57 protein-coding genes, 1 tRNA gene and 1 pseudogene (2 of these 59 only partly in view) are annotated in these 54,535 nt (G+C 72.4%); 31 read left to right on the forward strand and 28 right to left on the reverse strand.

Going from position 1 to position 54,535, the window contains the following annotated elements; genetic code table 11:
* Positions 1-124, reverse strand: the beginning of a protein-coding gene (locus tag RM779_RS10665) for a glycoside hydrolase family 16 protein (protein WP_311617436.1). The gene continues 1,301 nt to the left of window position 1, outside the view; 124 of the gene's 1,425 nt are visible here — the first part of the coding sequence; it begins with the start codon at positions 122-124; its stop codon lies beyond the left edge, outside the window.
* A gap of 1,016 nt (positions 125-1,140) precedes the next feature.
* Between RM779_RS10665 and RM779_RS10670 the strand changes: the two are divergent.
* Positions 1,141-1,683: pseudogene (locus RM779_RS10670) on the forward strand (alpha/beta fold hydrolase); the annotation flags it as partial.
* A gap of 211 nt (positions 1,684-1,894) precedes the next feature.
* Here RM779_RS10670 and RM779_RS10675 read toward each other — a convergent pair.
* From RM779_RS10675 to RM779_RS10695, 5 genes are all read right to left on the reverse strand, one after another.
* Positions 1,895-2,392 carry a TIGR02611 family protein gene (locus RM779_RS10675; RefSeq protein WP_311617437.1) on the reverse strand — a complete coding sequence of 166 codons (498 nt, stop codon included), beginning with the start codon at positions 2,390-2,392 and terminating at the stop codon, positions 1,895-1,897.
* A gap of 96 nt (positions 2,393-2,488) precedes the next feature.
* On the reverse strand, positions 2,489-4,840 hold the full coding sequence (locus RM779_RS10680; protein WP_311617438.1) for an FAD-dependent oxidoreductase: 2,352 nt from the start codon (positions 4,838-4,840) through the stop codon (positions 2,489-2,491).
* 23 nt (positions 4,841-4,863) lie between these two features.
* Positions 4,864-5,718: a carbohydrate ABC transporter permease gene (locus RM779_RS10685; RefSeq protein ID WP_077063269.1), complete on the reverse strand. Its 855-nt coding sequence runs from the start codon at positions 5,716-5,718 to the stop codon at positions 4,864-4,866.
* Between the two features lie 9 nt (positions 5,719-5,727).
* Entirely contained in the window at positions 5,728-6,666 is a 939-nt protein-coding gene (locus RM779_RS10690) for a carbohydrate ABC transporter permease (RefSeq protein WP_311617439.1), read from the reverse strand.
* The gene (locus tag RM779_RS10695) at positions 6,663-7,985 is read right to left on the reverse strand and encodes an ABC transporter substrate-binding protein (protein ID WP_311617440.1); all 1,323 of its coding nucleotides are present in this window, start codon (positions 7,983-7,985) and stop codon (positions 6,663-6,665) included. Before RM779_RS10695 ends, RM779_RS10690 begins: the two co-directional genes overlap by 4 nt.
* A 161-nt stretch (positions 7,986-8,146) precedes the next feature.
* Between RM779_RS10695 and RM779_RS10700 the strand changes: the two genes are divergently transcribed.
* Positions 8,147-9,193, forward strand: coding sequence for a LacI family DNA-binding transcriptional regulator (locus RM779_RS10700; RefSeq protein WP_311617441.1), 1,047 nt, complete (start codon positions 8,147-8,149; stop codon positions 9,191-9,193).
* Positions 9,194-9,253: 60 nt separating this feature from the next.
* Here the strand turns inward: RM779_RS10700 and RM779_RS10705 are convergent, their stop codons facing one another.
* Positions 9,254-9,826, reverse strand: coding sequence for a dihydrofolate reductase family protein (locus RM779_RS10705; RefSeq protein WP_311617442.1), 573 nt, complete (start codon positions 9,824-9,826; stop codon positions 9,254-9,256).
* Between the two features lie 219 nt (positions 9,827-10,045).
* Here RM779_RS10705 and RM779_RS10710 point away from each other — a divergent pair, with 219 nt between their 5' ends.
* The 3 genes from RM779_RS10710 (at position 10,046) to RM779_RS10720 (ending at position 12,349) form a co-directional block, all read left to right on the forward strand.
* Positions 10,046-10,654: an RNA polymerase sigma factor gene (locus tag RM779_RS10710; RefSeq protein WP_311617443.1), complete on the forward strand. Its 609-nt coding sequence runs from the start codon at positions 10,046-10,048 to the stop codon at positions 10,652-10,654.
* A complete protein-coding gene (locus RM779_RS10715) occupies positions 10,651-11,274 on the forward strand; it encodes a hypothetical protein (RefSeq protein WP_311617444.1) in 624 nt (207 codons plus the stop codon). The genes RM779_RS10710 and RM779_RS10715 overlap by 4 nt, the downstream gene beginning before the upstream one ends.
* A 139-nt stretch (positions 11,275-11,413) precedes the next feature.
* Positions 11,414-12,349 (forward strand): DMT family transporter, encoded by a 936-nt coding sequence (locus RM779_RS10720; protein ID WP_311617445.1) that lies wholly within the window; start codon positions 11,414-11,416, stop codon positions 12,347-12,349.
* Here RM779_RS10720 and RM779_RS10725 read toward each other — a convergent pair.
* The gene (locus RM779_RS10725; RefSeq protein WP_311617446.1) at positions 12,285-12,536 is read right to left on the reverse strand and encodes a DUF5133 domain-containing protein; all 252 of its coding nucleotides are present in this window, start codon (positions 12,534-12,536) and stop codon (positions 12,285-12,287) included. The genes RM779_RS10720 and RM779_RS10725 overlap by 65 nt on opposite strands.
* A 222-nt stretch (positions 12,537-12,758) precedes the next feature.
* Here RM779_RS10725 and RM779_RS10730 point away from each other — a divergent pair, with 222 nt between their 5' ends.
* From RM779_RS10730 to RM779_RS10805, 16 genes are all read left to right on the forward strand, one after another.
* Positions 12,759-13,715, forward strand: a complete 957-nt coding sequence (locus RM779_RS10730; RefSeq protein WP_311617447.1) for a Ppx/GppA phosphatase family protein — start codon at positions 12,759-12,761, stop codon at positions 13,713-13,715.
* Positions 13,716-13,816: 101 nt separating this feature from the next.
* Complete coding sequence (locus tag RM779_RS10735) at positions 13,817-14,668, forward strand: SGNH/GDSL hydrolase family protein (protein WP_311617448.1); 852 nt, start codon at positions 13,817-13,819, stop codon at positions 14,666-14,668.
* 68 nt (positions 14,669-14,736) lie between these two features.
* A complete protein-coding gene (locus RM779_RS10740) occupies positions 14,737-16,014 on the forward strand; it encodes an acyltransferase family protein (protein ID WP_449657295.1) in 1,278 nt (425 codons plus the stop codon).
* Positions 16,015-16,079: 65 nt separating this feature from the next.
* On the forward strand, positions 16,080-16,664 hold the full coding sequence (locus tag RM779_RS10745; RefSeq protein ID WP_311617450.1) for a GerMN domain-containing protein: 585 nt from the start codon (positions 16,080-16,082) through the stop codon (positions 16,662-16,664).
* A gap of 109 nt (positions 16,665-16,773) precedes the next feature.
* A complete protein-coding gene (locus RM779_RS10750; RefSeq protein WP_311617451.1) occupies positions 16,774-17,466 on the forward strand; it encodes a response regulator transcription factor in 693 nt (230 codons plus the stop codon).
* Complete coding sequence (locus RM779_RS10755; RefSeq protein WP_311617452.1) at positions 17,463-18,935, forward strand: sensor histidine kinase; 1,473 nt, start codon at positions 17,463-17,465, stop codon at positions 18,933-18,935. Before RM779_RS10750 ends, RM779_RS10755 begins: the two co-directional genes overlap by 4 nt.
* 99 nt (positions 18,936-19,034) lie before the next feature.
* Positions 19,035-20,054, forward strand: a complete 1,020-nt coding sequence (locus tag RM779_RS10760; protein ID WP_311617453.1) for an alpha/beta hydrolase — start codon at positions 19,035-19,037, stop codon at positions 20,052-20,054.
* A 93-nt stretch (positions 20,055-20,147) separates the two neighbouring features.
* Positions 20,148-21,338 carry a M6 family metalloprotease domain-containing protein gene (locus tag RM779_RS10765; protein ID WP_311617454.1) on the forward strand — a complete coding sequence of 397 codons (1,191 nt, stop codon included), beginning with the start codon at positions 20,148-20,150 and terminating at the stop codon, positions 21,336-21,338.
* A gap of 149 nt (positions 21,339-21,487) precedes the next feature.
* On the forward strand, positions 21,488-22,711 hold the full coding sequence (locus tag RM779_RS10770; RefSeq protein WP_311617455.1) for a cytochrome P450: 1,224 nt from the start codon (positions 21,488-21,490) through the stop codon (positions 22,709-22,711).
* A 35-nt stretch (positions 22,712-22,746) separates the two neighbouring features.
* Positions 22,747-23,880 carry an acyl-CoA dehydrogenase family protein gene (locus tag RM779_RS10775; RefSeq protein ID WP_311617456.1) on the forward strand — a complete coding sequence of 378 codons (1,134 nt, stop codon included), beginning with the start codon at positions 22,747-22,749 and terminating at the stop codon, positions 23,878-23,880.
* Positions 23,881-23,884: 4 nt separating this feature from the next.
* Positions 23,885-25,105, forward strand: coding sequence for a GNAT family N-acetyltransferase (locus RM779_RS10780; protein WP_311617457.1), 1,221 nt, complete (start codon positions 23,885-23,887; stop codon positions 25,103-25,105).
* Positions 25,093-25,554, forward strand: coding sequence for a type II toxin-antitoxin system RatA family toxin (locus RM779_RS10785; protein WP_311617458.1), 462 nt, complete (start codon positions 25,093-25,095; stop codon positions 25,552-25,554). The genes RM779_RS10780 and RM779_RS10785 overlap by 13 nt, the downstream gene beginning before the upstream one ends.
* Positions 25,551-26,843 carry an aspartate aminotransferase family protein gene (locus RM779_RS10790; protein WP_311617459.1) on the forward strand — a complete coding sequence of 431 codons (1,293 nt, stop codon included), beginning with the start codon at positions 25,551-25,553 and terminating at the stop codon, positions 26,841-26,843. Before RM779_RS10785 ends, RM779_RS10790 begins: the two co-directional genes overlap by 4 nt.
* Positions 26,840-27,109 carry an acyl carrier protein gene (locus tag RM779_RS10795; protein WP_311617460.1) on the forward strand — a complete coding sequence of 90 codons (270 nt, stop codon included), beginning with the start codon at positions 26,840-26,842 and terminating at the stop codon, positions 27,107-27,109. The genes RM779_RS10790 and RM779_RS10795 overlap by 4 nt, the downstream gene beginning before the upstream one ends.
* Positions 27,106-28,341, forward strand: coding sequence for a beta-ketoacyl-[acyl-carrier-protein] synthase family protein (locus RM779_RS10800; protein WP_311617461.1), 1,236 nt, complete (start codon positions 27,106-27,108; stop codon positions 28,339-28,341). Before RM779_RS10795 ends, RM779_RS10800 begins: the two co-directional genes overlap by 4 nt.
* A gap of 67 nt (positions 28,342-28,408) precedes the next feature.
* Positions 28,409-29,422: an SDR family oxidoreductase gene (locus RM779_RS10805; RefSeq protein WP_311617462.1), complete on the forward strand. Its 1,014-nt coding sequence runs from the start codon at positions 28,409-28,411 to the stop codon at positions 29,420-29,422.
* Between the two features lie 31 nt (positions 29,423-29,453).
* Here RM779_RS10805 and RM779_RS10810 read toward each other — a convergent pair whose 3' ends face one another.
* From RM779_RS10810 to RM779_RS10820, 3 genes are all read right to left on the reverse strand, one after another.
* On the reverse strand, positions 29,454-30,641 hold the full coding sequence (locus tag RM779_RS10810; protein ID WP_311617463.1) for a cytochrome P450: 1,188 nt from the start codon (positions 30,639-30,641) through the stop codon (positions 29,454-29,456).
* Between the two features lie 125 nt (positions 30,642-30,766).
* Complete coding sequence (locus RM779_RS10815) at positions 30,767-31,903, reverse strand: serine hydrolase domain-containing protein (protein ID WP_311617464.1); 1,137 nt, start codon at positions 31,901-31,903, stop codon at positions 30,767-30,769.
* Between the two features lie 75 nt (positions 31,904-31,978).
* Positions 31,979-32,848, reverse strand: a complete 870-nt coding sequence (locus RM779_RS10820) for a helix-turn-helix transcriptional regulator (RefSeq protein ID WP_311617465.1) — start codon at positions 32,846-32,848, stop codon at positions 31,979-31,981.
* A gap of 49 nt (positions 32,849-32,897) precedes the next feature.
* Between RM779_RS10820 and RM779_RS10825 the strand changes: the two genes are divergently transcribed.
* On the forward strand, positions 32,898-33,329 hold the full coding sequence (locus RM779_RS10825) for a DUF2000 domain-containing protein (protein ID WP_311617466.1): 432 nt from the start codon (positions 32,898-32,900) through the stop codon (positions 33,327-33,329).
* A 30-nt stretch (positions 33,330-33,359) separates the two neighbouring features.
* On the opposite strand, the gene RM779_RS10830 is transcribed toward RM779_RS10825, so the two are convergent.
* The 4 genes from RM779_RS10830 to RM779_RS10845 are packed head-to-tail and all read right to left on the reverse strand — an operon-like array spanning position 33,360 to position 38,182.
* Positions 33,360-34,874 (reverse strand): mannitol dehydrogenase family protein, encoded by a 1,515-nt coding sequence (locus RM779_RS10830; protein WP_311617467.1) that lies wholly within the window; start codon positions 34,872-34,874, stop codon positions 33,360-33,362.
* A complete protein-coding gene (locus tag RM779_RS10835) occupies positions 34,849-35,613 on the reverse strand; it encodes an SDR family NAD(P)-dependent oxidoreductase (protein ID WP_311617468.1) in 765 nt (254 codons plus the stop codon). Before RM779_RS10835 ends, RM779_RS10830 begins: the two co-directional genes overlap by 26 nt.
* Positions 35,614-35,642: 29 nt before the next feature.
* Entirely contained in the window at positions 35,643-37,061 is a 1,419-nt protein-coding gene (locus RM779_RS10840) for an MFS transporter (RefSeq protein ID WP_311617469.1), read from the reverse strand.
* 11 nt (positions 37,062-37,072) lie between these two features.
* On the reverse strand, positions 37,073-38,182 hold the full coding sequence (locus RM779_RS10845; protein WP_311617470.1) for an Ldh family oxidoreductase: 1,110 nt from the start codon (positions 38,180-38,182) through the stop codon (positions 37,073-37,075).
* A 139-nt stretch (positions 38,183-38,321) separates the two neighbouring features.
* On the opposite strand from RM779_RS10845, the gene RM779_RS10850 reads away from it, so the two are divergent.
* On the forward strand, positions 38,322-39,110 hold the full coding sequence (locus RM779_RS10850; protein WP_311617471.1) for an IclR family transcriptional regulator: 789 nt from the start codon (positions 38,322-38,324) through the stop codon (positions 39,108-39,110).
* 11 nt (positions 39,111-39,121) lie between these two features.
* Here RM779_RS10850 and RM779_RS10855 read toward each other — a convergent pair whose 3' ends face one another.
* Together RM779_RS10855 and RM779_RS10860 are read right to left on the reverse strand one after the other, a co-directional pair.
* Positions 39,122-39,424, reverse strand: a complete 303-nt coding sequence (locus tag RM779_RS10855; protein WP_311617682.1) for a GatB/YqeY domain-containing protein — start codon at positions 39,422-39,424, stop codon at positions 39,122-39,124.
* Positions 39,425-39,497: 73 nt separating this feature from the next.
* Complete coding sequence (locus RM779_RS10860; RefSeq protein ID WP_311617472.1) at positions 39,498-40,076, reverse strand: GNAT family N-acetyltransferase; 579 nt, start codon at positions 40,074-40,076, stop codon at positions 39,498-39,500.
* Between the two features lie 220 nt (positions 40,077-40,296).
* On the opposite strand from RM779_RS10860, the gene RM779_RS10865 reads away from it, so the two are divergent.
* The 3 genes from RM779_RS10865 to RM779_RS10875 are packed head-to-tail and all read left to right on the forward strand — an operon-like array spanning position 40,297 to position 41,862.
* On the forward strand, positions 40,297-40,680 hold the full coding sequence (locus tag RM779_RS10865) for a hypothetical protein (RefSeq protein ID WP_311617473.1): 384 nt from the start codon (positions 40,297-40,299) through the stop codon (positions 40,678-40,680).
* 55 nt (positions 40,681-40,735) lie between these two features.
* Positions 40,736-41,206, forward strand: coding sequence for a sigma factor (locus tag RM779_RS10870; protein ID WP_311617474.1), 471 nt, complete (start codon positions 40,736-40,738; stop codon positions 41,204-41,206).
* Positions 41,203-41,862, forward strand: a complete 660-nt coding sequence (locus tag RM779_RS10875) for a response regulator transcription factor (protein ID WP_311617475.1) — start codon at positions 41,203-41,205, stop codon at positions 41,860-41,862. The genes RM779_RS10870 and RM779_RS10875 overlap by 4 nt, the downstream gene beginning before the upstream one ends.
* Before the next feature lie 73 nt (positions 41,863-41,935).
* Here RM779_RS10875 and RM779_RS10880 read toward each other — a convergent pair.
* The 4 genes from RM779_RS10880 to chvE form a co-directional block, all read right to left on the reverse strand.
* A tRNA-Met gene (locus tag RM779_RS10880) sits at positions 41,936-42,009 on the reverse strand.
* An 82-nt stretch (positions 42,010-42,091) separates the two neighbouring features.
* The gene (mmsB, locus tag RM779_RS10885) at positions 42,092-43,306 is read right to left on the reverse strand and encodes a multiple monosaccharide ABC transporter permease (RefSeq protein WP_311617476.1); all 1,215 of its coding nucleotides are present in this window, start codon (positions 43,304-43,306) and stop codon (positions 42,092-42,094) included.
* A gap of 1 nt (position 43,307) precedes the next feature.
* Positions 43,308-44,942 (reverse strand): ATP-binding cassette domain-containing protein, encoded by a 1,635-nt coding sequence (locus RM779_RS10890; protein ID WP_311617477.1) that lies wholly within the window; start codon positions 44,940-44,942, stop codon positions 43,308-43,310.
* A gap of 48 nt (positions 44,943-44,990) precedes the next feature.
* Positions 44,991-46,094: a multiple monosaccharide ABC transporter substrate-binding protein gene (chvE, locus tag RM779_RS10895; protein WP_394813279.1), complete on the reverse strand. Its 1,104-nt coding sequence runs from the start codon at positions 46,092-46,094 to the stop codon at positions 44,991-44,993.
* A gap of 367 nt (positions 46,095-46,461) precedes the next feature.
* On the opposite strand from chvE, the gene RM779_RS10900 reads away from it, so the two are divergent.
* A complete protein-coding gene (locus tag RM779_RS10900; RefSeq protein ID WP_311617479.1) occupies positions 46,462-46,758 on the forward strand; it encodes a hypothetical protein in 297 nt (98 codons plus the stop codon).
* 25 nt (positions 46,759-46,783) lie between these two features.
* Here RM779_RS10900 and RM779_RS10905 read toward each other — a convergent pair whose 3' ends face one another.
* Positions 46,784-47,221, reverse strand: a complete 438-nt coding sequence (locus RM779_RS10905; protein WP_311617480.1) for a MerR family transcriptional regulator — start codon at positions 47,219-47,221, stop codon at positions 46,784-46,786.
* Positions 47,222-47,249: 28 nt separating this feature from the next.
* On the opposite strand from RM779_RS10905, the gene RM779_RS10910 reads away from it, so the two are divergent.
* Positions 47,250-48,020 (forward strand): methyltransferase domain-containing protein, encoded by a 771-nt coding sequence (locus RM779_RS10910; RefSeq protein ID WP_311617481.1) that lies wholly within the window; start codon positions 47,250-47,252, stop codon positions 48,018-48,020.
* A gap of 138 nt (positions 48,021-48,158) precedes the next feature.
* On the opposite strand, the gene RM779_RS10915 is transcribed toward RM779_RS10910, so the two are convergent.
* The 3 genes from RM779_RS10915 to RM779_RS10925 all read right to left on the reverse strand — a co-directional run bounded on the left by RM779_RS10915 (position 48,159) and on the right by RM779_RS10925 (position 49,994).
* Positions 48,159-48,566: a RidA family protein gene (locus tag RM779_RS10915; protein ID WP_311617482.1), complete on the reverse strand. Its 408-nt coding sequence runs from the start codon at positions 48,564-48,566 to the stop codon at positions 48,159-48,161.
* A 44-nt stretch (positions 48,567-48,610) separates the two neighbouring features.
* The gene (locus RM779_RS10920; RefSeq protein ID WP_311617483.1) at positions 48,611-48,988 is read right to left on the reverse strand and encodes a VOC family protein; all 378 of its coding nucleotides are present in this window, start codon (positions 48,986-48,988) and stop codon (positions 48,611-48,613) included.
* A gap of 148 nt (positions 48,989-49,136) precedes the next feature.
* Complete coding sequence (locus tag RM779_RS10925) at positions 49,137-49,994, reverse strand: alpha/beta fold hydrolase (RefSeq protein WP_311617485.1); 858 nt, start codon at positions 49,992-49,994, stop codon at positions 49,137-49,139.
* A gap of 161 nt (positions 49,995-50,155) precedes the next feature.
* On the opposite strand from RM779_RS10925, the gene RM779_RS10930 reads away from it, so the two are divergent.
* Positions 50,156-50,398, forward strand: coding sequence for a hypothetical protein (locus RM779_RS10930; protein WP_311617486.1), 243 nt, complete (start codon positions 50,156-50,158; stop codon positions 50,396-50,398).
* Between the two features lie 85 nt (positions 50,399-50,483).
* Here RM779_RS10930 and RM779_RS10935 read toward each other — a convergent pair whose 3' ends face one another.
* Positions 50,484-51,521 carry a LacI family DNA-binding transcriptional regulator gene (locus RM779_RS10935; RefSeq protein ID WP_311617487.1) on the reverse strand — a complete coding sequence of 346 codons (1,038 nt, stop codon included), beginning with the start codon at positions 51,519-51,521 and terminating at the stop codon, positions 50,484-50,486.
* 371 nt (positions 51,522-51,892) lie between these two features.
* Here RM779_RS10935 and RM779_RS10940 point away from each other — a divergent pair, with 371 nt between their 5' ends.
* Positions 51,893-52,897: a pectate lyase family protein gene (locus tag RM779_RS10940; RefSeq protein ID WP_311617488.1), complete on the forward strand. Its 1,005-nt coding sequence runs from the start codon at positions 51,893-51,895 to the stop codon at positions 52,895-52,897.
* A 74-nt stretch (positions 52,898-52,971) separates the two neighbouring features.
* Here the strand turns inward: RM779_RS10940 and RM779_RS10945 are convergent, their stop codons facing one another.
* Positions 52,972-53,289 (reverse strand): DMT family transporter, encoded by a 318-nt coding sequence (locus RM779_RS10945; RefSeq protein WP_311617489.1) that lies wholly within the window; start codon positions 53,287-53,289, stop codon positions 52,972-52,974.
* A gap of 62 nt (positions 53,290-53,351) precedes the next feature.
* Positions 53,352-54,086: an SDR family oxidoreductase gene (locus RM779_RS10950; RefSeq protein WP_311617490.1), complete on the reverse strand. Its 735-nt coding sequence runs from the start codon at positions 54,084-54,086 to the stop codon at positions 53,352-53,354.
* Between the two features lie 104 nt (positions 54,087-54,190).
* Here RM779_RS10950 and RM779_RS10955 point away from each other — a divergent pair, with 104 nt between their 5' ends.
* Positions 54,191-54,535, forward strand: partial view of a TetR/AcrR family transcriptional regulator gene (locus tag RM779_RS10955; RefSeq protein WP_311617491.1) — the 5' portion only. The gene runs 264 nt beyond the window's last position; only the first 345 of its 609 coding nucleotides appear in the window; it begins with the start codon at positions 54,191-54,193; its stop codon lies off the right edge, out of view.

The raw sequence follows: 54,535 nt of genomic DNA on the forward strand, positions 1-54,535 counted from the left end.
GGAGGGTCCAACCGGGGAGGGACGGCACCGCGCCGCGCGCGGGCGGCGCCGCGAGCAGCGCGGCGACGAGGCCGAGCAGCACGGCGAGTGCGGTGGCCAGCGGGGTGGCTCTTCGGAATTCCATGGATCTGAACATGGGTGAGCGCCTTCCTGCCAACGGGAGGTGCGGGATCGGCCGGCGCGCGCCGCGCCGACGAATGAGAGCGCTCTCACCGGGTGTTGTAGCCCTGCCCGCCGGAGCCGTCAATCCCAGACGCGCGCCGCGCGGCGCCTGCCGGAGCGCGTCCGCATGACAGATGTAAGGAAAGGCGGTGACAGACCTCACTGGCTGCCGACGTCGCGCCGCAGCAAGTCTGGTGTCCGTGCACTCAGTTGTCGAAGACCGCCGACCGCGGGCGGCGAAGTCCCGGACGAGGCAGATGAATTTGCGCGAGCGGACAACCGCGCGAAGCGCCGGGCGGATAGGTTGACCCTGGCCGGCATTCATCCGTCAGGAGCGTCACTCATTCCCCCACCGCCCCACTGTCTCAACGCCGGGCGCAGTGGCACCAGCCCCCTGATGGCAGGGGGCCCAGGCCCATGTAGGGCCGCGGTGGGCGTCTCTAACCTTTGTCGCGTCGTCAACGTGACGACGACTCGCGCGAAGCGGTTGACCGGCCATTCGTCATTTCTCTTTCATGCGGTGCCGGTTCCCGCCGTGCCGCGTGAATCACCCTTTTTAGCGCCAAACCATCTCGTTGGAGGAAACTGTGACCGGCAACAAGATCGGGACATCTGCCGCGATCGCGCTGTGCTGTGCCGTGGCCGGTGTCGGGCTTGTCGGCTGTGACGATACGGATACGGATACGGATACGGATTCGGGATCGAATGCGGAATCGTCCACCCCCGCCACGCCTTCGCCGGAGGCCGATGAGGGCCTGCTCACCGGGACGGAAAAGATCACTGTCGGGGGCTACTCGGTGAACGTCTCCTGCTCCGGCAGCCCGGCCGAGGGCCGGCCGGTCGTCGTTCTGCTGCACGGCGGCGGCAACGATCTGGCCACGATGGCCGACTTCCAGGAGACGCTGAGCGCCCGAGGGCCGGGTCTGCTCCTACGACCGGCTCGGCGCGGGTGGCAGCGACCAGCCGCAGGGTCCCCAGGACTACGACGCCGTCGGGGAGACACTGACCGGGGTGCTCGACGAGGTCGTCGGCGACCAGCCGGTCGTCCTGGCCGGGCATTCCATGGGAGGACTGATCGCCGCCAGGTACGCCCCCGACCACCAGGACCGGGTCCGGGGCCTGGTCCTGCTGGACGCCACCTCGCCCACCGCGATCGCCGACATGGAGGCCAGGATTCCGGAGTCCGCCACCGGCGCGGCAGCCCAGTTGCGCGCCGAGACCCTGGCGGTATACGCGGGGGAGAACCCGGAGCAGCTCGTCTTCGCCGACGGGGAGGTCGCTTCCGTCGGCGACATCCCGGTGCGGGTGATCCAGCACGGGCAGCAGTACCTCGCGGCGTTGGACCCCGAGTACGGACCGGGCCTTGAGGAGGACTGGACCAAGGGCCAGCAGGACTGGGCGACGATGTCCACCAACAGCGAGCTGAGCGTCGCCGAGGACAGCGGGCACGACATCCACCTGGAGGCGCCCGAGATCGCCGTCGAGGCCGTCGAGACCGTCGTCTCGCAGGCCGCCGGCTGACGACCTGGTTCAACCCGGTTCAACCCGGTTCAACCCGGTACGACCCGGTTCAACCCGGTACGACCTGGTACGAGGCCGCACCCGCCCGGCAGTCGTCGCGACTGCCGGGCCAGGCCCCCCGCCCGGAGCCGCGGGCTACCGCGACTGACCGAGATCGCGGCCTCGCGCCGCGAGGGGGAGGGCGGCTTTCCCGCGGCCGAGCCGTCCGTACTCAGTCCTCGATGCTCCAGGGCATGGCGATGCCGAATTTCCACAGGTACACCGACAGCAGCACGGCGCAGATCACGCCGCCGACCGAGGTCAGGGCAATATTGCGGCGGCGCACCTTGGGGTCGAGGGCGCGCCGCGCGGCCTCCGCGACCTTGCGCTTGGTCCACCGCAGTACCAGCTGGGCCCAGACGAACTCGGTGCCCCAGATCGCCATGCCGGCGAATATCACCAGCCAGCCGGGCCCTGGCAGCGGCAGCAGGATCACCCCGGTCACGACGACCAGCAGGCCGACCAGGAAGACGCCGACCTGCCAGCCCAGGTGGAGGGGGCGGGAGCTTTTCACGAACTCCGGCGCCCGGGAGCCCAGCGGTTTCGCAACTGCCACGAGTTCGCCGACTTCGCCCGGGCCGTCCGCCGCGGGCACGGCGACGTCGTCCGATGCGGCTGCGACGTCGCGCTCCTGCGGCTGGGCGATCCGGTCGGGACTCTGCATGTCCATGTGGCTCATTGCGAAAGGTCAACCCCTTAGCGGCGGCTAGCGCTGTCACCCTTGAGAATGTCGCTCGGTGACATCGGAGGCAAGTGGCAGCCCGCCTCAGGAGTAGCAGCGCAGTTCGTAGAGCGCCGCCGAGGGATCTCCGTTGGTGGCCTGGACGACCACGCGCAGCCGGCGGGCGGAAACCGGGGTCCTGAGGGCGTGGCGGCGCCGGGGCTGGTGGTTGCCCTTCACCGTCACCACGGGGTGCCAGTCGGCGGGCTCGCCCGGCCGTTCCCGGCACACCTCGACCGTGTAGTCGCGCGCGCACTGCGGGTCCCGGTAGAGCGGCCCGTACGTCTCGTAGTCGCGGATGAGGTGGCCCGCGAACGTGAGCTGGACCGTGCGCAGCTCGAACGGCTCGTCCCACTCGGCCTCCAGCCACTGCGGCAGCGGCCTGGCCGGGTCGGATCGCCACAGGTTGACGGCCCGGTGGGGGCGGGACTCGCCGCTGAGGACGTTCGCGGGGCCGAAGCAGGCCTGCGGTGGGGAGACGCGGAACGAGGCGGTGACGCCGTTGCGGTAGCGCCGCAGGTGGCCGCTGGACATCTCGAACGCGCTGACGTGCCCCGGCTCCACCCGGCTCGCGGTGTGCCAGCGCACCCCCGGCGTGGCCGCCAGGTCGAGCCGCAGGTAGCGGTGGCCCGTGCCGGGCAGCGCCTCCGCCGCGTCGGCGCCGCCGAGGTCCGGCCGCCACTCGGCCCAGTGGTGGCGGCCGGGCGGCACCCGCAGCACGGTCGTGGCCAGCGGCGGTGCCGGGGCGACGCGGTAGTCCCAGATGTGGTCGACGGGCAGCAGCGCGGCGGCGACCTCGCGTTCCTCGCCGGTGTCGTTGCTCAGGCACACCTCGATCGCATCGAGGGTGTAGCGGCCGTCGGCGACCTCGGCCGCGATCCACTGTCCACGGCGCGCCGTCAGCTCGTCGGCGGCGTCGTCAGGACCGGTCTTCCTGGTGCGGTCCCAGCCCTCGCCGCGCCACGGGTCGTGCGGTCCCGCGCCGTGCAGCACGGCCTGCGAGCTGGCGCGGACCGCGCGGGCCAGGCGCGCGTGGTCGCCGGGGTCGGCGTTGCGGACGTTCGGCAGGAAGCAGCCGTCCCGCAGCAGCGTCTGCTGCACTTCGCCGATGGCCTCGTCCGGCACGCGCACGGGCGCGATGCCCCGGCGCACGGCGACGGCGGCGGCGGTTCCCGCGGCCTGGCCCATGACGGCCGTGGTGTTCTGCACCCGCACGGAGCCGAGCGCGACATGGGTGGCGCTGACGTTCCGCCCGGCCATCAGGAGGTTGCCGACGTCCTTCGCGACAAGGCTCCGCAGCGGGATGCCGAACGGGCCGACGTACGCCCGCACCGCCGCGGAGGCCGCCGGATCGTGCCCCTCCGCGGCGGTGGGCTCGCTGGTCGCGGCGAGCAGGCCGCCGGGTGTGTGCAGGTCGATGTTCCAGCCGCCGTAGGCGACTTCGTCGGGGAACGGCTCCTCGCGCCGCAGGTCGTGCTCGGTCATCAGGTGCAGGCCCATGATGCGGCGGCTCTCCCGTTTGCCCGGCAGCTGGCCGATCCAGTCCAGGGCGTAGGTGGCGGCACGTTCCTTCAGCTGCGGGTCCTTGTTCTTGATCCAGTCCCAGACGCCGAGGGCGTGCCGGGTCAGCTCGTGGCGGATGCGCTCGTTGTCGTGGATCGTGTGCCAGGGGACGCCGATCTCGATCCACCAGAAGCCGCCGCGCAGCGTGCTGGGCCGCCGGCCGCCCTGGTAGAAGAACGAGGCGTCCTGGTACTCGACGGCCCAGGAGGGCAGGCGGAACTCCACCGGGTGCCCGACGTCCCTGGTCTTGAAGTGGATGGACGAGCCCATGACGTCGTCGCAGGCGTGCGCCGGGGCGTGCGGCTCGCGGAATTCGTCGCGTCCCTCCGTTCCCATGCGCCACTCGCAGCCGGCGAGGTCGGCGACCACGCCGTCGCCGGTGCAGTCGACGAAGACCTCGCCGGTGAGGGTCAGTTCCGTCTCGGCGTGCGTGGTGCGCGCGGTGACGGCGGTGATCCGGCCCTCGCGGGTGTCCACTCCGGTCACCGTGGTGTTGAGGTGCAGTGTCAGGTTCGGGGTGCGCATCACCAGGTCGTACTGGACCAGGTCCCACACGCCGTTGGTCCAGCCGTTCTCGAAGATCTCCTCGTGGTTGGCGGCGCGTTCCTTCGCCAGCAGTTCCGAGACGATGCCGGTCTCGCGCGCGTAGGCGTGGTAGATGGCGGCACCGCGCGGCACCACCCGGATCTCCGAGGAGCTGTTGCCGCCGAGGACGGGGCGGTCCTGCACCAGGCAGGTGCGGGCGCCGTGCCTGGCCGCGGCGACGGCGGCGCTCAGGCCCGCCAGTCCGCCGCCGCAGACGACGACGTCGTAGGACTCGGTGAGGTTGTGCATGAGCGGAGTCTCCTTGGCGGGGTTCAGCCTTTGACGGACCCGGTCGAGATGCCCTCCACCAGGTGCTTCTGGAAGATGACGAAGAGCACGAAGACCGGGACGACGGTCAGGACGGACATGGCGAACAGCTGGCCGTAAGAGGAGTCGCCCATGGAGTTGAGGAACATCCGCAGCCCCAGCGGGACCGTGTACTGGCTGCTGTCGTTGAGGTAGATGAGCTGGCTGAAGAAGTCCTCGTAGGTCCAGATGAAGGTGAACGCGGCGGTGGTCACGAGCGCGGGGCGCAGCAGCGGGAAGACGACGCGCAGGTAGATCTGGAGCGGGTTGCAGCCGTCGACCGCGGCGGCCTGGTCCAGCTCGGGCGGCAGCGAGCGGATGAACTGGACCATCAGGAAGATGAAGAACGCGTCCGTGGCGAGGAACTTGGGCACGACCAGCGGCAGGATCGAGTTGATCCAGCCCAGCTCGTGGAAGAGGAAGTACTGCGGGATCAGCACCGCGTGGTACGGCAGCATGATCGTGGCCAGCATCAGCGCGAACCACAGCTTGCGGAACCGGAAGTCGAGCCGGGCGAAGGCGTAGGCGGCCATCGAGCAGGCGAGGACGTTCCCGATCACGGCGAGCACCGAGATGGTCAGGGAGTTGAGGAAATAGGTGCCGAAGTCGCCGCCGGCCTGCCAGCCTTCGCGGTAGTGCTCGGTCGTGGGGCTGCCCGGCACGGGCGAGGTCTCGCTGAAGATGCGGTTCTCCGGCTTCAGCGAGCTGCCCGTCATCCACAGCAGTGGATAGATGGTGATGAACGCGCCGGCGGCCAGGGCCGCGTGGAGGGCGAAGCGGCGCCAGGCCCGCGACGGCGGCCCGGCGGGACGGGTGAGCACGGACAACGGTCAGCTCCTTACGTCCGCGTAGTGGACCCAGTACCTGGACGTCAGGAAGGCGATCGCGGAGAAGACCGCGATGACGGCGAAGAGCACCCAGGCCAGCGCCGAGGCGTAGCCCATGTGGAACTGGGTGAAGCCCTCCTCGTACAGGTAGAGGGTGTAGAACAGCGTGGAGTCCGAGGGACCTCCCGTGCCGTTGCTGACGACGTACGCGGGCGTGAACGCCTGGAATGCGCCGATGACTTGCAGCAGCAGGTTGAAGAAGATCAGCGGGCTGAGCAGCGGCAGCGTCACCGAGCGGAAGCGGGTGAACGGCCCGGCGCCGTCCAGTTCGGCCGCCTCGTACAGTTCGGACGGGATCTGCCGCAGCCCGGCCAGGAAGATGATCATGGGTGAGCCGAACTGCCAGGCGGCCAGCACGATCATCGTCAGCAGCGAGGTGTCGGGGTCCGCGATCCAGGAGTGCCCGGTGTCCGCGCCGAACCAGGACAGCACGTGGTTGAGCAGCCCGTCGGAGCCGAAGAGCTGCCGCCACAGCACGGCGATGGCGACGCTGCCGCCGAGGAGCGACGGCAGGTAGTAGATGGCACGGTAGACCCGCAGCCCGGCGACACCGCGGTTGAGCAGCATGGCCACGGCGAGGGCGAACGCGAGACGCGCGGGCACCGAGGCGAAGACGTACTTGAAGGTGACGCTCAGCGAGTTCCAGAACCGTTCATCGTCGAAGAAGGCGTGGCTGTAGTTGTCCAGGCCGATCCAGTGCGGCGGGTCGAAGAGGTTGAAGTCGGTGAAGGACAGCGCGAAGGAGGCGGCCATCGGGCCGAGGACCAGGAGGAAGAAGCCGAGCAGCCAGGGCGCGAGGAAGAGGTAGCCCCAGCCGTTGTGGCGGTTGCGGTGGCGGCGGCCGGGCCTGGTGCGGGTGCGGGTGCGGGTGAGCGCGTTCATGCGGCCACCACCCCGGCGGCGAAGTCGTAGTACGCGCCCGCCGCCGCCTCGGGCGAACGGAGGCCGAAGCCCACGTCCTGGTTGTAGCGGTTGAACTCGTCGCGCGCCTCCGTGAAGCCCAGCGGCCACACGCGGGGCAGCGGCGTGGAGTGCCGCGCCACCCGGTCCATGTAGTCAAGACCCGTCCGGGTCACCGGATCGGCCGTTCCCCGGGCGCGGGCGCGCGCCTCGGCGCGCGGCGGGGTGCCGAGCAGCGTGCCGATCCGTTCCTCGGCCCGCCGGTCGTTGACGAGGAAGTCGACCAGCGCGACCGCGACGTCCGGGTGGCGGGTGCCGGCGGCGACGGACCACAGGCTCGCCGCGTTGACCCACAGCCCCGGCCGGGCACGCCCCGGCGCGCCGGGCGCGGGGCCCGGCGGGAGCAGCGCGCCGTACTCGCTTTCCAGCAGGGAGGCGTAGGAGGCGATGTCCTGCGTCCAGCCGAAGGTCATGGCGGCCCTGCGGCGCACCATCGGGCTCTGGGCCGCCATGTCGATGCTCTCCGCGGACATGTCGGGCGGTGGCGCGGCACCGCTGTCGCGCAGCCGCTGCCAGAGCGCGAGCCATTCCGTCAGCCAGTCCGCGGGGAAGGCCGGCCGGTCGTCCTCGTCGAAGAGTTCACGCCCGCGCTGCCGCACGAAGAGCTGGAACGCCATCAGGTCGCCGCCCGCGTCCTGGATGCCGTGGACCTCGCCGCCGGAGCCCCGGTGCACGTCCTCGGCCAGTCGTTCCAGGTCGTCCCAGGTCCACGAGCGGTCCTCCGGGAGGTCCCGGCCGGTGGTCTCGCGCAGCAGGTCGCGGTTGACGATGACGGTGAGTGCGTTGGTGGCGGCGATGACCGCGTAGGTCCGCCCCCGGTAGCGGCCGGTGGAGCGGGCGCTCTCGTCCACGCCGTCCAGGCGCAGTTCCCCGGTCAGGTAGTGGTCGAGCGGGCGGAGCGCGCCCCGGCCCACGTACTCGGGCAGGTAGGTGGCGGCCTGCATCATCAGGTCGGGGGCGTCGCCGCCGGCGGTGCGGGTGGCGAGCTTGTCCCAGTAGCCGTCCCAGGGCAGGAACTCGGACCTGACGCGCGGGCGGCCCTCCCCGGCGGCGCGGAAGGCGTCGACGGCTTCGTTGAGGGCCTCGTTGAGGCCCGGGTCGCCCCACCAGCTGGCGGCCATCCCCGAACCGCCGCCGCCACCGCAGCCCGCCGCCACCAGGCCGGTGGCGGCGAGCCGGAGCAGGGTCCGGCGCGGGGGACGGCGGGGGTGCGGCGGGGTGCGGGCGGTGTGCTGCGGCATGACGGTGCCTCGGTGCGGGAGTCGAGGGCGGACGGCGTCCGGGCGCGCGGCAGCGCTCCGGACGGGCGTCCTGAGGTGGACACCGCCCGAGTGTGTAACGTTAAACCTGGCTTGTAAACCCCCTCGGCCGTGGCTGGTTTCCGCCAGGCGATACTGGCGCCATGCCACGCGAAACCCCAGGGTCCGCCCGGCCCGGCTGGCGCCCGTCGCTGAAGGACGTCGCCACACTCGCCGGGGTCTCGGTGATGACGGTGTCCAATGTGGTGCGCGGCGCCCCCAATGTCTCGGCCGCGACCCGCGAGCGCGTGCTCGATGTCATCGAACGGGTCGGCTACGTGCCCAACTCGTCGGCCCGCAACCTGCGCGCCGGGCGTTCCGGCGTCGTCTCCTTCGCCATCCCCGCCATAGACAACTCGTACTTCGCCGAACTGGCCCGGCTGATGATGGACGAGGCCGCCGCCCTGGGCCGGACGGTGCTGATCGAGCAGACGAAGGGCGACCGCGAGCTGGAGCGGCGCGCGCTGACGGGCTACGGCCCGACGCCCACCGACGGGCTGGTCTTCTACCCGCAGGCGCTGGACGGCGCACAGGTGTCCCAGTACGCGGCCGGCCGCCCGCTGGTCCTGCTCGGCGACCGGGGCGGCAAGGGGCCCGGCGACGTGGTGACGGTGGACAACGAGGGCGGGGCGCGCGAGGCCGTCGCCCACCTCCTCGCCACGGGCCGCCGCCGCGTCGCCGCCGTGGGCGACCCGCGCGGTCCCGGCACGGAGAACAGCCACCGCAGGCTCGCGGGATACCGGACGGCACTCGGGCAGGCCGGGCTGCCGTTCGACGCCGGTCTCGTGCCCGCGGTGGCGTCCTACACGCGCGCCCAGGGCGAAGCGGCGACCGGGGCGCTGCTCGACGGCGGCCAACCACCCGACGCGGTCTTCGCGTTCAACGACATGCTGGCGGTCGGCGCGGTGCACGCCGTGCTGAGCCGAGGGCTGCGCGTGCCCGAGGACGTGGCCGTCGCCGGATTCGACGGCACCGACGAGGCGCGGTACTGCAACCCGCCGCTGACCACCGTCGCGCCGGACAAGCGCGGCATCGCGCGGGAGGCGATGCGCATGCTCGGCGACCGGATCACGCGGGGCGACGAAGCCCCTTACCGCACCGTGCGGATGGGGCACCAGCTGCTGGTCCGCCGCAGCACGGCCGGCCGGTAGCGCGGGCGGCGGTCACGGGGGTGACATGGGCGGACCGCCGCCACGAGAGCCGAGGCGCGGTCAGCGGACGACGTCGAAAACGTTCTTCTGCAGGCCGTTCGCGTACACCTCGTGCTCGATGAGCTTCAGCTTCTGAGTGTCCTTGTCCGTGCCGCTGAACAGCCGCTTGCCCGCGCCGAGTAGCAGCGGGAAGACGAGCAGGTGGTAGCGGTCGATCAGACCGGCGTCCGAAAGGCTCCGGTTGAGTGCGGCGCTGCCGTGGACGATGATCGGGCCGCCCTCGGTCTCCTTCAGCGCGGCGACCTCGTCGAGCGAGCGCAGGATCGTCGTCTCGCCCCAGTCCGAAACGAGATCGCCCTCGGTGAGGGTGGTGGAGACGACGTACTTCGGCATCACCTTGTAGTCGGCGAAGTCCTCCATGCCCGGCCAGACCGGGCTGAACGCCTCGTAACTGACCCGGCCCAGCAGCAACGCGGCGGCTTCCCGCTGCTCCCGGTCCTTGATCTCGTACGCCTCCGGCAGGAACTCCACGTCCCTGAAGGTCCACCCCGAGTTTCGGTAGCCGGGCTCGCCGCCCGGGGCCTCCACGACTCCGTCGAGCGAGACGAAGGCGGTGCTGATCAGGGTACGCATCTGAGGTCTCCTAGGACTGTTTTCCGGTTTCCGGCAGGTGCCGTTCGTGCACGCGGCGTTCGGTGCGCCGGCTCGCTATGTCTGACCGCGTGCCGCGCGAAAACTCATCGGTCTCCGCCCGTCTTCCGTAGGCGGTCGGCACGGACGGCGGCCGGTAACGCTTCGCGTCCCTCCCGCCAAGTACGGGTGCAAGGCAGAACGAGGAGGGGAGAGCCTCACGTGGACATACCGAGCAGGAACCGCGGCGGCCCGGCCGCGGTGGCCAGGAGCCCGGAACTCTTCGAGGAATTTTACCGGCGCCACGTGGACGCGATCACGCGGTTCATGGCACGCCGGGTCGACGACCCGCACACGGTCGCCGACCTGACCGCCGAGGTGTTCATGGCGGTCATCGACTCGGGGCACACCTATCGGGCCGTTCTGGGCAGCGAACGTGCCTGGCTGTACGGCATCGCCCGCAACACCGTGTCGGCCGAACGCCGCCGCGCCGTCCGGGAGGCCCAGGCGCACGGCCGCGTCGCCGGCCGCCGGCTGCTGGCCGACGACGACATCGCACGGCTGGAGGACAAGCTCACCACCGAAGGCGCCGGCCGGCGCGCCATGGCGGCCATGGACGTCCTCCCCGAAGGGGAGCGTGCCGTACTGGAGTTGGTCGCCGTCGACCAGCTGACCGTGTCCGAGGCCGCCGCCGCGCTCGGCCTCCGCCAGGTCACCGCGCGAGTCCGTCTGCACCGCGCGCGCCGCCGCCTGCGCGATGTCGCCCATCCGCCCGCCGGGAACACCACCACCGCCACCACCGTCACCGCGTACACCGGGAGCAAGGCATGACCAGGAACACGTTCGAGGACCGGCTGCTGACCGAGCTGAAAGAGGAGATCGCGGCCCGGGCCGCCGACGAACCGGCGCCCGCGTCCGCCCGGCCGCGCCTGTTCACGCCCTTGCGCCTGACCGCCGTCGCCACCGCGACCGCGGCCGTGGCCGGCGCCCTGATCGTCGGCCTCCCCGGCGGCACCGGGACCTCGCCCGCCTACGCGGTCGAGCGCAATCAGGACGGGTCGGTCACGATCACCTGGAACGAGTACCTGGAAGCCGAGAGCAGGTCCGCGCTCTGGGAGGAGCTGTCCCCCGCGCTGATCGAGGCCGGTGCGCACGTCATCCAGGAGCCAGAAAGCCCGCTGAGCTGCGGCGCGCGGGAGTACATTCCGCTGGATCAGCCGGGCGGCGCTGCCGTGCAGCTCATGCGCGTGCTGCCGGACGGCACGTGGGAGAACGCCGGAGTGTTCATGACCATCCCCGACGAGCCGGCGGGACGGGACGGACATCCGGAACCGGAGGAAGAAGGCGCGGCCACGGTGCGCGCCGGCGACACCGTCATCTTCGACACCGGCTCCGAGGGGATGTCCGTGACCGCCGTCTATGAGGGCGTCACCTGTGCCCCCGTCGGCTGACAGCGGCTGACAGCGGCACCACCGGCCCCTGGCGCCCGAACGTGATGTCCGAATGCCGCCGGTCGCCCGGCGCGGGAGGTGTGAGGCTGAGGCGATCGGCCCGCGGCACGTGGGCGCGGTCGGGAGATGCGGAGAACGAATGCCTCAGGCGCGCACGGCGGGCTCGCCCATGGTGCCCGGCCAGTTCCTCCTGCTGGCGTTCGCCTGGGGCGCGAGCTTCCTGTTCATCAAGATCGGGCTGGAAGGACTCTCGCCCGCCCAGGTGGTGCTCGGCCGCATGGTGACGGGAGCCGCGGCCCTGCTGGTCATCGTCGCGGTGACCCGGCAACGGCTGCCCCGGGACCCGGTGGTGTGGGGGCATCTGGCCGTGGTGGCCGTGCTGCTGTGCGTGGCGCCGTTCCTGCTGTTCGCGTGGGCCGAGCTGCGGCTGTCCTCGGGGCTTGCCAGCATCTACAACGCCACGACGCCCTTGATGACGATGCTGGTCGCGCTGGTCGCACTGCCCGGCGAGCGTCCGGACCGCGTCAAACTGGCCGGGCTGCTGGTGGGTTTCGCGGGCGTGTCGGTCGTGCTCGCGCCGTGGCGGGGGTCGGCCGGGGGCTCCGGGACGGCGCAGGCCGCCTGTCTGCTGGCGACGTTCTGCTACGGGCTGGCCTTCGTGTATCTGCGCCGCTTCGTCTCCCCCCGCGGTCTGCCGGCTCTCGCGGTGGCGGCCGTTCAGGTCGGCCTCGGCGCAGTGATCATGTTGCTGGCCGCCCCGTTCGTCGCCACGTCCCCCGTCCACCTGTCGTGGCCGGTGGTGCTCGCCGTCTCCGCGCTGGGGGTGGCGGGCACGGGGCTGGCCTACGTGTGGAACACCAACGTCGTCGCCTCGTGGGGCGCGACCAGCGCGTCGACCGTCACTTACCTGACCCCGGTCGTGGGCGTCGCCCTGGGCATCGCCGTGCTCGGCGAGGCCGTCACGTGGAGCGAGCCGGCCGGCGCGCTGATCGTTTTCGTCGGCATCGCCATCAGCCAGGGCCGCGTCCCGGCCCTCGGCGCGCGGGCTGGTCCAGGAACGCGCCGACGCCGTTGAGTTGCCGGCGGGCGGCGGCCAGGGCCGCGTCCACGTCGCGGGTGCCGGTGGCGACACACAACGTGTAGGCCACGTCCTCCCTGCGCTGCCGCACCTCCGGATCGTCGGCGCCTTCGGTATGAAGCAGGCCGAGGGTTTCGTACTGGTCGATAAGGGTCCGCAGCACGTCCGGATGTGCCATCAACACGACAGACTCCTTCACCTCAAAGCGCCGGTCGAGGTCTCCCACCCGGTCTCCCATCCGTGTACCCGGCCTTTCCATCCGCACACCGGCACATAAGCCGATACCGAGTAGTTGCAAAGCAGTTGGCTGCATTCGCAACGGCGCGGGGTAGAAGCAAGGCAGGACGACGCGGCGTCGGGAGCCGACGGCACCTCGCCGGGGTCGTGAGCGGAGGAAGGAGAGGAGATGCGGCAGGCGGCGGTTCTCGATGTCGGATGCCACAGCGCCCTGCTGGCCGTGGGGCGGCGTCGAGTCGGGGCGGTACTGGAACAGGTGTACAGCCGCAAGGTGCGGCTGCGGCTGCACGAGGCCCTGGACGGGGACGGGTGCCTGGACGAGTCCGGGGTGGAGAGCGTGTGGCGGGCGGTCGCCGAGGTGGTCGCCCACGGCCTGCCGGTGCCGCCACGAGAGATGTTCGCGTTCGCGACCTCGGTGATCCGGGACGCGCCCAACCGCGAAGAGATCATCGCGCGGGTGAACCGCGCGACCGGCACCCGGCTGCGGGTGCTCCCCGGGGTCGAGGAAGCCCGACTGGCGTACGTGGCCGCCCGCCAGTGGGCGGGCTTCCCCCAACGCCCGCTGCTGGTACTCGACATCGGCGGCGGCACCGTGGAGGTCGCCTCCGGCACGGCCGACCGGCCCCACGCGGCGCACTCGCTGCCGCTCGGTGCCCGCCGGATCACCCGCGACCACCTGCCCGGCGGCCGGGCCCCCGGCGAACGGCGACTGGCCAGGACCCGGGACCACGTGCGGCAGTCCCTCACCGAGGCCGCCCTGCCGACGGCCGCCCCGGGCGACCGCGTCCTGGCCTGTTCCAAGGTCTTCGCTCAACTCGCCTGCCTCACCGCCCACCTGGGCGAGCCGCAGGGGAACGGCCGGTGGCTCACCCTCTCCCGGCTGCGGACCGCCATCCCCCTCCTGGCGGGTATGACCCCCGCCCACCGCGCCCGGCTGCCCGGCATCTCCCGCCACCGCGCGGAACAGTCCCTGGCCGGGGCCCTGGTCGCCGAGGCGCTGCTGGAGACCTGCGGCGCGCCTCGGGTGGAGATCTGCGGCTGGTCCACCAGGGAAGGGCTGCTGCTGGAGCATCTCAAGGAGCCCGGCGGCCGGGGGACGGCGCGGGGAGAAGCGGCCATCGCCTGAACGGCGGCTCGGCCCCTCCGGAGGTGATGAGCGCTTCCGCGTTGTGTGATGAGGAGATGACAGCGCCGCCTGGCGGCGCATGCCGCTGATTCTCTGGGCCCATGCAGATCGCAACCAGCCCTCGTGGCCCCGCCCGCCGTCGTCGTCGTCCCGTTCTTCTCGCCGCTCTCGCGGCGACCGCCGTGGGTGCCGGTGCCCTCCTGACCGGGTGCGGCACCGACGCCACCGGCGACACCGGTGCGTCCGGTGCGTCCGGTGCCGGGACGGACTCGCCGTCGCCCTCGCGCGAGCAGGAAAGCGCCCCGAAAGTCCTGTGGATGGGCGACTCCATCGCGGGCGTGGAGGGGCCGGCGCTGGAGGCCGCGCTCACGGCGAGCGGAGTGGAGTTCATGAACGCCTCCTCCGACGGCGGTGGCACCGTCGTGGAGGGCGACGAGATGAGCAGCCAGCTCGCGGAGTCGACGTGGGAGGACCTGGAGGGAAACATCGCCTCCTTCCGGCCGGACGTCATCGCGTACCAGATCACCACCTACGACTGGGGCACGCCCGAGCAGCAGCGTTCCTCGTACGAGAAGCTGGCCGGGACGGCGCGGGACGCCGGTGCGGAGCTGGTCCTCGTCTCCGCCCCGCCGTTCAGGATCGACGACTTCTACCGGCCGTACGAGAGCGCGATCGAGAGCGCGCCCGAGGTGGCCGGGGAGGTCGCGGAGGCAAGCGGCGGGCGGGTGCACTTCCTCGACTCCGCGCAGCTGTGGGGCACCGAGAGCGACGCGGAACGGGCGCAGCGGGCGCCCGACGGCATCCACTCGTGCCAGCAGGGCTCGGCCGCCTTCGCCGCCTGGTTGAGCGAAGAGCTGGGCGAGCGGTACGACTTCGCCCCCGCCGCGCCCGAGGAGTGGGCCGACGGCTCCTGGACCGGGGACGAGAGGTTCGCCCAACTCGGCTGCTCGTGACACCCCGCGTGAAACCCGTGCGTGACGTTCCTGCTACGGGACGGATCTGCCGTCCGCCGAGGACTCCGATGCCTTTTTCCCGTTCCCCCTCCCGTTCCCCTTCCCGTTCCCCTTTCCTTTCCCAACCGGCCCCGGCCCCGGCCCCGGCCCCGGCCGCGGGGCGAGCCGCGGCCCACGGTCATCTCGCCCCGCTCGACGGCCTGCGCGGATGCGCCGTCGCGGCCGTGCTGCTGTTCCACGCCGGGCATATGAGCGGTGGTTTCCTCGGCGTCGACCTGTTCTTCGTGCTGTCGGGCTTCTTGATCACCGGACTGCTGCTGAGGGAGGCGGCCGGCCGGGGCCGTATCGACCTGGCCGCGTTCTGGGCGCGCCGGGCGAGGCGTCTGCTGCCGGCGCTGGCCGTCATGGGCGTCGCGACATTGCTGCTGGCCTGGGCCTTCGGCTCGCCCGCGCTGCTCCGCCTCGCGCTCGACGACGCGCCCTGGGTGGCCGTCCAGGGGGCGAACTGGCATTTCATCGCCGAGCAGGCCGGCTATTGGGACGCCTCGGACACCCGGCTGTTCGCCCACCTGTGGAGCATCGCCGTCGAGTGGCAGTTCTACCTGGTGTGGCCGCTGGTGGTCCTGGCCGCCGCCCGCGGGCGCGGGGGCGAGCGGCGCGTCGCCTTCCTCGCCGCCGCCGGCGCGCTGCTCTCGCTGGCGCTCATGGTGGGTCTGGCGGACCCGGTGGACACCACGCGGGTGTACGAGGGCACCGACACCCGCGCGTTCTCGCTGTTGCTCGGGGCCCTGGCCGCCACCGCGCCGATCCGCGGCCTGTGCGCGCGCGTGCCCCGGCCGGCCGCGGACGTGGTGGTCGCGCTGCTGGGGTGCGGGCTGGTCGCGTCCTGGGTGCTGACCGGCGGCCAGAGCACCCCCGGGCTGTTCCGGGGCGGGATGTTCGCGCACTCGCTGGCCGCCGCCGTGCTGATCGCGCTGCTGGCCGGGGTGCCGGACGGCCGTGCCGGGCGGCTCGTGGGCAGCGCCGTTCCGCGTCGGCTCGGCGAGCTGTCCTACAGCCTGTACCTGTGGCACTGGCCGGTGTATCTGCTGCTGCCGGAGGCGGTGTTCGGGATCGGCGGATGGGGCCGCACCGCGGTGGCGATCGGCCTGTCGCTCGGGGCGGCCATGGCGGCGAAGCGGTGGGTGGAGGACCCGGTGCGGTTCCGTGCCCGGTGGGCGACCGGGCGCCGGGGCCTGCTGGCGCTGGCCGCCGCGGTTGCCGTGGCCGCCGGTGTGTGGTCGGCGATACCGCAGCCGCACCCCGGCGCGGGGACGGTGGACGTGGACCGGCTGATGGCACCGTGAGCGGCGTGGACGAGACAGGCGGCGGACGCCCGGGGGTTGGCCCCGGGGCGGGGGAGACTGGGCGCATGACGGACAAGCACACCACCGGGCGAACGGCGCGGCACCGGTCCCGGCTGCCGGTCCTCGCGGCCGCCCTGCTCACCGCCGCCGCGGCGCTGGCCGGTTGCGGGGTCTCCGACACCGGGCCTGTGGCGGCGGGCGCGCCGGCGGCGGGAGGACTGACCGTCGAGGGGTCGGAGCTGCTGCGGGTGTACTTCGTCACGCCGCAGGGGGCCTGGCCCGCGACGCGCCCGGCGCCCGCCGACGCGGGACCGCAGCAGGCGCTGAACGCCCTGCTCGGCGGGCCCACCGCCGCCGAACGGGCGCGCGGGCTCGACACGGCACTGCCCGCGGGGTCCCACGAGGTCCGCGCGCGGGCGTCGTCGGGCATGGTCGACCTGTACCTGCCGTGGCTGGTGGCCGAGTTGGACAGCGTGGCGGTGAGCCAGCTGGTGTGCACGGCCGCCGCGGCACCGGGGGTCCCCGGGGCGAACGCACCGGTGGACGTGGTGGTGCGCGTCCACGAGTCGGGCCTGGCGGCTGACCCCTGGGAGGTCATGTGCGACGAGACCGGCACGGCCGCCCCGCGCGGGCGTACCCCCTCCCCGTAGGCCGGGGCGCCCGAGAACGAACCGCCCGGGAACGAACCGCCCGGGAACGAACCGCCCGGGAACGAACCGACCGGGAACGAACCGCCCGGGAAGAGAGGAGGCCGTCTTCATGACGCGGGTCCTGCTGATCGAGGACGATCCCGCCGTGCGGCGCGGTGTCTCGCTGGCGCTGCGGCGGCGCGGCCACGAGATCGAGGCGGTCGGCACGGGGGAGGACGGCTTGGAGGCACTGGCGGCGTCCGCGCCGGAGATCGTGCTGCTCGATCTGATGCTGCCCGGCATCAGCGGCCTTGAGGTATGCCGGCGGATTCGCGAGACCAGCCAGGTGCCCCTCGTGATCCTCTCCGCACGCGGTGATGACGTCGACGTCGTGGTGGGCCTTGAGGCCGGCGCCGACGACTACGTCGTCAAACCCGCCAGCGGCGAAGTCATCGAGGCCCGCATCCGCGCGGTGCTGCGCCGCGTCGCGCCCGCCCCACCCGACGCCCCCGCCCTCGCCGAGCACACCACCTACGGCGACCTGGCGATCGACCGCGCCGCCCTGCGCGTGGCCAAGGGCGGCGAAGATCTCGCGCTGGCCCCCTCGGAGCTCAAACTGCTGCTGTTCCTCTCGGCCTCCCCGGAGCGGACCTTCAGCCGCCAGCAGCTCCTGGAACAGGTGTGGGAACACAGCTACTACGGTGATGCCCGCCTGGTGGACGCGTGCGTGATGCGGCTGCGCGCGAAGACCGAGGACAATCCGCGCCGCCCCCGTTACGTGCAGACCGTGCGGGGCTTCGGCTACCGATTCGGCCCGCTGTGAGACGCCGCCCGTTCCCCCGCCGGCTGTCGTTCCGCGGCCTGGGGACCCGGCTCGTCGTCGGCTTCCTCCTGGTGTCCGCCCTCAGCGCCCTCACCACCGCCGCTCTCACCTTCCGGCAGGCGCGTTCGGCCATCCTGGACCGGGCGCAGGACAGTGCCGTGCACGACCTGCGCACCCGGGTCGGCGCCCTCGCACCTGACTTGCCGGCCCGGCCCGCCGAGGCGGACCTGCGCGCCCTCACCCTTCAGCTGGACCGTTCCGCGGGCGCACGTGACTGGCGTACCGCCGCCGTCTACCGCGACGGCCGGCTGATCACCGCGGGACCCCCGGCGCCGCCCCTGCCCGCCGAGCTGCCGGCGGCCGCCTCCTCGGCCACGACCGCCCTGGCCCAGCGCTTCCACCACGACGACCTGCCCTGGCTCGCCGTCGCCCTGCCCGTCACCTCCGCCGACCGGCCCTCCGAGCCGTCCGGGCTGGTGGTCTACGCCGCCTTCTCCCTCGCCGCCGAGCAGCAGGACGTCGCCTCGCTCGTCGCCGCCGCACGCGCCGGTGCCCTGCCCGTCGTGCTCGCCGCCGCCGTGCCCGCCCTGCTGGCCGCCCGCCGCGTCCTGCGGCCGGTGCGGCAACTGCGTTCCGCGGCCGAGAACATGGCCGAGGGCGCCCTGGACACCCGCATCCACGTCACCGGCGGCGACGAACTCGCCGACCTCGGCCGCACCTTCAACACGATGGCCGCCACCCTGCAGGCGGACGCCCAGACCCTGCGGGACATGGAGACCAAGGCCCGCCGGTTCGCCGCCGACGTCTCCCACGAACTGCGCACGCCCCTGGCGGCGATGACCGCCGTGACCGGCGTCCTCGACGAGGACGCCGCATCGGGCCGCCTCGCCCCGGAGACCTCGGAAGCACTGACCCTGGTCGCCGACGAGACACGCAAACTCGCCCACATGGTCGAAGACCTCATGGAGATCTCCCGCTTCGACGCCGGGGCCGCCCGCCTGCACCCCGACGACATCGACATCGGCGAACTCCTGCGCAAAACCCTCGCCCTTCGCCACTGGCAGGACCGGGTCGACACCGACGTGCCCGAACGGGTGCCGCGTGCCCGCCTCGACCCCCGACGCGTCGACGTCATCCTCGCCAACCTCATCGGCAACGCCCTGCGCCACGGCGGACCGGCGGCGCGGGTGCGCGTGCGGGTCCGGCCCGGTGCCGACGCGCTCACCCTCACCGTCGCCGACGACGGTCCTGGCATCCCGGCCGAGGTACTGCCGCACGTCTTCGACCGGTTCACCAAAGGCGACGCGGCCCGCACCCGCAGCGAAGGCAGCGGACTCGGCCTGGCCATCGCGGCCGAGAACGCCCGTCTGCACGGCGGCACCCTCACGGCCGCCAACGCGCCAGAAGGCGGCGCGGTGTTCACCCTCACGCTGCCGCAGGTCCGGGACCGCTCCTCGCGGACCCCGTGACGGGCGTCTGGAGGAACCCGCCGCGGTGGCGCCACGTGCACCCCGATCCGGTGTCCAGCGTCCCTGACGCGGCCGATGGCGCTCCGTAACGTCGTGGCCATGACGACTCAGGGTAACGAGAACGCGCGGAGTACGGAGAAGTCCGGCGGCTTCGGCCGACGGGCGTGGCTGCGGAGCGCCGGGCTGGCCGGCGGCGCGGCCGTGCTGTCCGCCGGGGCGGGGGCGGGCATCGCCGGCGCCGGGGACGGCGCCCGGGACCGGGGCCGGGACCGGCGCCCGACCACCTTCGTCCTGGTCCACGGCACCCACAGCGGCGGTGTCTTCTGGGCGCCGTTCGCCCGCGAACTCCAGTTGCGCGGGCACCGCGCCATCGCCGTCGACCAGCCGTACCACGGCGCCGGCGCGTTCGTTCCGGAGTCCTACCAGCGCCAGGACCTCGCGGCGATGGCCACCGAGCCGTCGCCCCTGGCGGAGGTGACCCTGGACGACTTCGAACGGAACGTGACGCGGGCGGTCCGCCGCGCCGCCCGGCACGGCCGCGTGGTGCTGATCGGGCACAGCATGGGCGGCCTGTCGGTCAGCCGGGTCGCGGAAGCCGTGCCCGAACTGGTCGATCACATCGCCTACATGGCGTCGTTCTGCCCCTCGCCCGCCATGCCGACCCTGACGGACTGCATGTCGTCGCCCGAAGCCGCCTCGGCGGTCAGCCCCGATGCCCAGATGATCGGCGACCTGGAGGAACTCGGCGTGATCCGCATGAACTGGCGCACCGGGGACGCGCACGACCTCGACGTGTTCAAGGAGATGATCTGCGCCGACCACTCGGACGCCGCGTTCCGCACCATCATCGGCGACCTCCAGACCGACGAGTCGGTCCGGGTGACGCTGGACCCGGCGGTCGGCACCGCGCACCGCTGGGGCCGCGTCCCGCGCTCGTACTTCCTCTTCGGCCGGGACCGGATGATCACCCCCGAGTTGCAGGAACGGATGATCAGGGAGGCGGACGAACGTACGCCGGGCAACCCCTTCGCCGTCCACGACTTCGACGCCTCCCATATCGGCCCGCCCGACCCCGCCCCGGTCATCGACGTGATGGACCGCCTGGCGGCCGGAAGTTGATCGTGTGCGGAGGGTTTACAGACTCGCTGTGCAATGTGCAATATCACGCGTGACATCCTCATGATGCGGCATCAAAGAGCAGGGGAGAGAACGTTGCACGAACGACGCAGCGCCTTCATAGCGATCGCGGCCCTTCTCGTCACCGGCGTCGCGGCGGCGCCTGCCACCGCCGAGCGTGCCCACGCGGCACCCGCTCCCGGCGCGGCGCAGTGCAAGCTGCCGGCCGCGACCGATGATCTGGGCTCCGGCTTCCCCGTCGACGACCAGGCGCTGCCCGCCGTCGGGACACTCGACGCGGCGATGCTCTTCGTCGACTTCGAGGACTACCCCGCCCCTCGCGGATCGCTGCTGAAGGCGGAGTCGAACCTGCGCTCCGGGGTCGAGTACCTCGAGAACGTCTCGGGCGGCGCGCTCGACATCGAGGTCACGAACTCCGACGGCTGGGTCCGCATGCCCGAGCCGTCGACCTCGTACCCGTTCGAGCGGGGCCTGAGCTACGAGGACCACGTCCGGTACATCGGTGACGCGATCGAGGCCGCCGACGCGGACTTCGACTTCTCGGACACCGACGTGGTCTGGGTGGTCGCCACCGAGGAGGCCGAGAGCATCAGCTACTCGCCCACCACCAACCACCTCGACGTCACGGCCGACGGGAACCACCTCACGCACGCGGTCACCTTCGGCTACGACCAGTGGCGGTGGGGCGGCCTGGTACTCGCCCACGAGACCGGGCACTCGCTGGGGCTGCCCGACCTCTACCTGTTCGAGGCGCCGGAGGACGACCCGGAGAACTGGCACGCGGCCGTGGGCGGTTGGGACCTGATGGGCCTGATCTCCGGGCAGGCGCCCGAGTTCCTCGCCTGGCACCGCTGGCAGCTCGGCTGGCTCGCCGACCGGCAGGTGGTCTGCGCACCGCTCGACGCGCGCACGACCGCGACCATCGTTCCGGTCGAGGAGTCGACGACCGGCAGGCCCACCGCCGACGCGATGGTGGTACTGCCCGTCTCGGAGACGCGAGCCGTCGTGGTCGAGAACCGTCAGGCCATCGGGTACGACAGGGAGATCCTGACCTCGGGCGCCCTCGTCCACACCGTCGACACCGGCGTGCGGACCGGCCACGGCCCCATCCAGGTCGTGGACGCGACACCCGGCTCGGCCGACGCCCTCGACGACGCCCCGTTCCAGCCGGGCACATCATGGACCGAGCCGTCCACCGGCGCGGTCCTCACGTTCGAGGAAGCCCGCGGCAACGGCCTCCGGGTCACGATCGACCCCGGAGCCTGAAAGCGGCAGCGCGGGTCCGGGGCACCGTCATCGGGTAGTCCGATTACATTTCTTGTTCAGCGCCCGCCACTTTTCCTCTTTGCCGTATGGTCAGGTCGCCCGGCCGGTGGATAATATGTGCCGGGAGCGCACTGCTCGGGGAGGGTAAGATGCCGGACCCGGAATCGCTAATTCTCTCGATCCTCGACCCGGACGGCAGGGATAATCCCCATCCGGCGTTCGCTGCCCTGCGGAGCAGCGTACCGGTGTATCACCACACCGGACTGGACACCTATTTCCTCACGCGATTCGCTGATTGTCATGCCGTACTGACCAATTCCGCATTTCGTGTCCCAGACCGCGAATGGTGTTCCCGTGAATTCCCCGGTTGGCGCGAGCATCCCGCCGCTGAATTCTTCTACTCATCCCTGCTCCGGACGAACGGGGCCGAGCACAGCCGGGTCCGCCGCCTGATCGGCGGCGGGTTCGGTGCCCGCCGGATCTCGGCGCTGCTTCCCGCCGTCCGGGGCATCGTCGACGAGCTGCTCGACCGTTTCGCCGACGCGACGGCGGACGGCGGAGCGGCCGACTTCCAGGAGCTGGTGGGCTACCCGCTGCCCATCGCCGTGGTCAGCCACCTCATCGGTGTGCCACCGCGGGAGCGCGGGGACTTCGACCGGCTCGGACATGACGCCGGGCGCCTCCTTGAGCCCGTGCGCACCCCGGAGGACTGGCGGCGCGCGGACGAAGCCGTCGTCGCGCTCCGCACCTACTTCGCCGATCTCGTCCGCAGGCGGCGGGCACAGCCGGCCGACGACCTGACGTCCACCCTGCTCGCCGTCCGCGACGTCGACGACGGGCGGCTGTCGGCGGACGAGCTGGTGGACACCCTGCTCCTGGTGCTGGTCGCCGGGTTCGAGACGACCGCGCATCTGCTGGGCCTCGCCGTCCACGCCCTCCTGTCGCACCCCGAGCAGTGGCGTCTCCTCGCCGAGCGGCCGGGCGCGGCCGCCGGTGCCGTCGAGGAGACCCTGCGCTGGGACACCCCCGTCCGCATGACGGAGCGCATCGCGGCCCGCCCCGTCGAGGTGGGCGGGGTGCCGATTCCCGAGGGCGGCAATGTGACCGCCGTCCTCACCGCGGGGAACCGTGACCCCGCCCGCCACCCCGACCCCGACACCTTCGCCGTCCTGCGCACCGACACCAAGGTGCTCAGCTTCAGCGCCGGCCCGCACTACTGCCTCGGTGCCGCTCTGGCACGTGCCGAGGGGGCCGAGCTGCTGGAGCGGATGGTGACCCGTTTCCCCCGGCTGGCGCCGGCGGGCGAGCCGGTGCGGCGCAAATCCGTCAGCCTGCGCGCGTTCGCCCGGCTGCCGCTCGCCGCCGTCGGCTAGCGGGGCCGCGCGGCCGTTCCCCGAAGGGAGTGTCCATGAGGTTCATGCAAGGCGAACGTTCCACTCTCGACAGGCTGTTGCCCGGTCTCGACGCGTCCCTCGCCCGCTTCCCGCTGAACGTGCTGGAGAGCGCGCCGAGTCCGGCCATCGAGGCGTTCCGTGCGGCGGGCGGCGCCGGCCTCCTGGTGCCCGAGGAGTACGCCGGGATCGGCGCCACACCGCTTCAGGCCGTGCGCGTCCAGCGGGCCCTGGGCGCCCGCTGCCCCTCGCTGGCCGTGGCGACCACCATGCACCACCTGTCCGTCGCCCCCCTGGTGCGCGCGGCCCACGACGGCACCGGTGTGGAGGGGCAGCTGCTGGCCCGCATCGCGAAGGAACGCCTGCTGCTGGCGTCCGGCTTCGCCGAGGGCACCACCGGGCAGAACATTCTGCGGCCCCACATCACCGCCGAGCGGCGCCCGGACGGCCGCGTCGTGCTCAACGGCAGCAAGAAGCCGTGCAGCCTCTCCCGTTCGATGGACCTGCTGACCGCGTCCGTCGCCATGCCGGGCGAGGACGGCGTCGCGCGGCTGGCCGTCGCCGTCGTGCCCGCCGCCACCCCGGGGATCGAGGTGCGGCCGTTCTGGCGCACGCCGGTGCTGGCGGGCGCCGAGAGCGACGAGGTCGTGCTGCGCGGCGTGGAGCTGGACCCGCACATGGTGATCCCCACCGAGGTCACCGCGGACGCCGTGCCCGACGCGGTGAACGTCGCGGGCTTCCTGTGGTTCGAGCTGCTGGTGACCGCCGCGTACGCGGGCGTCGCCGGCGCGCTGGTCGAACGGGTCCTGACCGCGCCCGGCGGGGGCCCGGCGGACCCGGCGGCGTTCACGGTGGGGCTCGACGCCGCGATGCTCGCGGTGGAGGCCGTCGCGCGCGCGATGGAGACCGTGGAGTGGACGGACGCGCTGCTGGTCAGCGCCCTGTCCGCCCGCTACGCGGCGCAGGACTCCATCGCCCGCACCACCAGCGCCTGCCTGGCCGCGCTGGGCGGGATGGCGTTCATCGGCTCGCCGGAGGGCACCTACCTGGCGTCGGCCGCGGCGGGACTGACGTTCCATCCGCCCTCGCGGGCCCGCATGGGCGGCCCGCTGCGGGACTTCCTGCACGGCTCCCCCCTGCGCATCGGCTGACGCGATGGAGCCGATGGAGCCGATGGAGCCGACGGAGCCGCGTGGCCCCCACGCCGTCGACGTACTGCCCGGCATCGACGCCATCCCCGACGCGCTGTGGCGCCGCCTGGCCCCGGCCGACGACCCGCTGTGGTCCCGGGCCGTCTTCGCCGCGATGGAGCGGGGCTCGATCGGCCCGGACGGCTACGCCTACCTGGTGGTGCGCCGGGCGTCCCGGCCCGTCGCCGTGCTGCCGCTGTGCCTGTTCGGCGGGCTGCGGCTGGACCGCATCGTCGGCCCGCGCGAACGGCGCCTCCTCGCCCCGGCGGCCCGGCGGCTGCCCCGGCTGCTGCGACTCCCGACGCTGTTCTGCGGGCACCTGCTGGGCCAGGGGCACATCCTCGGTCCGGAGCGCGGCGATCCGGAAGTGGGGCGTCTCCTCGTCGCCGCCGTCCTGGAGTTCGCACGGGCCAGGCGGTTGCGCACGGTGGTGTTCAAGGACTTCGCCGCCGCGGAGCTCGCCCCGCTGGGGGCCGCCTTGCGGCAGGCCGGGTTCCTCGTTCTCCCCAGCCTGCCCGATACCGAACTGCGCCTGCCGTACCGGTCGTTCGACGACTACCTCGCGGCCCTCCCCGCCAAGCCCCGGCGCAACGCCCGCAGCAAGATCCGCAAGTTTGCCGGGCGTCCCGGGCTGCGCATGGAAGTGCTGGAGAGCTTCACCCACCTCGTTCCGCAGATCCTGGCGCTGTACCGGCAGGTGATGGACCGGGCGGATCAGACGCTGGACGAGATCGACGCCGCCTTCCTCACCGCGCTGCGCCCCGAGGGCGGCCTGCGCACCCGGCTCGTCGCCTGCTTCGAGGGCGACCGTCTCGTCGCCTTCCTGCTGTGCCTGTTCCACGGCGCGGGCGCCACCGGGACCAGGATCGGCCTCGACTACGCGCTCGCCCACGACGCGCGGCTGTACCACAACGTTCACTATGCGGCGATCCGGCTCGCCCTCCGGGCGGGCTGCCGCCACATCCGCTTCGCGCAGACCGCGTACACGCCCAAGGTCGAGTTCGGCTGTGACCTGATCGAACAGCATCACGCCATCACTCACCTGCGCCCGCTGCCCCGCGCGCTGCTCCGCCGCTTCCTGCCGCCCGCCCTCGCCCGAGCACGGGCCGACGCCCTCGGCCCGCACGGGCCCGCCGAGCCCCGCCCGCCCCACCAGGAAAGCAGGCAAGACCCATGCCCCGAGTAGAAGTGGATCTGCCCATCACCGCACCGCCCGAGGCCGCGTGGGCGGCCGTGGTGGACGTGGAGTCGTACCCCGCTTGTATGGACAGCGTCGAGGCCGTCACGGTCACCGGGCGGCCGGACGAGCGGCACCGCACCACCGCCTGGTCGGTGCGCCTGAAAGGGTCCGTGCTGCGGTGGACGGAGGACGAGGTGATCGACCCCGTCGCGCGCCGCTTCGACTTCCGGCAGGTCAGCGGCGACCTCGGCGCGTTCACCGGGCACTGGGGCGTCAGGCCCGGGCCAGGCGGCGGCAGCCTGGTGTCGCTGCACGTCGACTTCGACATCGGCATCCCGCTGCTCGCCGACATGCTCAACCCGGTGGCCGCCGACGCCCTGCGGGAGAACGCCGCGCAGATGCTCGCCGCCCTCCAGGCCCGGCTGACCGCCGCAGACCACGGCGGGGCCGGGTGAACGGGCCGCCGGCCGCCGGTGCCTTTCCGGACGCGGCCCGCCCGGACGCGGCCCGCGAGACCTTCGACCTGATCCGCCGTCACCTCTCGCCCGGGCTCGCGCTGACCGGGTCGTTCGCCGGCCGGGGCGCGGTGGAGGTGTCGGCGGACGGGTGCCGGGTCGTGCTGTCGGACGGGCGCGAGGTGCTCGACTTCGGCGCTTACGCCGTCACCCTGCTCGGGCACCGCCACCCGGCCGTCGTCGCGGCGGTGCGCGAGCAGCTCGACCGGATGCCGGTGTCCACCCGCAGCCTCGCCAATCCGGTGACGGCCCGCGCCGCCGCCGCGCTGGCCGGTCACTTCTGCCCGTCCTTGACCAAGGTCTGCTTCGGGCTGAACGGTTCCGACGCCGTCGAGATCGCCGTCAAGCTTGCCCGCGTCGCCACCAGCCGGGGCCGTGTCATCGCCGTGCGCGGCGGCTTCCACGGCAAGTCGCTCGGCGCCCTGGCCCTCACGCACAGCCCGCTGTACCGCGCCGGGCTGCGCGGGGCCCTGATCGATGTCGTGCACGTGGCCCCGGACGACGCCGGAGCGGTGGCGCGCGCCACCGCGGCCGGCCAGGTCGCCGCGGTGGTGTTCGAGCCGGTGCAGGGCGAGAACGGCGCCGCGGTGCTGCCGGTGGACGTGCTGCGCCAGTGGTGCGAGGACGCGGGGCGCGCGGGCGCGTTCGTGATCGCGGACGAGATCCAGTGCGGCCTGCGGCGGTGCGGGGAGCGTTCGGTGGCCCTCGCCGAAGGGCTGCCCGTGGACGCGGTGCTGGTCGGCAAGCCGCTGGGCGGCGGCGTCGTGCCGCTGTCGGCGGTGGTGTGCACCGAAGAGCTGTACGCGCCGCTCGCCGCCGATCCGTTCCTGCACTCGGCGACCTTCGGCGGACATCCGCTCGGCTGTGCGGCGCTGCCCGCCGCGCTCACCGCGATCGAGGAGCTGGCCGGGCACGGGCGGGCGCTGGCCGCCGCGCTGGAGGTGGCGCTGGCCGCGTTGGCGCGGCGGCACCCCGACGTGGTGACCGGCGTGCGGGGGCGGGGCCTGCTGCGCGGCGTCGACTTCGCCGACGCGCGGGCCGCCGGCACGGTCGTGACCGAGCTGGCGGGCGCCGGGCTGCTGGTGTCGCCCTGCCTCGGCCGGCCCGCCACCGTGCGGCTGCTGCCCCCGCTGGTCGCCACCGAGGCGGACATCGCGCAGGCCGCGCTCATGCTCGACGCGGCCCTCTCGGCGGCCGGGAGCCGCGGACCCATCCGGGAGACGACATGACAGGCGCCCCCGTTCCCGACCGTGCGGAACTGGCCCGCATCGTCCGGGAGACCGTTTCCGACGTGCTGGGCACGGAGCCGGAGGACATCCACGAGACGACCGACCTGAAGGGTGACTTCGACATCGACAGCCTGGAGTTGATGGACATCGGCGCCCGCCTGGAAACCGCGCTGCGCGTGGGCATCCCGGTGAGCGACCTGACCGGGGCCGCGACCGTGGGCCAGGCCATCGACCTGCTGGCCGACCGGCTGGAGCGGCCCGAGTGACGGGGCGGCGGGTCCGGGTCGCCGTCACCGGCATGGGCGTCAAGTGCCCGGCCGGCAACGATCCGGAGGACGTGTTCCGCCGGGTGCTCCACGCCCGGCCGACGGCGGCGGTCGTGCCGGGCCTCGCCGAGGCGGGGCTGTCGGTGCGGATCGCCTGCACGGTGCCGGAGTTCGACCTGGCGCCGTACATCGGGCGCCGCGAGGTGCGGCAGATCGACCGGGCGACGGCGCTGCTGCTGTGCGCGGCCGACGACGCCGTCGCCGGGGCGGGCGGGGCCGTCCGCGGCCAGGGGCACCGGGCGGGCGTGCACATCGGCACGGGCATCGGCGGCCTGCCGGGCATGGAGGAGGTCGTGTACGGCCACGGGGAACGGCCCATGGGCATGCCGGTGCACACGGTGCCGAAGAGCATGGCGAACTCGCCGGCCTGCCGCCTCGCGATGCGCTACGGGCTCCGCGGGTCGTGCATGACGTACGCGACGGCCTGCGCGAGCGGGACGAACGCCATCGGCGAGGCGGCGCGGCGCATCCGGGACGGCGAGCTGGACGTGGCGCTCACCGGCGGCGTGGACGCGGCCGTCACGAAGGTCATCGTGAGCGGCTTCGCCCGGATGCGGGCCCTGTCGGTGCGTAACGAGGAGCCCGAGCTGGCCAGTCGGCCGTTCGACGCCGACCGCGACGGGTTCGTGATGGGCGAGGGCGCCGCCGTGCTCGTTCTGGAGCGCTGGGACCTGGCGCGGCGCCGGGGCGCGCGCATCTACGGCGAGGTCGCCGGATACGCCACCACCTGCGACGGTGCCCATGCCGTGGCGCCCGACCCGCAGGGCGCCATGGCGGCCGAGTGCATGCGGCTGGCCATCGCCGACGCCCGTCTCACGCCCGCCGGGATCGGGCACATCAACGCGCACGGCACCTCCACGGTGCTCAACGACCTGGCCGAAGCGGTCGCCGTGGAGCGCTGCTTCGGCCCGCAGTCGCCGCCGGTGACGGCGGTGAAGGGCGTCACCGGGCATCTGATCGGCGGTTCTGGCGCGGTGGAGGCGCTCGTCGCCCTGTTGTGCGCGGCGCGCGGCGTGGTGCCGCCGGTCGCCACCACCGCGTCCACCCCGGACGTGGGGGCGCTGGACGTGGTGCTGGGCGCGCCGCGTCAGGTGGCGCGGCGGCCGGTGCTGTCCAACTCGTTCGGTTTCGGCGGGCAGAACGCCTGTCTGGTCCTTCGCCCCGCCCCCTGACCGTTCCGTGTCCGCGTCCGCGTCCGCGTCCGTGTCCGTGTCCGCGTCCGCGAGCAGAAAGGCTGACATGCGCATTCTCGTCACCGGCGCCACCGGAGTGGTCGGCACCGAAATCGCCGCACGGTTCGGCGCCGTCCCGCACACGCGGGTGGCCCGGCGCGCCCAGGACACCTCCGTGACCTGCTGGGGCATGGGGGCCGAACCGCCGTCCGCCGCCCTGTCCGGCCACTGGGACGTCATCGTGCACGCGGCGGCGGACACCCGGTGGACGCTCACCCGCGACGAGGCGGTGGCCGCGAACATCGGTCCGCTGCGCGCCGTACTCGCCCTGGCGGAGCGCGACACGCACCTCGTGCACCTCTCGACCGCCTACGTCGGCGGCACGCGGGCGCCGGCGGACCTGCGGGGCGCGGAGTTCGACGGCTACCGCAACGGCTACGAGTGGTCCAAGGCCGTGTGCGAGGACATCGCACGCGGGGAGCACCGCGGGCCGCTGACGATCGTCCGGCCGCCGCTGATCGTGGGCCGTCGCGGCACCGGGGCCATCTCCCGCTTCTCCGGCCCCTACACGCTGCTGCAAGCGCTGGTCTCCGGGCTGGCGGCGGTCGTGGTGGGCGATCCGGCTGGCTACGCGGAGATCAGCCCGGTGGACGAGGTCGCCGACGCGGTGGTGCGGGCCGCGCTGTCCGCCCCGCCGGGCTCGCCGCGGACCGAGGTGATCGCCGGCGGGGCCGGCAGCCTGCGGCTGGGCGAGCTGCTCGACGTCATCTGCGACACCCTCGACGAGTGCCGCGCCCGGCACGGGCAGCCGCCGGTCGAACGGCCGCCCGTCGTCCCGTCCGAGACCTGGGACCGGTTCTTCCTCCCGCTGGCGGAACGGTACTTGTCGCCGTTCCAGCACCGGGCGGTGCAGCTGCTCGCGATGTTCCAGAGCTACACGAGCATGGGCGAGCCGTTCGTGCCCACCCGGACCGTGCGCGACCCGGGGGCGGTGATGGCCGCGGCCGTCCGGCACTGGGCCGCGCGCCGGCCGCGGCTGGCCCTGGCGCGGCCCACCCCCTGGACGCTGCTCACGAGTTGAGCACCGGGCGCCTTGCCCCGTCGGCCCCGCCTCACCAGGTGACGGGCACGGCCGTGGGCCCGGCGTCGGTCTGACCGCGGACCCATTCGAGGTCTTCGGGCGGGACCTGGAGCCGGAGTCCGGGCAGCTGCCCGGCCAGGGCGTGGAACGCCGCGGTCAGCTCGATGCGGGCCAGTGCCGCGCCGAGACAGTGGTGGAGCCCCCGGCCGAAGGTCAGGTGCGGTCCTGCGGACTGCCGGCCGGGCAGGAAGCGGTCCGGGTCGGCGAACTGCCGGGGGTCGCGGTTGGCCGCTTCGAGACGGACCAGGACCAGGTCGCCCGCCGCGATGGGCACCCCGTGCAGTTCGAGATCGGTGTGGGCCCAGCGCGGGAACGGCTCGGCGATCAGGCCGCCCAGGTGCCGCAGTACCTCTTCCACCACCGCGTCCAGCTGCTCCGGAACGTCGGCGAGCCCGGCCAGGCGGCCCTCGGTGACGACCTGGACCGTACCGGCGGAGATGCCGTTGCGGGCCGTCTGGTAACCCGCGGCGATGAGCGTGGTGGCCATGCCGATCAGCTCCTCGTCGCTGAGCCGCCCGTCGTCCGTGTCGCGCACCCGGATCAGGGCGCTGAGCAGGTCGTCGCCCAGAGCGCGGCGTTTGGCGGCCACCAGCCCCGCGGCGTAACCGCTGAGGTCCTGCCACGCCCGTATCGCCGCGGCGATGCTCTCCTCGCTCCCGTCGGTGAAGAACTCCGCCGCGCCGAGCGCCTCCACCAGCAGGTGGAAATGTTCGCGCTCGTCGATCGCCACGCCGAGCAGGTCGCTGATCACCTGGATCGACAGCGGGGCGGCGAGCCCGGCGACCAGGTCGGCGGGCGGCCCGGACGCGGCCAGCGCCGCGACGAGTTCGGCGGCCTGCCGGTGGATGCGCGGACCCTGCGCGGCGATGCTCCTGGGGGTGAACGCCTTGGAGACCAGCCGGCGCAGCCGCAGGTGGGGCTCGCCGTCCTGGAACAGGGTGTCGTTGCCCTCGGCGGCGGTGCCGGGCGGCGCCATGCCGAGGCGAGGGTCGGCAAGCACCGCCGCGACTGCGTCGTAGGACGTGACCAGCCAGGCGCGCTGACCGTCGGGCGCGGTGACCGCGGCGACGGGTGTGCGTTCCCGCAACTCGGCGTACAGCGGCGGCGGTCGCATGGGACCGGGCCGGCCGAACGGCAGGGACGGCTGGGTGGTGGACATGAGGGAGGCCCTTCTCGTGGCGGCTGAGACCTTGCGCCGGCACGTCCCAGTGCACACGTTGACGCCGCGGCAAGGTCAAACCGCGCCGTGCCCCGCCGCGGCGCCGGGTCACCCGTCCGTCGAGTTCACCCGTCCGTCGAGCACAGTGCCGCGTCCGCGGCACCGTTCAGGCGGGCGCGGGTCGCCTCCTCGGTGGCCTGCGTCGTGGTGTAGACGGTGACCGTTCCGCGGTGGCCGGACGCGTGGCCGGACGCGTGGCCGCCGACCACGGAACCGCCCGGCAGGTCGCCGCCGTGGCCCCAGTACATGCCGCCGCAGCTCAACTCGTGGCCGGTGAGGCCGTAGCCGTAGCGGCTGCCGGCCGGGTAGAGGCCGCGGTTCCCGACGTCGGTGGTGTCGTGCGTCATCAGCCACACGGCCCACCGCGGCAGCAGCTCCCCGCCGAAGAGCGCGTTCCAGAAGGTGTTGAGGTCCCCAGGGGTGGAGACCAGCCCGCCCGCGGCGCCGAACTCGTAGCCGGGCAGTTCGGTCACGTCCGTGACCCCCGCTTCCGGATCGGCCGGGTTGATGCCGTAGTTGTGCGCGTGCGGTCCCCGCAGCGCCAGCTCGCCGGCCTCCGGCCAGTACGTGTCGTCCAGGTCGAGCGGGCGCAGGATCGTCTCTTCGATGTAGGTGCGGAAGTCCTCGCCCGTCACCCGGTTGATGATCATGCCGAGCACGAGGTAGTTGGTGTTCGAGTAGCCCCAGTCCGTTCCCGGCTCGAAGACCTGCTCCTGGGCCAGGGACAGCGCCAGGTGCTCCTCGGGGGTGCTGCCGGTGGCGGTCCAGTCCATGAGCCCGACGTAGTCCGGCAGGCCACTGGTCTGCATCAGCAACTGCCGAACGGTGACCGGGGAGCCGGCCAGCTGCGGCACGTGGCGGGCGGCGGTCTCGTCCAGCCGCAGCCGTCCCTCCGTCACCAGCCGCATCACGGCCGTCGCGGTGAACGACTTGGTGTTGCTCGCGATCCTGACGCGGCCCTCGGCGCCGGTCATCGGCTGCCCGCTGCCCAGCTCCGCCGTTCCCGCGGTGTACGTCGTGGACCCCGTGAACGCCAGCGCCCCCGGCATGCCGTCCCGCTCGACCAGCAGGTCCAGCTGCCGCTGGACACCGTCCTGCCCTTCGTCCGGCGCGCCGGACGCGGCGGCTGCCGCGGGGACGGCGGTCACCGTCGCCAGGGTGGCGGCGAGAAGCACGGCGGTGGTGAGGCGTCGGCGCATCATGGTGGGGCTCCCGGAAGGTCTCTCGAACAGGTGCCTCAAGCATCTCGGCCCGCCGCGCCCGGAACACGGGCCGCATCACCCCGATCCGGGGTGCACCTGTCCCCACCTCCGGCCCACCGGTGAGGCCCCGGGACGCCGGGGCGGATTCCGGGGGACATGGCGGGCGTAGCGCCCGGGGGTGGTGCCCACGAGCCGTTTGAAGTGCCGCGTCAGATGCGACTGGTCGTAGAAGCCGGCCGCGACCGCCACCTCCGCGGGCGGCCGGCCGTCGAGGAGGAGCCGCCGGGCGCGGTCGACACGGCGGGCCATCAGGTACTGGTGCGGGGCGATGCCGAAGGCGGCAGTGAACGCGCGCACCAGGTGCGTGGGGTGGGCGTGCACCAGTCGCGCGGCCTCGTCCAGGCTCACGCCGGACAGCAGCCGTTCGTCGAGAAGCTCCCGCAGGCTGTGGACGATGCCGTTCCCGGCCGCCGGTGGCGGGGTGGCGAGCCGGGGCCGCAGGTGGCCGCGCAGCCGCTCCGCGATCAGGGCGAGGCGGCTCTCCGCCTCCAGCTCGTCGCCCCGGCGCGCCAGGGCCGAGTGCAGCTGCCCGACGCGTCGGCGCAGCAGCGGGTCGACCGTGTCGGGGCCGTCCACGGCCGGGCCGATGAAACTTTCGTCGAGCCGGGTCAGGTCCAGGTAGAGCACCCGCTTGCGGAAGCCCTGCGCGGTGGCGGACGAGCCGTTGTGCGGCACCCGCGGGGGCAGCAGGGACACCGTGTCGTGCGGGGTGCCGCGCTCGCGTCGGCCCAGGTCGTAGCGGACCGCACCGGCGTCGACGATCAGCAGCGTCCACACGTCGTGGACGTGCATCGGGTACGCGTGCTCCGTGAAATGGGCGTGGAAGACCTCCACGACGCCCGGGACCCGCGGGCGCCACGCGGAAACCTCCTGCCGTGCCACCATGCCAAGAACGTACAAGAATGTGCGCCGGTGCGGTCGGCAGTCTCGGAGCATGACGATCGACAGCACGCCGGTACGGTTCGATACGAAAATCGCCGTTCTGCTCCGCGAGGACCTGGCGCCGTGGCAGCGGCTGAACGTGACCGCGTTCCTGGTCAGCGGCCTCGGCTCGGAGATCCCCGAGGTGATCGGCGAACCGTACGCCGACGCCGACGGCACCCCTTATCTGCCGATGTTCCGCCAGCCGGTCCTGGTCTTCGAGGGCACGAAGGAGACCATGCGGGCCGCGCACGGCCGGGCCCTGTCCCGTGCGCTGCCCCGTGCGGTGTTCACCTCCGACCTCTTCGCCACCGGCAACGACCGGGACAACCGGGCGGCGGTCCTGGCCGTGCCGCGGGACCAGCTGGACCTGGTGGGGCTCGCCGTGCACGGACCGCGCAACGCGGTCGACAAGGTGCTCAAAGGCGCCCGGATGCATCCCTGAACGCACCCGGGCGGGCCCGGCCGGGCGCGTTCAGCCGGCGGCCTGCCGCAGCGCCGCGGTGACCCCGTGGCGGGTGAGGGTGGTCAGGTGCGCGGTCAGCGCGGTGCGGACCTCGGGGGAGGCCGCCGTCTCCTGGTCGAAGACCGCGCGCAGGGCGAGCAGCGACTCGACGGCCCGAGCCGGGGCGCCGGCGTGCGCGCGGGCGCGCCGCAGGGCCGCGGCGCGCGGGTCGTCGAGGTCGGCGGCGGTGGTGACGTGACGCATCCAGGCGGCGAGGACCAGGAGCAGGCGCTGCGGGACGCGGCCAGCGGCCAGGTGTTCGCGCAGCGGGGCGACGACCCGGACCGGCAGCTTCTCGGTGCCGTCGGCGGCGACCTGGCGGGTGGTGTGGCCGAGCGCCGGGTTGGCCAGGCGGTCGAGGACGCGGGCGCGGTAGCGCTCCAGGTCCAGGCCCGGACAGGGCCGCAGGGTCGGGAGCAGTTCGTGGGAGGTCAGCTCCTCGGCGAACGTCTCCATGCCGGGCAGGGCCAGCGCCCGGTCGACGGTGGGGGCGCCGGCGAGGGAGCCGAGGTAGGCGAGGGCGGAGTGCGTGGCGTTGAGCAGGCGCAGCTTGGCCGTCTCGAACGGGGCGACATCGGCGACGAGATCGGCGCCCGCGGCGTCCCAGGCCGGGCGGCCCGCGGGGAACCGGTCCTCGATGACCCACTGGCTGTAGGGCTCGGCCGCGACCGCCGCGGCGTCGCGGACGCCGAGGAGGCCGGTGACGCGTTCCAGGTCGAGGGGGCGCGGCGCGGGGACGATGCGGTCGACCGCGGTGGCGGGGAAGGCGACCCGCGCGTCGACCCACTGGGCCAGCGCGTCGCCGCCGGGCAGGGCCGCGAGGAAGTCCTGGACGAGGCGGCGGACGAGAGGTCCGTTGGCGGGCAGGTTGTCGCAGGGCAGGACGGCCAGGGGCGCGCCGCCACGCTCGTGGCGCAGCCGCAGGCCCGCGACCAGCCGGCCGATGGTGGTGCGCGGCGCGCCGGCGCCCGCGAGGTCGTGGGCGACGAGCGGGTCGTGGCGGGCGAGGCCGCCGGTCGCCGGATCGCGGCGGTAGCCCTTCTCGGTGACCGTCAGAGTCACCACGCGCACGTCCGGGTCCGCGAGGCGGGCGGCGACGGCGGCCGGTTCCTCCGGGGCGGAGAGCACCTCGGTGAGGGCGCCGACGACGCGGGCCGGTGGGTGGCCCGGCGGGGGCTGCCCGAGGAGGAGCACGGAGAACAGGCCGTCCTGCGGGGCGAGTTGCTCGACGACGGTCCTGCTGCGCTGGGTCACCGCGCAGATGCCCCAGGACGGGTCGCCGGCGGCGGCCATGGCGTCCTCGGTGTGGACGGCCTGGTGGGCGCGGTGGAACGCGCCGGGACCGAGGTGCACGATGCCCGTGCGGCGCTCGTCGAGGGGAACGCGCGGGTGCGCGTGCGCCGGGACGCGGGCGAGCGTGGCGCGGCTCAGGCGGGGCGGCCGGGCGGGTACCGCCGGGTCAGTAGCGGATGTGTTTGCCGCCATCGACGATCACCGCCTCCCCGGTGACGAGGTCCATGTGCAGCAGCCCGAGCACGGCCTGGGCGACGTGCTCGGGGCCAGGGGTGGCGCGCAGCGGGACCGTTTCCCGTTCGGCGCGGGCGCGTTCGGCGAAGCCCTCCGCGCCGTGCAGGCCGGTCTGCCAGCGGGTGGCGACGGTGCCGGGCGCGACGGCGTTGACGCGGACGTGCGGGGCGAGGGCGCCCGCCAGGTTCCTGGTGAGCTGGAGCAGCGCGGCCTTGCTGGTGCCGTAGGCGAGGGAGGAGCCGCCCGCGCGGTAGCCGGAGACGGAGGCGATGTTGACCAGCGCGCCGGAGGCGGCGCGCAGGGCGGGCGCGAAGGCGCGGGCGCAGCGGAACGCGCCGACGACGTTGACGTCGAGCGCCTCGTGCCAGTCGGCGTCGGTCAGGGCGTCGAGGTCGTGTTCCGGGACGGCGCGGGTGGTGCCCGCGTTGTTCACCAGGATGTCGACGCGGCCGAAGTGCCTCAGCGCGGTGGCGGCGAGCGCGCGGACGGCGAAGTCGTCGGCGACGTCGGCGCGTTCGGTCAGGGCGCGCGCCCCCAGGGCCTCCGCCTCGGGCACCAGCTCCGCCGCCTCGGCAGCGGAGCGGCGGTAGGTCGCGACGACGCCCGCCGCCCCGGCGCGGGCCAGGGCCAGGGTGGTGGCCCGGCCGATTCCGGTGCAGCCGCCGGTGATCACGGCGACCGTTCCTCGCAGGTCCACGGGTCCTCCTTCCCGGCTGCCGCCGGACGTTACCTGGCCGGCCCGTCCCCGGGCGGGAGGGGCGCCAGGTGTTCCTCTGCTATGTCGATGTGGCGGGTCTCCGCCGAGTACAGGAACGCCGTCAGGGAGATCGCCGCGGTGAGCATCATGAAGATGGCGACCAGCCAGGGCGAGCCGTTCCCCAGCTCCAGCAGCCCGGCGGCGATGAACGGGGAGAAGCCGGCCACGGCGGCGCCGATCTCCCGGGAGGCGGCGAAGCCGGTGTAGCGGACGCGGGCGCCGAACAGCTCGGCGTAGAAGGCGGGCTGCACCGCGATCATGGGGGCCAGGCCGAGGCCGGTGGCGATGATGAGCGCCAGCCAGATGACCGGTGGCGCCCCGGTCTCCATCAGCAGGAACAGCGGAAAGGCGAACAGCCCGGTGAAGACGGTGGAGAACAGGTTGAGCGGCCGCCGGCCCACGCGGTCGGACAGCGCGCCGTAGACGGGCTGGAGCGCGATGACGACCAGGCCGAAGGCGATGACGCCGGTGAGGGCGACCCAGCGCTCCAGGTCGAGTTCGTCGGTGATGTAGGAGACGGAGAACGTCGCGTAGATGTAGACGACGGCGGTGTCGCAGATGTGGGCGCCGATACCGACGAGGAAGTTCCGCGGGTAGCGGCGCAGCGTCTCCCGGGCGGGGATCTTCACCACGCGCTCCTCGTGCCGCATCCGGCGGAAGACCGGGGATTCGGCGACGCGCAGCCGCACGTACAGGGCGACCGCGATCAGGGCGAAACTGAACAGGAACGGCAGCCGCCAGCCCCAGCTTTCGAGCGCCTCGTCGGACAGCAGCTCGACCAGCAGGAACGCGACCGTGCCGAGCACCAGGCCGATCTGCACGCCCATCTGCGCGAAGGAGGCGTAGTAGCCGCGGCGTGCGGGCGGCGCGTGTTCGGCGAGGAGCGTGGAGGCGCCGCCGAACTCGGCTCCGGCGCCGAGCCCCTGGCAGATGCGCATCAGGACGAGGAGGACCGGTGCGGCCATGCCGATGGACTCGTACGTCGGCAGCAGGCCGATGATGCCGGTGGACACGCCCATGATGACCGTGGTCAGGACGAGGGTGGCGCGTCTGCCGATGCGGTCGCCGATGGAGCCGAAGAGGAAGCCGCCGAGCGGGCGGAAGACGAAGCCGACGCCGAACGTCGCGAAGCCGATCAGGGTGCCGGTCGTCGGGTCGTCCTGCACGAAGAAGTGGTCGTTGAAGACGAGCACGACCGCCGTGCCGTAGATGAAGAAGTCGTACCACTCCAGGGCGGTGCCGACGATGGACGCCGTGACGACGCGGCGCAGTTCGCCGTCTGTTCCGCCTTTCGTTCCGCCGTCCGTTCCGCCTTTCGTCCCGGCCGGTGCCCGTTCCTTCGCGGGATGCTGGTGTCCGTGGTCCGCCTGGTGCTGTTCGCCGGTCATCGCTGCCTCCTTCAGGGGCGTCGTCCCCCCGGCTCCCGCGCCTGTCCTGGGCCCGGCTCGTCCCGCAGGGCCAGCAGCCGGCGCCAGGTGCCGCTGGGCAGCGGGACGCCGTGGGCCAGGTGCCGTGCGCGGGCGCGCTCCTCCGGCTCGCCGGGGGCCAGGACCTCCCGGTGGCCCTCGGCGAGCGGGGTGCCTGCCAGCTCGGCGCAGAAGCTCTCGGTCTCGGTGCGGAAGGTGTCCAGGGGCACGAAGGCGTCGATGCGGACGCCGATCATGACCGTGCCGAAGCGGCCCCCGTAGCCGGGCAGGCTGGAGATCCCGGCGCCGCTGAGCAGGCCGCCGGCGATCTCGATGACCACGCTCAGGCCGTACCCCTTGTGCCCGCCGAACGGCAGCAGCGCGCCGCCGCGGTAGAAGTCCGCCGGGTCGGTGGAAGCGGCCCCGGCCGCGTCCAGCAGCAGTCCCGGGGGCACGGACCGTCCGCGGGCGCGGGCCACGCCGAGCTTGCCCTCGGCGACCGCGGCGGTGGCCCAGTCCATGACGACGGGGGGCCGCCCGGCCGCGCGGGGCAGGGCCCAGGCCAGGGGGTTGGTGCCCAGGCGCCGCTCCCGGCCGCCGTGCGGGGCCACGGTCGGGTCGGCGTTGGACAGCGCGATCGCGACCAGCCCGCGTTCGGCGAGGTCCGCGGCGTACTCGCCGAGCCTGCCGACGTGGTTGCAGTCCCGGACCGTCACCACGCCCGCCGCGAACTCCTCGCACAGCGAGGCGAGTTCATCGGCGGCGCGGCGGGCGGCCAGCTGGCCGAACGCGCGCCTGCCGTCGATGACGGCGGTGGCCGCGCGGCGGGCGGCGACCACGGGGGCGGCGGCGGGGTCGATGACGCCTTCGGCGATCGCCGCCAGGTAGGCGGGCAGGCGCCGCACGCCGTGGGAGCCGTGGCCGACCAGATCCGCCTCGACGAGCGAGGCGGCGACGGCACGGGCCGGCTCCGCGGGCACGCCCGCCGCGGTGAGCAGCGCCGCGGCGAGCCCGGTCAGTTCGGCCGCGTCGACCCGGATTTCGCCGTCGGGCGCGCCCGCCGCCGGGTCGTGTGGCACGTCCTGTGCTGAGCCATCGGTCACGTCCGCTCCCGAATTCCGTCGGATGGAATACCGTTCCGCTTTCGTGGCCGAGATGCTGCCACAGCGGATCGGCGCTGTGAACCCGGTCACAGGGAATTTCTTCGGCGGGCGGCTCCGGGAGGCGCCCTAGACTTGCCGCATGACCAGCCCGGAGGCGCGGCGGACAGCCGCCGACAAGACGCTCGATGTCCTGGAGGCGCTGGCCGAACATCAGAGCATCGCGGGCCTGTCCGAGGCGACGAAGCTGCCCAAGCCGACCGTGCACCGCATCCTGCGGACCCTGGTCGAGCGCGGCTTCGCCCGGCAGACGGACCACGGCAGTTACACCGGCGGGCCGCGCATTCTCACGCTCATCGGCCGCCACCAGCGCGGCGCCGACCTCACCGACCGCGTGCGCCCCGCGCTCGAAGAGCTGGCGCGGGAGACAAACTGGACGGTGCACTTCGCCCTGCTGTCCGGCCACGAGGCGGTCTACGCGGCCAAGGTCGAGGGCGACCGCCCCTACCACCTGGCCTCGCGGGTGGGGATGAGCCTGCCCCTGCACTCCACCTCGGTCGGCAAGTCGATGCTCGCCGCGCTCCCGGAGGAGTCGGCGCGGGCCCTGCTCGCCCGCGGCGGGATGCCGCGGCGGACGGCGCGCACGCACACCGACGCGGCCGCGCTGCTCGCCGAGTTGGCGGCGGTCCGGCGGCGCGGCTGGGCGGAGGATCAGGAGGAGAACGAGGAGGGCGTCATAGCCGTCGGCGCCCCGGTCTTCGACCACGTCGGCCAGGTGATCGGCGGCATCAGCGCGGCGGCCCTCAGCCACCCGGCCGACGCGAAGGCGATGACCGCCTGCGGCCGTGCCGTGGCCACCACGGCACGCCAGGTCTCCCTGACCCTGGGCGCGCCACCGCAGCGCAGCGACCTGGCCGGTTCACCGGACTGAGGCGGGGCCTGCTACGCGGTGGTGTTCTGCGCGTCGAGGAACCGCAGCAGAACGTCGGCCTCCGCGCGCAGCCGCGCCGCCCGCTCGGCGTGCGCGGGCCCGGGCAACTCCGCGGCGGCCTCGACCCGTTCGGCCACCTCGGCCCGCACGATGTCCTCCACGTCGCGCTCGCTCAGCTCGCGCCGCGCCGCCTCGCTCCCCCCGGCACCGGACGGCGCCTGCGCGACGGCATCCAGGGGCACCGCCTCGGCGTTGTCCAGCGCGCCGAGCGCTCCGCGCAGAGCGCTCACCGCGGCCTTGTCACGGGCACGCATCGCTTCCGGCAGGGCTTGACGCATCCGAACACGCAGGGTCATGGCCATGTTGGCGACCCTAGACTCGCCCCCCTCACCCCCACAACGGGATATCCGCGCCGCCCCGGGGCGGCGCCGGTCGTGCCAGCCGCCAGACCACGTCGATCCCGCGATCCGACGGGGCCGCGGGCGGCGTCACCGGCACGCGGCGCACCTCGGCGAACCCCAGGCGACGCGGCACGGCGCCGCTCGCGGTGTTGGCGACGTCGTGCACGATCTCCACGTACGCCACCCCGGACAGGGCGAACGCCTCGGACGCCAGAGCGGCCGCGGCGCGAGTCGCCACGCCACGGCCGGTGGCGGCGGGGTGCAGCCAGTACCCCAGGACCCGGCCCCGCGGTTCGGCGGCACGGTACAGCGCACAACTGCCGACGAGCCTCCCGCCCATGCCGATCGCGAAGGCGAACCCGTCGCCGCTCCGCCACTTCCGGTCGGCGCCGGCGAGGAAGGCCCGGGTGGTCTCCCGGCTGTGCCGGGAGACCCACGGCATCCACGGCCCGAGGTGGCCGAGTGATTCCTCGATCAGCCGAAACAGCGGCTCGGCGTCCCTATCCGCCCGCCAGCGCCGCAGGAAGAAGTCTCCGCAGTCGATGAACGTCCGGGGCCGCCCCATCACCCCAGAGTGGTCCGCGGAACGGAGTGCGGCAATCGGATCTCGCACGGCGCTGCCCGCGCCTCCGGCGTTCCGGGTGTCGCTGATCTTTTTCTGAAACGTCTGCAACATCCGCTCGCGCCTGGCGCATCGGTAAGGGTGACGGGGCGAGATACGCGGGGGACGCGGCTCGCCGGACGACCCGGTAGCGGGTCCGAGCCGAGGGGAAGAGAGCACGCACATGAGCACGCGCACGGAAGCACGGACAGCGGTCAGGCCGCTCCGGAGGCGCAGGACGGGGCTGTCCGCGGCCATCGTCACGGCGGCGATGGCCTCGATGGTCGCCGCCTCGTCCAGCCACGCGGAGCCGGCCTCCGAGGTCCCGCAGACGGGGGAGGAGCTGATAGAGACGCTGCGCGGGCTGCTCCCCGAGACGCTGGAGATCACCGAGTCCTCCGGCTCTGGTCTCGACGAGGGGCCGGATGCCTACGCCTCGCTGCTCGCGGCGGACGGATCGGGCGGCACCTCGCTCGACCTCAGCTTCTTCCGCTGGGCCACGGAGGGGGACTTCACCGGTGGCGCCGCGCACGGACCGGCGCCACCGGTGCAACGTTTCCGGGCGTGAGGCGCATCTGACGAGTTACAGGGATGGACAAGCGGAGATCCCGAGGGGGGACCTGATGAGGCGGCGCGATGACGAGTCATATCGTCTGTTCGCCACGAGCCGGAGCCCGGCGCTCTACCGGTCGGCGTGCCTGATGACGAGCGGCGACACGCGTCTCGCCGAGGACCTCGTGCAGGAGACCCTCAGCCGCATGTACACGATCCGGGGCCGCAAGCGCTGTATCGACAATCCGGATGCCTACGCCATGACGGTGCTGGTGCGGGCGTATCTCGCCCACCGGCGGCGGCGCAGCAGCGGCGAGCAGCAGGAACTCGCCATCGAGGTCGCCGACCGCGGCAGGGGCGGCGGCACCGGCACGGACACCGGGTTCGGCCTGGTCGGCATGCGCGAACGGGTCGCGCTGCTGCGCGGCCGTTTCACCGCGGGGCCGCGCCCGGAAGGCGGTTTCCTGGTGGCCGCCCGGCTGCCGGTGCCGGTGCCGGTGACCGCGGAGACCGGGGAACGAACGGCGGCCGGGGCAGCATGACCATCCGCGTGGTACTCGCCGACGACCAGCCCCTCGTCCGCGCCGCCCTCCACATGGTCATCACCGACACCGCGGACGTGCAGGTCGTGGGCGAGGCAGGAGACGGCGCCGAGGCGGTCCTGCTGACCGAGGAACTCGCCCCGGACGTCGTGGTCATGGACATCCGGATGCCCGGCATGGACGGCATCGAGGCCACCCGCCTGATCACCACGGGCGTCACGGCCGCGCGCGTCGTCGTCCTGACGACCTTCGACGAGGACGACCACGTCTACGGGGCGCTTCGCGCGGGCGCCTCGGGATTCCTCGTCAAGGACATGGCCCTGGACGACATCCTCGCCGCGGTCCGCATCGTCGCCGCCGGAGACGCCCTGATCGCGCCGAGCGTCACACGCCGGCTGATCAGAGAGTTCGCCGACCGCCCCACGGCGCCGCCGCCGCGCGGGGCGCGGCTGACGGGGATCACCGACCGGGAACGCGAGGCTCTCACCCTGGTCGGCAGCGGCCTGTCCAACGCCGAAATCGCCGAGCGGCTCTGCATCACCGTCGCCACCGCCAAGACCTACCTGACCCGGCTGCTCGCCAAGCTCGACGCCCGCGACCGGGTCCACCTCGTGATCCTCGCCTACGAGGCGGGCCTGGTGGCCCCGTCCTCCTGAGCCGATCCACGTTCCGGGCGGGGCCCGGGGACATGGCGAAGGCCCGGACCTGATGGTCCGGGCCTCGTCGTCGTAGCGGGGACAGGATTTGAACCTGCGACCTCTGGGTTATGAGCCCAGCGAGCTACCGAGCTGCTCCACCCCGCGTCGGCGATCACTACTCTACGCCATTCCCGGCCGCCTCATGACCACGGCGGCCGACGCCCCAGTGAGAACGCTGGTGGGTCGGTCAGGTGGTGGTGAGGCCGCGGCGTTTGTTCCAGATGTCGAAGGCGACGGCGAGGAGGAGGACGAGTCCTTTGATGACTTGTTGCCAGTCTTCGCCGATTTTGAGGAGTTGCATGCCGTTGTCGAGGACGCCGAGGACGAGGCCGCCGATGACGGCGCCGAGGACGGTGCCGACGCCGCCGGTCATGGAGGCGCCGCCGATGAAGGCGGCGGCGATGGCTTCGAGTTCGAAGAGGTTGCCGGCGCCGGTGGTGGCGGTGCCGGTGCGGGCGGTGAAGACGCAGCCGGCGAGGGCGGCGAGGGTGCCCATGTTGATGAAGACGGCCATGGTGACGCGTTTGTGTTTGACGCCGGAGAGTTGGGCTGCGGCGCGGTTGCCGCCGAGGGCGTAGATGTGGCGGCCGAGGATGGTGTTGCGCATGGTGAAGCTGAGGAGGACGAGGAGGATGCCGAGGATGAGGAGGACGACGGGGGTGCCGCGGTAGCTGGCGAGGGTGAGGGTGAAGGCCATGATGGCGGTGGTGATGGTGGCGCATTTGAGGAGGAAGAGGCTTTTGGGGAGGGGGGTGAGGTCGTATTGCTGTTGTTGGGTGCGTTTGCGCCATTCTTGCCAGAGGACGGTGGCGCAGACGGCTGTGCCGAGGAGGAGGGTGAGGTTGTGGTAGTTGGTGTGGGGGCCGGTTTCGGGGAGGAAGCCCTGGTTGATGTCCTGGAAGCCTTGGGGGAGTCCTGACCAGGTGCGGCCTTCGAGGAGGATGCGGGTGGCTCCGCGGAAGAGGAGCATGCCGGCGAGGGTGACGATGAAGGAGGGGAGGCCGATGTAGGCGATCCAGAAGCCTTGCCAGGCGCCGATGGCGGCGCCGATGGTGAGGGCGAGGGTGAGGGCGAGGGGCCAGGGCATGTTGTGTTCGAGCATCATGACGGCGGCGGCGGCTCCGGAGAATCCGGCGATGGAGCCGACGGAGAGGTCGATGTGGCCGTTGATGATGACGATCATCATGCCGATGGCGAGGATGAGGATGTAGCCGTTCTGGTTGATGATGTTGCTGACGTTGCGGGGGAGGAGGACGTCTCCGCCGGTCCATATCTGGAAGGTGGTCAGCAGGGCGAGCAGGGCGATGATCATGCCGTACTGGCGCATGTTGGTGCGCAGGGAGGTGAGGACGAGGTGGGCCAGACCGGTGGGGGTGGTCTGGTGGGTGGTGTCCTGTGGCATGTCACCCTTCCTTGCGGTGCTCGGTGTCGGTGCCCGTGTCTGTGTGGGTGTCGGTGTCTGTGTCTGTGTGGGTGTGGGTGTGGGTGTGGGTCATGAGGTGCATGAGTGCCTCTTGGGTGGCTTCGGTGCGGTTGAGGGTGCCGGTGAGGCGGCCGGCGGTCATGGTGGCGATGCGGTCGCAGATGCCGAGGAGTTCGGAGAGTTCGGAGGAGATGAGGATGATGGCTTTGCCCTGGGCGGCGAGTTGGTTGATGACGGTGTAGATCTCGGCTTTGGCGCCGACGTCGATGCCGCGGGTGGGTTCGTCGAGGATGAGGATGTCGGGTTGGGTGTTGATCCAGTTGGAGAGGACGACTTTTTGTTGGTTGCCGCCGGAGAGGCGGCCGGTTTGTTCGAAGACGGTGGGGGTTTTGATGTTCATGGTGGTGCGGAAGTGTTCGGCGGTGGCGGTTTCGGTGTGGGTGTTGATGAGGTGGTGGCGGGTGATTTTGGGGAGGGCGGCGATGGTGATGTTGCGGGTGATGGTGTCGATGAGGTTGAGGCCGTAGGTTTTGCGGTCTTCGGTGACGTAGGCGATGCCGGCGTTGATGGCGTCGGGGACGGTGCGGGTGGAGACGGGTTGGTTGTGGATGTGGATGGTGCCGGTTTCGTAGCGGCCCCAGGAGCGGCCGAAGATGTTCATGGCGAGTTCGGTGCGGCCGGCTCCCATGAGGCCGGCGAGGCCGAGGATTTCGCCGTGGGCGACGCTGAGGGAGACCGAATCGACGACGCGGCGGGTGGTGTCGAGGGGGTGGCGGACGGTCCAGTTGGTGATGGTGAGGGCGGTGTGGCCGGCGTCGGGTCCGGTGTAGGGGGTGCGTTGGGGGTAGTAGTGGGTGAGTTCGCGGCCGACCATGCCGCGGATGATGCGTTCCTGGGAGATGGTGGGGGGTGCGCCGGTGGTGGGGCGGACGGGGAGGGTTTCCACGGTGCGGCCGTCGCGGAGGATGGTGACGGAGTCGGCGATCTGGCGGATTTCGCCGAGTTTGTGGGAGATGAGGATGCTGGGGATGCCCTGGTCGCGGAGGCCGGTGATGAGGGTGAGGAGTTTGGTGCTGTCTTCGTCGTTCAGGGCGGCGGTGGGTTCGTCGAGGATGAGGAGTTTCACGCGTTTGGCGAGGGCTTTGGCGATTTCGACGAGTTGTTGTTTGCCGACGCCGAGGCCGGCGACGGGGGTTTGGGGGTGTTCGCTGTCCAGGCCGACCCGGCGCATCAGGGTTTCGGTTTCCCGTAGGGTGTCCGGCCAGGAGATGATGCCGGTGCGTGAGGCGCGTTCGTTGCCGAGGAAGATGTTTTCCGCGATGGACAGGTGGGGGATGAGGGCGAGTTCCTGGTGGATGATGACGATGCCGCGCCGTTCGCTGGCGCGGATGTCTTTGAAAGCGCAGGGGGTGTTTTCGAAGAGGAATTCTCCTTCGTAGGTGCCGTGGGGGTGGACGCCGCTGAGGATTTTCATCAGGGTGGATTTCCCGGCGCCGTTTTCTCCGCAGATGGCGTGGACTTCGCCGTGTTTCACTTGCATGTGGACGCCGTCCAGGGCCCGTACGCCGGGGAAGGTTTTGCCGATGCCGCGCATGTCGAGGACATGGTTTCCCATCACACATACTCCTGGTGTTGTTTGCGTGCTGGTTGGTCGCGGCCCGGGTCAGTCGAGGTCTTCCTCGCTGTAGTAGCCTTCTTCGATCATGATCTGGTAGTTGTCGGCGTCGATGCTGACCGGTTCCAGGAGGTAGGCGGGGACGGTTTTGACGCCGTTGTCGTAGCTTTCGGTGTCGTTGGCTTCGCATTCCTGGCCGCTCAGGAGTGCGTCGCTCATCGCGACGGCCTGCTGTGCGAGTTCGCGGGTGTCTTTGTAGACGGTCTGGGTCTGTTCGCCGGCGATGATGGACTGGACGGATGCCACTTCGGCGTCCTGGCCGGTCACGATGGGGAAGGGCTGTTCGGGGGTGCCGTAGCCGACGCTTTTGACGGCTGCCAGGACGCCCAGGGAGATTCCGTCGTAGGGGGAGAGGACGGCGTCCAGGCGCTGGGTGCGGTAGTCGGCGGTGAGGAGGTCGTCCATCCGTTCCTGGGCCTCGGCCCCGCTCCAGCCCTGGGTGGTGATCTCGTTCAGGTCGCTCTGGCCGCTGCGGATGGTCAGCTGGCCGGATTCGATGAACGGGGACAGGACGGACATGGCGCCGTCGTAGAAGTAGCGGGTGTTGTTGTCGTCCGGGGAGCCGCCGAACAGTTCGATGGTGAAGGTTTCGTTTCCGCTTTCGGTCAGGCCCAGTGCGTCCACGATGTACTGGCCCTGGAGGCGGCCGACCTGTTCGTTGTCGAACGTGGCGTAGCAGTCGACGTGTTCACTGTCCAGCAGCAGCCGGTCGTAGGAGACGACCGGGATGCCGGCGTCGGCTGCCTGCTGGAGTACGTTGCCCAGGGAGGAGCCGTCGATCGCCGCGATCACCAGCAGGTCCACTCCCTGGGCGATCATGTTCTCGACCTGGCTGATCTGGTTCTCGATCTGGTTCTCGCCGTACTGCAGATCGGTGTCATACCCGGCGTCTTCGAACAGGCGGACCATGTTCTCCCCGTCCGCGATCCACCGTTCCGAGGACCGTGTCGGCATCGCTATCCCGATCGTGCCGCCCTCCTCGTCCGGGTCCCGTTCCTGGCTCCCACCCGAATCCTGGCCACACCCGGCCACACCCAGTCCCAGCACCACGGCCAACGCCGTCACACGGACCACACCCGACACACGGAACACGAGCAATCACGACCTCTCAGCAGGCGGAACCTCATCAAAACCAGCAACGCCGACAGAACCAGCGGAGCCAGCGGAATCAGTGGTGCAGGTGGTGCTGAAGAAGCGGCCCGGCGCGGCGACGCGTCGCTGGGCCGACATCTGCATCGTCGTTGGAAAATGTTGGACCCTGTTCGGACTGGCGTGACGTTAACGAGCCTTGCTGGGTGTGTCAATGGGTGGACAGACGGCAACTGAAATTGGCGCAACGGGGGCACAGCGCGGGCACGCGAGCAGGGCCGCCGCGGCCCGCGCGGGAGGGCAAGCCCTTGCCGAGCGGATGAATTGCCCTTTCACTGAAGGGAGTTGCCTTCCACGGAAAGGGCTTCCCATGCGAACGCGCCTGCGGACACTGATGGTTGGGGCTGCCGCGGCAGCCGGGCTCGCACTGACCGGGGCCGGGACCGGGACCGGGGTGGCGGTGGCCGTACCGGTGGCACAGGACGCCGGGAGCACGGACTTCCACGCGCTGGACTACTGGCAGTTCCACGACCACTACCCGACCCACGAGGAGTGCGTGGCCGTGGGGGAGGAGTACCTCTGGCCCAACAACCCGACCGGCGCCGACGACTACGTGTGCGAGGCGAAGAACGACGGCTGGGACCTGTGGCTGATCTTCGCGACCTGAAACTCACGCGCCACGGCCGTGATCCTCACGCCCGCCCGTGCGCCGGCACGCGGGGGACGGCCTGCTCGGCGACGAGCCGCCGGTAGTTCGGGCACTGGGTGACGTCCTCGTACTCGCAGTTCAGGCCACCCTCGATGAGTTCCAGCGAGGCACGGGCCGCCGCGATTCTCGATCGGAGCTCCTCGGCCTCGGGACGCAGGATCTTGTGCCGGGTGGCGCGGTCGACGGTGGCGGACAGGCTCCTGATGGTGTCCAGACCGAGCCCGGCCTCCTTGGAGAGGAGGATGATCGCCACGCGGGTGAGGTCGTCCGCGCCGTAGCGGCGGCGCCCGCCCGCGTCCCGTCCGGGGTGCAGCAGGCCCTTCGACTCCCAATGCCGCAGAACGTGCGTGGCCAGGCCGAACCGTGCCGCAAGGGTGCCGATGCTCATGACGCCGGCGCCGCTGTCTTCGCTTGACTTCATGCCGACATTAAGCCGCAGCCTGATGTCCATGGACAGAAACCAGGAAGCGGTGGAAGAACACCGCGACACCCAGTCCCTGCTGGCCGTCCTCGACGCGGCGGACCAGATGCCGAGCGCCACCCGGCTGCGGGCCCGTTCCTACGAACTGCTGTCTCCCGTCCCGGGCTCGACCGTCGTGGACGTCGGCTGCGGCGCCGGACGCGCCGTCGCCGAGCTGGCCGAACGCGGCGTCCACGCGGTGGGCGTCGACCCCGACCCGTGGATGCTGACCGCGGCCACGGAACGGTGGCCGGCCGCCGAGTTCCGGCAGGCGGGGGCGGAGGATCTGCCGTTCGCCGACGGAAGCGTGCGCGGCTACCGTGCCGACAAGGTCTTCCACGTACTTCGGGAACCAGGGCGCGCGGTGGCCGAGGCGCGGCGCGTCCTCTGCCCGGGCGGCAGGATCGTCCTGGTCGGGCAGGACTGGGACGCCACCATGATCGATTCGGACGACGCGGTGCTCACCCGCACGATCGTGCAAGCCCGCGCCGACCTCCTGGGCACGCCCCGCGCCGGCCGCCAGTATCGCAACCTGCTCCTGGACGGCGGCTTCGACGACGTCACCGTCGAGGTGCACACCAGCGTGTTCACCGACCCCGCGATGCTGTCGCTGCTCACCAGGCTCGCCGAACCGGCCTGCACGAGCGGCGCCGTTGGCCGTGATCAGGCCGACGAGTGGCTCGCCGAGCAGCGCCGACGTGCCGAGACCGACCGCTTTCTCATCGCCATGCCGATCTTCGTGGCCGCCGCCTCCGCCTGAACGCCTCCCCTGAACGTCGCCGCCTGAACGCCTCCGCCTGAACGCCTCCGCCGTGCGCATCACCGGCCCGGGTCTGCGCCCGCGAGGGGCGGGACGATGCCGATGCGCCGGGCCCCGGCGTGCGTTCCCCGCCCGCCGTCAGTCGATGACCGCGGTGGCTTCGACCTCGACCAGGTGGTCGGGTACGTCCAGGGCCGCGACGCCCAGCAGCGTGCCGGGTGGCACCGGGGTGGCCCCCAGCTTCGCGGACGCCCTGGCGACTCCCTCCACGAACAGGGGCATCTTGTCGGGCGTCCAGTCGACGACGTAGACGGTCAGTTTCGCCACGTCGTCGAAGGAACTGCCGATCCCGGCCAGGGCGGTGCCGATATTGAGGTAGCACTGCTCCACCTGAGCGGCGAGGTCGCCTGCGCCGACCGTGCGCCCCTCGGCGTCCCAGGCGACCTGGCCGGCGATGAAGACCAGCTTCGAGCCGGTCGCGATCGACACCTGCCGGTACGCGTCGATCTCCGGCAATCCGGTGGGGTTCACCAGACTGATGGCCATGCTGTCTCCTTGTTGTGAGAGAGTCCGGGCGCCTTCGCCGCGGCTCACCGGCGGACGAGGCGCCGGACCAGTTCGGGCGTCCACTCGACGTACTCGATCTCGGCCCCGTCGGCGTGGCGGGCATAGAGGAACCGCCCCGTCGGGCCCTTCGTGACGGGGGTGGTGAGGTCGGCCCCGTCGGACGTCAGGGTCGCCGCGACCTCGTCGAGGTCTTCGACGACCACGGTGGCGGACGCGTGCGCGTACTTCGCACGCTCCGCGGCCGGGCCCGCGATGACCAGGAAGTCGCCTATGGCGGCCAGTTCGACCGTGCCGAACGCCAGCCGCAGGTCCGGCGCCGTGCCGGTGAGCTTGTGCAGGAGCGGCAGCGCGCGGTCGAGGTCGTCGGTCCACAGGCGGGCGTAGGTCCTCAGGATGCTCACGGGCGTGCTCCGTACCGGTCCGGTCGCGGCGGGGAAGGGCCGGGCCGCGAGTGGGCTTTTCGTTACGTGGGGAACCGTAGGCGGGTGCGGCCTGACGTGGAAGAACGCACTTTTCGGTGAGAGAGGAACCTCGCGGAAACCGAGCAGATCAGGCGGAGAGGCCGGCCAGGAAGTCGCCGACCGCGGAGCGGAAGCCGTTCGGCTCCTCCACCCAGGGGAGGTGCCCCGCACCGTTGAGCACCGTCCGCGAAACCCGGGGGAGGGCCTGTTCCAGTGAGTCGAGCGCCCAGTCGGGCCGGATGTCCTCAGCTCCGTGCACGATCAGCACGGGCACGTGCAACCGCTCGCAGGCGGCCCGCAGTTCCGGCGTTCCCGAGGTGCGGTCGACCTCGGCGTTGATGGTCGCGTTGCACTCGTGGTTCACGCCGAACCAGGGTGTGGCCGCGGCCTCGGCCTGTTCCAGCGCCCGCTCCCGGTCGCTGTAGTCCGCGGAGAACTGCAGCACGCACCATTCCCGCTCCTCCGCTTCGGTGCGCCGGCGGCGGCCCAGCGTTTCCCAGCGCGCCAGGTGGGTCCCGAGGTTGGCACGCAGATTCCGCCGGTAGGCCGACCGCCAGGTGTCACGGCTGTCGATGCCGTTGCCGGAGACGTAGACCAGCTTGCTCACGTGCTCGGGATGCGCCAGCGCGTATTGCAGTGCCAGCCCGGCTCCGTACGAGTGGCCGAGCAGCGCCATCCGGTGCAGCCCGAAGTGGCGGCGAACGGCATCCAGGTCGGCCACGGACCGGGCGACCGAGTACGGTCCGCACCGTTGCGACCGACCGCATCCCCGCTGGTCCCAGCGGTGCACGGTGGCCAGGTCCGCCAACAGCCCGGCCACGTCGCCCAGGGCGTCCCACAGGCCGGGGCCACCGTGGCAGCAGACCACGGGAGTGCCCGCGCCGGCCCGGGTCGCCCAGAGCCGGGCTCCGTCTTCGGTCGGCACTGCCTCATCCACGCCGCTCATGAGGTGCGAGTCTGGCCCCGGCGTTCACTTCCCGACAAGACGTGGGGTCTCGCTCAGGCCGCTCAGGCCGCTCCCGCCGGTCCGGCCGGTCCGGCCGGTCCGGCGCGCCGGGCCGCCGGGTCGGTCGCTGTCCTTAATCGAACATATGATTGAATCCGAGCGTGACACTGTCCGACTTTCCGCGGGACCTGGTCCGTGATCAGCGAGACTGGAACCGCACGTACGCGGCGCTCGCCGAGGCCGGGCCGGTGAGGCAGACGCCCCTGCGGCGCCGGCTGATCCGGCTGTCCGCACGGCTCGCGTACCACCCCTTCTGGAACGCGGACCGGCCGTCGGCCACGCCGGCGGAGCTGCGGCATCAGGTGCGGGTGCAGGAGCGGCGGGAAGGCGGCCGGGCGGCCTGAGGTGAACGCCCGCGCCGCGGGCCGCACGCGCTCCGGCACGCCGGGGGCCCGGCGGGGGCGGCGTTCGAAGGGGCCGGGCGGCGGCTCAGTGGCGCGGGGGTGCGGTGCTTTCGCGGACGACGAGTTCGGTGGCGAGTTCCACCCGCGTCTGCCGCAGGGGGCCGCCCCCGGCGAGGGTGACGACCATGGTCGCGGCGGTGGCGGCCATTTCGGTGAGCGGCTGGCGGACGGTGGTCAGCGGCGGGGTGGTCCACTGCACCTGGGGCAGGTCGTCGAAGCCGACGACGCTCAGGTCGTCGGGGATGCGCAGCCCGGCTTGGGCGGCGGCCCGGTAGGCGCCGAGTGCCTGGGCGTCGTTGCAGGCGAACACCGCGGTGGGCGGCTCCGGCAGGCGCAGCAGTTCGCGCGTGTGCGCGAGGCCGTCCTCGGCGTGGAAGTCCCCGGTGCGCACGAGGGCCGGATCGACGGGGAGCCCGGCGGTGTCCATCGCGGCGCGGTGGCCGTCCAGCCGGGCCCGGGCGGCCAGGGAGCCCTTCGGGCCGGCGAGGACGCCGATGCGCCGGTGCCCGAGCCCCAGCAGGTGCCGGGTGGCCGTCAGGCCGCCGTTCCAGTTGCTCGCGCCGACGGACGGGGAGGCGTGCGCCGGTTCCCCGCCGGGGTCGACGAGCGCGAACGGGATGCCGCGGCTGCGCAGTTGACCGCTCTGCGCGTCGGTGAGGCCGGAGAACACCGAGATCACGCCGGCCGGCCGCCGGGCCACCACGCCCTCGACCCAGCCGCGGTCCGGCGTGTGACGGCCCTGCAACTCGGACAGCACCACCGCGAGCCGGTGTTCTCGCGCGACCAGCTGGACGCCGTTGATGATCTCGATGGCGTACGCGTCCCGCATCTGGCGGAAGACCAGCTCCAGCAGGGGGGCCGGTGCGGTGCCCCGCTGTTTCTGCCGCCGGTGGCCGTGCCGGCGGATGACGCCCTCGACGCGGGCGCGCGTCTCGGCGGCGACGTCCGTTCTGCCGTTGAGCACCTTGGACACCGTGGAGACGGACACGCCGACGGCCGCGGCGATCTGGGCGGTGGTCAGCGGCCCGGCCCCGGGGGCGCCGCTCCGGTCTGCTGTGGACATGTCGAGAGTCTAGGCGCGTCGAACGTTTCGATAGCCGAAATCCCTGTCGTTCCCGGTCTCTTGACGGCCGGAAGGGCAGCCTCTACGGTTCCGGCACCTCATTGTTCGGATCGGCTCGCGAAATTATCGACGGCAGGGACGTGCCAGTGATGACGAGCTTCTCCACCCCGTGGTGCGGGCAGGGCCGGAGGCGCCGGGCCGGCGGTCCTTCACCCCCGGCCGGGCGGACGTCCGCCTGACCGGCCGAGCCGCGATGGGCCCCGCGCACCGCGCCGTCGTCCGCCGCCTTTTGGGAGCGCTCCCAAAAGGCGGCGGCCGGCCGGCCGGCCGGCCCCCCCCACCCCCCCCCCCCCCCCCCCGGGAGAGCATCCATGAGCAGGACCATCCCGACCCGCAGGTGGTGGCTGCCCGCCGCGCTGGCGGCCGCCGTGTGCGGCTCGCTGCTCGGCATCACCCCAGGCCAGGAAGGCGCCCACGCCGCCGCCCCCGCCGCGGCGGACGCGCCGGAGGGCTTCGCGTCCACCGAAGGCGGCACGACCGGCGGCGCGGCGGGCGAGACGGTGACCGTGACGACCTTCGAGGAGCTGGACCGTTACGCCACCGCCTCGGAGCCCTACGTCATCAGGGTCGCCGCGGCGATCGAGGCCGATCCGTTCGGCCACGAGATCCGGGTGGCGTCGGACAAGACCATCGTCGGCGTCGGCACCGAGGGCGAGATCGTCGGTGGCGGCTTCTTCCTCAACGAGGTCTCCAACGTCATCATCCGCAACCTCACCATCCGTGACACGCGCATGTCCGACGACGACCCGGGCGACGACGGGTACGACTACGACGGTATCCAGATGGACGGCGCCGACCACGTCTGGATCGACCACAACCGCATCGAGCGGATGAACGACGGCCTCATCGACAGCCGCGAGGACACCACCAACCTCACCGTGTCCTGGAACATCCTCAGCGAGGGCAACAAGTCCTTCGGCATCGGCTGGACCGACAACGTCACCGCCCGCATCACCATCCACCACAACTGGGTGCGGGACACCAACTCGCGCAACCCCAGCATCGACAACGTCGGCATGGCGCACCTGTACAACAACCACCTCCAGGACACCGGAAGCGGCAACTGGTCCAGGGGCTCGTCGAACACGGTGATCGAGAACAGCTACTTCGAGAACGTCGAGGACCCCTACTACAAGGACGCGGACGCCTCGCTCGTCGAGAGCGGCAGCATCGTGGTCGACAGCGACGGCCGCCAGGAGACCGGCGGCACCGCGTTCGACCCGGGTGCGCACTACTCCTACACCCTCGACCCCGCGGGCGACGTGCCCGCCCTGCTCCAGGGGGGTGCCGGGCCGCAGGCCGGCATCGGCACCTGATCCGGCCCCGCCATCCCTCCCACCGGGCCGGGCCGGGGGCCGCGCGCCCCGGGCCCGGCCCGCCGTTCCGGGGGTCAGCTCTCCAGGGCCTTGAGCCCGATCACGCCGATCACGATGAGCGCGAGGAAGCCCAGCCGGGGAAGTGCGGCGCTCTCGCCGAGCGCGACGATCCCGGTGAGGGCGACGCCCACCGTGCCGATGCCGACCCAGACGGCGTACGCCGTCCCCATCGGCAGGCTGCCGAGTGCGATGGTCAGCAGCGCGAAGCTCGCGGCGGCCACGGTGATGCCGATGACGCTGGGCCACAGTCTGGAGAAGCCGTCGGCCTGCTTCAGCGCGAGTGCCCAGACGAGTTCGAGCAGGGCGGCTGCCAGGAGAATGCCCCATGCCATGGACGGCCGGCTCCTTTCTGCGGTGGTGCGGTGGACCTCGGCGGTGGTGCGGTGGGCCGGGCTCACGCGTTGGCGCCCGCGTCGACGGTGAACGAACTGCCGCTGGTCGTCCGGCCTCCCTCGCCCGCGAGATGGGCGACGACGGCGGCGATGTCCTCGGCGGAGTTGAAGCGGCCGAGTGCGGTGAGGGCGCGCTGCTGGTCGGCGTCCTCGCCGTTCGCCGGGTTCATGTCGGTGTCCGTGGAGCCGGGCTGCACCAGGTTGGCGGTGATGCCGCGTTCGCCCAGGTCCCTGGCCAGCCCCTTGGTGAGCCCGGTCAGCGCGGACTTGCTCGCCGCGTAGAGGGTGATGCCGGCGTGCGGAACGCGTTCGGCCAGGTTGCTGCCGATGGTGATGATCCGGCCGCCCGCCGTCATGTGCCGGGCCGCCGCCTGCGCGGCGAGCAGCACGGCCCGTACGTGGATGGCGAGGGTGCGGTCGATCTCCTCGACCGTGAGCGCGTCCAGCGGTCCGAAGGGGTAGATGCCCGCGTTGTTGACCAGGATGTCGAGGCGGCCGAACGTGGCGGCGGTCCTGTCCACCGCGGCGCCGACGGCGTCCGGCGCGGCGCTGTCGGCCGGTATGGCGAGCCCGCGCCGCCCGCTGCGCCTGATCCCGGCCACCACGTCCTCCGCGTGGTCCTTCGCGGTGGCGTAGGTCAGCACCACGTCGGCGCCCTCCCGTGCCAGGCGCAGCGCCGTGGCGGCGCCGATGCCCCTGCTGCCCCCGGTGACCAGCGCGACCTTGTCTGCGAGCATGACAGCCCCATTTCTTTGTCGATCGATACATTAATTGGGGCACGGAGTACTCTCGGAGGTCAAGGGTTTTCTTTGGTGATCGACACAGAAGTGGGAGGGCCGGCGTGGCAGGACGGGGCCGCCCGCGCAGCTTCGACCGCGAGGCCGCGCTGCTCTCCGCGATGCGGCTGTTCTGGGAGCGGGGCTACGAGGCCACCTCGCTGACCGACCTCACCGCGGCCATGGGCATCAAGTCGCCCAGCCTGTATGCGGCGTTCGGCTCCAAGGAGGCGCTCTTCCGCGAGGCCGTCGCCCTGTACGAAAGGACCGAGGGCGGCATCACCGAACGCGCGCTGACCGGGCCGGCCACGGCGCGCGCGGCGGTCGACGGTGTGCTGCGCGGCAACGCGGTGGCGTACACCGAGCCGGGGAACCCGCGCGGCTGCATGATCGTGCTGGCCGCGACGAAC

It is taken from the genome of Streptomyces johnsoniae (genome assembly GCF_031845565.1).
In the GTDB taxonomy this organism is placed as follows: Bacteria; Actinomycetota; Actinomycetes; order Streptomycetales; family Streptomycetaceae; genus Streptomyces; species Streptomyces johnsoniae.

What these genes read in the sequence shown, in the direction of transcription:
- RM779_RS10705 (WP_311617442.1), bottom strand. Translation starts at nt 9,826, where the DNA reads ATGCGTACCCTGATCAGCACCGCCTTCGTCTCGCTCGACGGAGTCGTG.
- RM779_RS10730 (WP_311617447.1), top strand. Translation starts at nt 12,759, where the DNA reads ATGCGGCAGGCGGCGGTTCTCGATGTCGGATGCCACAGCGCCCTGCTG.
- RM779_RS10785 (WP_311617458.1), top strand. Translation starts at nt 25,093, where the DNA reads ATGCCCCGAGTAGAAGTGGATCTGCCCATCACCGCACCGCCCGAGGCC.
- RM779_RS10695 (WP_311617440.1), bottom strand. Translation starts at nt 7,985, where the DNA reads ATGCCGCAGCACACCGCCCGCACCCCGCCGCACCCCCGCCGTCCCCCG.
- RM779_RS10950 (WP_311617490.1), bottom strand. Translation starts at nt 54,086, where the DNA reads ATGCTCGCAGACAAGGTCGCGCTGGTCACCGGGGGCAGCAGGGGCATC.
- RM779_RS10750 (WP_311617451.1), top strand. Translation starts at nt 16,774, where the DNA reads ATGACGCGGGTCCTGCTGATCGAGGACGATCCCGCCGTGCGGCGCGGT.
- RM779_RS10860 (WP_311617472.1), bottom strand. Translation starts at nt 40,076, where the DNA reads ATGGGGCGGCCCCGGACGTTCATCGACTGCGGAGACTTCTTCCTGCGG.
- RM779_RS10875 (WP_311617475.1), top strand. Translation starts at nt 41,203, where the DNA reads ATGACCATCCGCGTGGTACTCGCCGACGACCAGCCCCTCGTCCGCGCC.
- RM779_RS10890 (WP_311617477.1), bottom strand. Translation starts at nt 44,942, where the DNA reads ATGGGAAACCATGTCCTCGACATGCGCGGCATCGGCAAAACCTTCCCC.
- RM779_RS10760 (WP_311617453.1), top strand. Translation starts at nt 19,035, where the DNA reads ATGACGACTCAGGGTAACGAGAACGCGCGGAGTACGGAGAAGTCCGGC.
- RM779_RS10690 (WP_311617439.1), bottom strand. Translation starts at nt 6,666, where the DNA reads ATGAACGCGCTCACCCGCACCCGCACCCGCACCAGGCCCGGCCGCCGC.
- RM779_RS10700 (WP_311617441.1), top strand. Translation starts at nt 8,147, where the DNA reads ATGCCACGCGAAACCCCAGGGTCCGCCCGGCCCGGCTGGCGCCCGTCG.
- RM779_RS10915 (WP_311617482.1), bottom strand. Translation starts at nt 48,566, where the DNA reads ATGGCCATCAGTCTGGTGAACCCCACCGGATTGCCGGAGATCGACGCG.
- RM779_RS10770 (WP_311617455.1), top strand. Translation starts at nt 21,488, where the DNA reads ATGCCGGACCCGGAATCGCTAATTCTCTCGATCCTCGACCCGGACGGC.
- RM779_RS10715 (WP_311617444.1), top strand. Translation starts at nt 10,651, where the DNA reads ATGACCAGGAACACGTTCGAGGACCGGCTGCTGACCGAGCTGAAAGAG.
- RM779_RS10840 (WP_311617469.1), bottom strand. Translation starts at nt 37,061, where the DNA reads ATGACCGGCGAACAGCACCAGGCGGACCACGGACACCAGCATCCCGCG.
- RM779_RS10805 (WP_311617462.1), top strand. Translation starts at nt 28,409, where the DNA reads ATGCGCATTCTCGTCACCGGCGCCACCGGAGTGGTCGGCACCGAAATC.
- RM779_RS10720 (WP_311617445.1), top strand. Translation starts at nt 11,414, where the DNA reads ATGCCTCAGGCGCGCACGGCGGGCTCGCCCATGGTGCCCGGCCAGTTC.
- RM779_RS10825 (WP_311617466.1), top strand. Translation starts at nt 32,898, where the DNA reads ATGACGATCGACAGCACGCCGGTACGGTTCGATACGAAAATCGCCGTT.
- RM779_RS10680 (WP_311617438.1), bottom strand. Translation starts at nt 4,840, where the DNA reads ATGCACAACCTCACCGAGTCCTACGACGTCGTCGTCTGCGGCGGCGGA.
- RM779_RS10940 (WP_311617488.1), top strand. Translation starts at nt 51,893, where the DNA reads ATGAGCAGGACCATCCCGACCCGCAGGTGGTGGCTGCCCGCCGCGCTG.
- RM779_RS10675 (WP_311617437.1), bottom strand. Translation starts at nt 2,392, where the DNA reads ATGGACATGCAGAGTCCCGACCGGATCGCCCAGCCGCAGGAGCGCGAC.
- RM779_RS10795 (WP_311617460.1), top strand. Translation starts at nt 26,840, where the DNA reads ATGACAGGCGCCCCCGTTCCCGACCGTGCGGAACTGGCCCGCATCGTC.
- RM779_RS10910 (WP_311617481.1), top strand. Translation starts at nt 47,250, where the DNA reads ATGGACAGAAACCAGGAAGCGGTGGAAGAACACCGCGACACCCAGTCC.
- RM779_RS10855 (WP_311617682.1), bottom strand. Translation starts at nt 39,424, where the DNA reads ATGCGTGCCCGTGACAAGGCCGCGGTGAGCGCTCTGCGCGGAGCGCTC.
- RM779_RS10865 (WP_311617473.1), top strand. Translation starts at nt 40,297, where the DNA reads ATGAGCACGCGCACGGAAGCACGGACAGCGGTCAGGCCGCTCCGGAGG.
- RM779_RS10945 (WP_311617489.1), bottom strand. Translation starts at nt 53,289, where the DNA reads ATGGCATGGGGCATTCTCCTGGCAGCCGCCCTGCTCGAACTCGTCTGG.
- RM779_RS10735 (WP_311617448.1), top strand. Translation starts at nt 13,817, where the DNA reads ATGCAGATCGCAACCAGCCCTCGTGGCCCCGCCCGCCGTCGTCGTCGT.
- RM779_RS10745 (WP_311617450.1), top strand. Translation starts at nt 16,080, where the DNA reads ATGACGGACAAGCACACCACCGGGCGAACGGCGCGGCACCGGTCCCGG.
- RM779_RS10830 (WP_311617467.1), bottom strand. Translation starts at nt 34,874, where the DNA reads ATGGCGGCAAACACATCCGCTACTGACCCGGCGGTACCCGCCCGGCCG.
- RM779_RS10815 (WP_311617464.1), bottom strand. Translation starts at nt 31,903, where the DNA reads ATGATGCGCCGACGCCTCACCACCGCCGTGCTTCTCGCCGCCACCCTG.
- RM779_RS10905 (WP_311617480.1), bottom strand. Translation starts at nt 47,221, where the DNA reads ATGAAGTCAAGCGAAGACAGCGGCGCCGGCGTCATGAGCATCGGCACC.
- RM779_RS10775 (WP_311617456.1), top strand. Translation starts at nt 22,747, where the DNA reads ATGAGGTTCATGCAAGGCGAACGTTCCACTCTCGACAGGCTGTTGCCC.
- RM779_RS10925 (WP_311617485.1), bottom strand. Translation starts at nt 49,994, where the DNA reads ATGAGCGGCGTGGATGAGGCAGTGCCGACCGAAGACGGAGCCCGGCTC.
- RM779_RS10850 (WP_311617471.1), top strand. Translation starts at nt 38,322, where the DNA reads ATGACCAGCCCGGAGGCGCGGCGGACAGCCGCCGACAAGACGCTCGAT.
- RM779_RS10820 (WP_311617465.1), bottom strand. Translation starts at nt 32,848, where the DNA reads ATGGTGGCACGGCAGGAGGTTTCCGCGTGGCGCCCGCGGGTCCCGGGC.
- RM779_RS10740 (WP_449657295.1), top strand. Translation starts at nt 14,737, where the DNA reads ATGCCTTTTTCCCGTTCCCCCTCCCGTTCCCCTTCCCGTTCCCCTTTC.
- mmsB (WP_311617476.1), bottom strand. Translation starts at nt 43,306, where the DNA reads ATGCCACAGGACACCACCCACCAGACCACCCCCACCGGTCTGGCCCAC.
- RM779_RS10780 (WP_311617457.1), top strand. Translation starts at nt 23,885, where the DNA reads ATGGAGCCGATGGAGCCGATGGAGCCGACGGAGCCGCGTGGCCCCCAC.
- RM779_RS10900 (WP_311617479.1), top strand. Translation starts at nt 46,462, where the DNA reads ATGCGAACGCGCCTGCGGACACTGATGGTTGGGGCTGCCGCGGCAGCC.
- RM779_RS10870 (WP_311617474.1), top strand. Translation starts at nt 40,736, where the DNA reads ATGAGGCGGCGCGATGACGAGTCATATCGTCTGTTCGCCACGAGCCGG.
- RM779_RS10935 (WP_311617487.1), bottom strand. Translation starts at nt 51,521, where the DNA reads ATGTCCACAGCAGACCGGAGCGGCGCCCCCGGGGCCGGGCCGCTGACC.
- RM779_RS10810 (WP_311617463.1), bottom strand. Translation starts at nt 30,641, where the DNA reads ATGTCCACCACCCAGCCGTCCCTGCCGTTCGGCCGGCCCGGTCCCATG.